Genomic DNA, 57,276 nt, shown 5'->3' on the forward strand with positions numbered 1-57,276 from the left:
TGGCCGCGCTGGGGGAACCTTGCCGGGCTCATGTTCGAGGAATTCAGTAAGGCATCATGACCCAGCAGCCGCCCAAGAGCACTTTTTCCGCCTGTCCGCACGATTGTCCGTCGACCTGCGCGCTGGAGGTGCATTTTTATCCGCATGGCGACGTACGCCGGCTGAATGGTGCCAAGGACAATGCCTATACCGCAGGCGTTATCTGCGCCAAGGTCGCGCGCTATCCCGAACGGCTTTACCACCCGGACCGGCTGTTGAAGCCGCTGCGGCGCACCGGCAAGAAAGGTGAAGGCCGTTTTGAGGAAATCTCCTGGGATGCGGCGCTGGATCTGATCGCTGAAAAGTTCCTGGCTGCGGAAGCCGAATTCGGAGCCGAAAGCGTCTGGCCCTATCACTATGCCGGTACGATGGGGATGGTGCAGCGGGACAGTATCCACCGGCTGCGTCATACCAAGGGCTACTCGCGTCAGTTCGACAGTTTCTGCACCAACATGGCCTGGACAGGCTATGTTGCCGGCACCGGCAAGTTGGCCGGACCCGATCCGCGTGAAATGGCGGTTTCCGACCAGATCGTCATCTGGGGCACAAATCCGGTCGCGACCCAGGTCAACGTGATGACCCATGCCATTGCCGCCCGCAAGAAACGCGGCGCACGCATCATTGTTGTTGACGTCTATGAGACCGAAACGATGAAGCAGGCGGACATCGGCATCATCCTGAAACCCGGCACGGATGCCGCGCTTGCCTGCGCTGTCATGCATGTGCTCTTCCGCGACGGCCATGCCGACCGGGATTACCTGGAAACCTACACGGATTGTCCAGCCGAGCTGGAAGCGCATCTGAAAACGAAGACACCGGAGTGGGCTGCCTCGATCACGGGGCTGGACGTCTCAAGGATCGAGGAGCTGGCGCAGCTGATCGGTTCCGTCAAGAAGACCTATTTCCGGCTCGGCTACGGCTTCACCCGGTCGCGCAATGGTGCAGTCGGCATGCATGCTGCCAGTTCCATTGCCGCTGTCACCGGCTGCTGGAAGGAAGAGGGCGGCGGCGCCTTCCACAACAACGGCGCGATCTATCAACTCAACAAGGAAATGATCGAAGCCGGCTCGCTGAAGGACCCGGCTGTGCGCGCCCTCGACCAGAGCCTTGTCGGCCGTATTCTCACGGGCGACGAAGCGGCGTTGCTTGGTGGTCCGCCGGTGAAGGCGATGCTGATTCAGAATACCAACCCGGTTTCCGTGGCACCGGAGCAGGACCTGATAAAGCAGGGGTTCGCGCGCGAGGACCTCTTCACCGTCGTCCATGAGCATTTCCTGACAGAGACAGCGCAGATGGCAGACATCGTGCTGCCGGCAACCCAGTTTCTGGAACATGACGACCTTTATAAAGGCGGCGGACACCAGTATCTGATGCTGGGTCCCAAAGCTGTTGAGTCGCCGGAAGGTCCTAGGGAAAATATATTTGTTATCAACGAGATCGCCAGGCGCGTTGACTCAAAACCTCACCCCGGATTCGATATGAGCGCGCGCGACCATATCGACTGGCTGTTGCGCAATTCCAACTATGGAACGCTCGCAGACCTGGAAGCTGGAAAGTGGATTGATCTGCAGCCTGATTTCGAAACGGCGCATTATCTCAACGGTTTCGGTCACGCAGACGGCAAGTTCCACTTCAAGGCTGACTGGGGGCGTTCCTCTGCTCCCAACAAGCCGGAAGACGGCACAATTTTCGGCCCCTGGCAGACGATGCCGGAGTTGCCGGATCAATGGGACAGCATCGAACTTGCAGACGAGCAGCATCCGTTCCGCTTGGTGACATCGCCAGCTCGCTCTTTCCTGAATTCCACGTTCAACGAGACCGACAGTTCGAAGAAGAAGGAAGGCCGACCGGAGGTCTGGATGCGTCCGGAAGAGGCAGAGCGTTTCGGCATCGAAGACGGTGCCAAGGTGAAGATGGGCAACCGGCGCGGTGTCGTGACTTTGCATGCGCGATATGTTGCGACCGTCGCGCCCGGAACCGTGATCTCGGAAGGGATCTGGCCGAACGATGCATTCGAGGATGGCCGCGGCATCAACACGCTTACCGGTGCTGACCCGGTGGCGCCGTATGGTGGCGCGGCGTTTCACGACACGGCCGTGTGGGTGAGGGCCGTCTGACGCTGACTGCCGGTTTGTTAGGTAATTGCGGCCCATCCTTCGAGATGCGAGCGAACTCGCTCGTCAGGATGAGGTGGACGTGCATTCAGACGCAAGCAGAGCAACACACTCATCCTCATTCTGAGGAGGTGCGAAGCACCGTCTCGAAGGATGGGCCACTTGCTCCATAGCCTCTCAATTTAAGAAAAGAAAAGGCGGTGCATCGCCCGTCCGATGTCACCGCCTGCCTCGGGAAAGTCTGGTCGTTGGTCCGGCTTGGGGCTTCCGAACGTCAGACCTGGCTTTCCGAGGATTGGGAAACCGGTGTGGCCAGCTTGCCTTCTTCCGCCTTGTAGAAATACTGGCTTGAGACCAGCCAGCCCTTGAGCGGTCGAAGCATAGGAATGCAGGTCACCAGGATCAGCGGCAGGGTCGTCACCAAATGCACCCAGTAAGGGGCTGTAAACGCGATTTCGAGCCAGATCGCAAAGGCGACTGCGGGAATGCAGCCGAAGCAGATCACGAAAAACGCGGGCCCGTCCGCAGGGTCGGCAAAGCTGTAATCAAGTCCGCAGTGGTCGCATTTCGGCTTCAGTTTCAGGAAGCCGTCGAAGATGGAACCTTCGCCGCAACGCGGGCAGCGGCCCTTGATGCCGGTACGGATCGGCGGAATTTGCGGCCAGCTTTGTGGAGTGGTCATGGAACACCTTTTCCTGCGAGAGGTCTTCCGGTTCGAGCCGGAGACGTTAATCCAGTCAATATTTGAATGAATGGATATGTTTGCAGTCAAAGATAAAGCAAATTGCTTGCATGGCAAGCCAATCGCCTGCGGCAGATTGGCAGAGGGTTGTGTGCAGTCTTTGCCTTTTCGTTCAGAAGTAGGTGGAGGTCTTGTCCGGCGTTGACGCCAATGCCTCGGAAATGACCCTGAACGCGCTATCGATCTGAGCGCGATCATGTGGTCCACCCAGACAGAGCCGTACGGATTCATCCGCCTTTCCGGCAATTGTGAAGGCGTCGCTTTCCACAACGCCGACAGCCTGGTTCCTCATCTGGCTGACAAAGGCCGGACGAGACCAGCCTTCCGGCAAGGCAAGCCAGATATGAAATCCGTCAGGGTCGGCGTCAAACTTCTGGCTTTTCAGATAGCGGGCGGCCAGCTCCTGCCGGGCCGCGCTTTCGCTTCGGATGTGCCGAAGCAGGGCTCTGGCAGTGCCATCTTCGATCCAGCGCGTGGCGAGGGCTGTCGTGAGCGGGGAAATCATGACGCTGGACGTGCGCTGTGAACGAGCGAACTGCCATGCAGCGCTCCGGTCCGGGGCAAGGACGTGGGCGAGCCGGAGACCGGCTCCAACGCTTTTCGAAAGAGAACCGATGTACCAGGTGATATTCGGAGCAAGAGCGGCTATCGACGGGACCTGCTTGCGGCTGAGCTGGCCGTAGGGATCATCCTCCAGGATCGGCACGCCGTGGCGCTGCGCGGTGGCGGCAAGGTCGCGGCGCCGCTGCTCGGAGAGGGTGCGAGTGGTTGGGTTGTGCAGAGTGGGATTGAGATAGAGTGCCTTCAGGCGACCGTCGAGACACGCTTTGCGAAAGGCCTCCGGATCAATGCCTTCTTCGTCGCTCGGCAAGCCACAAAGCTCCAGTCTGAGTTGTCCGCAGATGGAGCGGATCCCGGGATAGGTGACGGCTTCGCATGCGATCCGGTCACCCGGCTCGCAAAGCGTTGCAAGAATGCCGGCAAGGGCTGCCTGAGCACCGGGAGCAAACAGAATATCTTCCGGGTCGGGTTTGAGGCCAACCCCGGCAAGCCAGCGTGCTGCAGCCTGGCGGTCCGGGTCTTTTTCAGAAATTGTCTGGTATCGAAGCAGCGGAATGAGGTCGGCCGAAAGCGCCGTGAGCCCCTCTTTCATTCGGGCAATCAGGCCGGGGTCACTGACTTCCGGCGGCAGGTTCATGGAAAAGTCCGGAGGTGACAGCCGCTTGGCATCACGCGTTGCAACGCCGCCGCCCAGCACGCTGTCGGGGCCGGTGACGAATGTGCCGCTGCCAACCATGGAGGAGATAGCGCCACGCCTGCGGGCTTCGGTGTAACCGCGTGCAACGGTGGTGAAGTCAAGCCCGAGCCGGGCTGCCAACTGGCGCTGCGCAGGAAGCCGGTCTCCAGGCGAAAGGCGTCCGGTTCGGATATCTTCTTCAATGGCGTCCGCGATCGCGGCATAGCGCGGAGCACTGCTGGCGGAAAGGTCCGGACACCATTCGGTCATGAAGAATTGCTTTCAAATTGACTGGATATTGACTGTATACAGAGGTCGTGCCGGGATGTCACCAATCATTCGCTTCAGTGTGAGGCACCCAGTGGAGCTTGCGAACAATGGGCGGCTGGCGAACAGCGCGCGTGCTGAACGGTCTTTGTGTCCAGGAAGATGTGGTCGTGACGAACGTGTGGCAGCGAGCTGGCAGCAGGGCCTTCCCGATATCAGCTGGTTTTATGCTCGGTCCAAAACCTCGACGGCCAGCACAGTCGGCAAATGGCGGGCAATTTCCTGCCAGGTCTCACCTTCATCCAGGCTGGCGAAAACCGAGCCTGAGTTTGTGCCGAAGTAGAGCCCGGCGGGGTCTCGTGTGTCGCCGCCCATCGCCTGACGCAGAACCGTGAAGAAGCAGGCTTCCTGCGGAAGGCCCTCGCGCTTGTCCCGCCAGGTTCGGCCACCGTCATCGGACTTCCAGACGGCTGCCGCCGCACCGGGGGGAAACCGGCCTTCGGTGTCTCCGTTAAGCGGGAGCGTCCAGATGGTGTCAGGATCTCGCGGATGAACGCGGATCGGGAAGCCGAAGGTGGAGGGAAGGCCGTCGGTGATGTTGTCCCAGTTGAGCCCGCCGTCTGCGGATCGCCAGACGCCGTGGTGGTTCTGCTGATAAAGCAGGTCATTGTCGCCAGGTGCACGCATCATGTTGTGAACGCAATGGCCGGTCTCGCCGTCGCGCGGGGAGGCAGGGTGATCATGTCCCTCACAGGCGGCCGCGTTGGACAGCCGGTTGCGTCGCTCCCACGTCATGCCGCCATCTTCGCTGGCGAAAACGCCTGCCGCAGAAATGCCAATCCAGAGCTTTTTCGGATTGTCCGGGTCGGAAACGATCGTGTGCAGCACAAGGCCGGCCGCACCCGGGTTCCAGCTGTCTGCGGACGGATGATTGGCAAGCCCCTCCAGATGCGCGAAGCTCTTGCCGCCATCCCGGCTGGCGAGAAATCTTGCGGGCTTGGTGCCGGCGTAGAGCGTGCCGTGGGCGTACCCGAGCGACCAGATTTGCGAGAAGTCGTCCGCAAAAGGCAGATCCTGAGGTGTCCAATTCAGAAACTTGGCCGTCTCGGGATCATTGGCTGCCCAGTCGTCGAGCGTCCCTTTGGTCAGTCGTGTAACTTCCCAAGTCTCGCCGCCGTCGACAGAACGCCAGACGCCCGCGCCGGACCATTCGCCGCCGCCGCCGGCCCAGATCGTGCCGCTTTCCGGATCGCCGATCACGTGATTGATCGGCCAGCCATCGCAGAAAGGTCCCTTTACCTTCCAGCCTCCACGGTCGCTTCCACCGTTCAGCAGGAACGCTCCCTTGGTGGTTCCAACAAGCACCGTTACACCCGAAGTCATGGTTTGCCTCCTCCAGAAACCGGCCGAGCTTAACACGAGTTTTGTTGGTTGCAGATGGGCTTCGTTGCTCCTTTACGGCGTGGTGCGGCCTAAAGGAAAAGAGCCTTCTAACTGGTTCTGTTGGTCTCGAGAAACTGGATCTTCTCGCGGTACCAGTGAAACGGTAGACAGTGGGCGCCTGCCGGTAGCAAACTGCCGGCACATGCAAGCCATGCCCTTTCCGGAGATGATCATGCCTGAAGACCTTAGCCATTGGACCGCGCGTCCCCGGCCGGAGCACAAGCCGATTGAGGGCCGTTACGTTGTTCTGGAGCCGCTTGACCCGGTGCATCATACGTCCGGGCTATTCGAAGCTTCCGATGTGCCGGACGGCGATCAGAAATTCCGCTGGCTGCCTGAGTATCCACCGGAGTCGGAAGACGCTTTCCGCGGGTGGGTGGAAAAGGCTGCAGCCAGCAAGGATCCGCTCTTTTTTGCAATCGTGGACAAGGAAACCGGTAAAGTTGCCGGGCGGCAGACACTTATGCGGATCGACGAGGCCAACGGCGTCATCGAAATTGGAAATATCTATTGGGGACCGCTGATCTCGCGCAAACGCGGGGCGACCGAAGCCCTCTATCTGTTCATGAAATATGTGTTCGATGAACTCGGCTATCGGCGTTTTGAATGGAAATGCAACAACGACAACATTCCGTCCAGACAGGCCGCCTTGCGTTTCGGTTTCAGCGAGGAAGGCGTCTTCCGGCAGCATCTTGTCGTCAAGGGTCTCAATCGCGATACAGCGTGGTTCTCCATGATCGACAAGGAATGGCCGGCGCTGAAAAAGGGCTACGAAGCCTGGTTGGCCGCGGAGAATTTCGAGTCATCCGGAGAGCAGAAGCGCAAACTTGGCGCGTGTCTTGCGGATGCTGCAAAGAGCGGTCAATCATGAGCGATCGGCGCCAGCCGGATCCGCCAGACGAGACCTATCGATGAACTCCAGACATATCGGCATCTTGCAGCCCGGGCATGCCCCCGACGAACTGGCACAGGAATTGGGCGACTACGATGCATGCTTCCGGCAGTTGCTGGCCGGTCGCGGGTTTTCCTTCACGACCTATGATGTTGAGGCGGGCCAGTTCCCCGATGGGCCGGAAGCAGCGGATTCCTGGTTGATAACCGGGTCCCGCCACGGAGCTTACGAAGACCACGACTGGATTCCGCAGCTTGAGGATCTTATCCGCGCTATCCACCAGAGCGAGCGCCCTCTGATCGGTGTTTGCTTCGGTCACCAGATCATTGCTCAGGCCCTTGGTGGTAAGGTGGAGAGGTCGCCCAGGGGATTTACCGCAGGCCCGGAAACCTATCGCGGTTTCGGTCACGAAAAACTGGTGCTCAATGCCTGGCATCAGGACCAGGTCACAATGGCGCCCAAGGGGCTTGAAGTTGTTGCAAGCAGTTCAGGTTGCCCGATTGCCGGGCTTCATCTGCCTGGCCGGATCCTGACATGCCAGCCGCATCCGGAAATAGATCCGGACTATCTTGCGGGCATTGTGAAGCTGCGCGGATATGTTTTGAACGACACGCAGCGCGCTGATCTGCCGAAACGGATCGAGACCATGCCTCTTGATGCGAACAAGGCGGCAGATCTCTTTGCAATGTTCCTGTCGGGCGAAGAACTCGGGATGCTGTTGCCCGGTAACGCCGAAGCCTGATCTGCAGAGCCAACCATGCCCGTTCAATCGCAATGCTCGAATTTGCGAAGGTAGAATTTTATTTGGATCTAAACGCTAATTTGGACTTCTCGCGCTTGCAGGTGTTTAAGGGCGTGGCGGATCTGCGATCTGCACATCATTTCAATCAAAGGCGTTCCTGGAAGAGCACCAGGCATCCGTCGCCTGGCGGATCGTTGACTGCGACAAGGACCTGTCGGTGCCCTATGACCGCACTTTCATGGCCTATGCCTATGTCATCATGAAGTCTGGCTTCGTCGGTACGGCACTCACTGTTGCGCCTGACATCACGTTTGCTCAACCAGAAGGTCCGGCTTCCGGCTTCAATACGTTTTAGGAACTGACATTGAGCGACTGGGAGCAGGCTGTCGGGCTGACATGTCCCGGTCTCTTCGGCATATAGGAAATCCTACGCTTTGCTCACTCAAGAAAAAGGCAATCGACTGTCTCCTGTCGATTGCCTTTGTTTTTGCCGTGCCGACCGCTGGAACGTCAGTGGCTCTTCGCGGCTGACTTGCCTCTGACGAGCCGCCAGACCGGCAGGATCACCTTGCTGGTGACCGGGATCAGCAGCATGCCGAGTGCAAGGCCGAACAGACCGTCCAGGCTTGCCGTTACCACCCATGTGAGGAAGCCTTGAGCGACCTGTACCGAATGAGCCACGTTGTGGGCAATGTCGTGGATGATGCCGTAGATCTGCCCGAAGCCCAGAACGTCCATACCATGCAGCACGATGGAGCCACCGACCCAAAGCATGGCGGCGGTACCAACCGTCATCAGCAGTTTCATGAAGCCGGGCATGGCTTTCACAATGCCGTGGCCGATGGCGCGGGTCAGCGACAGGCGGCCTCTGCGCGTCAGCATCAGGCCAAAGTCGTCCGCCTTTACCAGCAAGGCAACGGAGCCATAAACGAGAACGGTGATTCCGATTGCGACCACTGCAAGCGTGGCGGCTTCCATCCAGATGGTGCTTTCAGGAATCTCGGCGAGGGCGATCGTCATGATTTCCGCCGACAGGATGAAGTCGGTCTTGATGGCGCCGGAAACCTTCTGTTCTTCCAGATGCAACGGGTCGGCAACGAAGCCTTCCGGCTCGTCGGCGTCATGATGATGGGGCTTGAAGATGTGATAGATCTTTTCCGCCCCCTCAAAACACAGGTAGGCGCCACCCAGCATCAGCAACGGTGTGATGATACCTGGTAGAAACTCATTGAGTAGGAGGCCGGCAGGGAGCAGGAAGATCAGCTTGTTCTTGATTGATCCCTTCGCGATCCGCCAGACGATCGGAATTTCGCGTGCAGGGGAAAATCCGGCGACATATTTCGGAGTGACGGCTGCGTCGTCGATCACGGCTCCGGCCGCCTTCGCACCCGCCTTGGCCGCCTGGCCGATCACGTCATCCGCGGAGGCCGCGGCAATCTTGGCGATTGCGGCAACGTCATCGAGTAGGGCAAGCAATCCGCTCATGGCAGCTCCAGGTCTGTGTCCGTCCGGGGCAAGGATATAGCGTGTTGCCGGGTGAGGGGCCAGTAAAGAGCCGCATATTCCTGAAACAGATAGCACCGGAACGAATTGGCCTGATGTTGGTTAGGCCAGGGCCGCCAGTGTGGTGCTTTCCTGCGGAAATGCCGTGAAGGCCTCCGCAGACTTGCGGCGTTGCTTCGGCATCGGGTTTGGAACTGCAGACAACAGGCGGCGTGTGTACGGGTGCTGCGGGTTTTTCAGAATCTGTTCGGTTGGACCGGTTTCGACAATCTCGCCCTTGTACATCACCGCAATGCGGTGACTGACCCGCTCCACCACGCCGATGTCGTGTGAGATGAACAGGAACGACAGACCTTCCGTGCGTTGCAGTTCCAGCATCAGATCAGTGATCTGCCGGGCAATGGAAACATCCAGCGCGGAAACCGCTTCGTCCGCAATGATGAGTTTCGGTTCCACCGACAAGGCACGCGCAATGCACAGACGCTGACGTTGTCCGCCGGAGAATTGGTGCACGAAGCGATTGATGGCATCGCGCTCCAGTCCAACCCTTTCAACCAGATCCGCTGCGAGTTCCTTCTGGTCCTTGCGCGAGACAAGGCCGTGGATCCGTGCCGGCTCCGTAATCAGCTCATGTACCGGAAGCCGCGGATTGAGGCTCGCATAAGGGTCCTGAAACACCATCTGCATGTCCTTCCGCGTTTCGCGGAGCGCCTGCCGGGAGGAGCTGTTCAGAACATGACCGTCAAGCCGGACAGATCCGCTTTCAGGTTCGATCAGGTGCAGAATGGACCGCGCCAGGGTCGACTTGCCGCAACCGGATTCGCCAACCAGACCAAGCGTCTCGCCACGCGCAACCTTCAGCGAAACGCGGTTCACGGCCAGAACGCCGCCGGATTTCCTGGAAAACAGGCCGGATTTGCCGGGAAATCTTGTCGACAGTTGCTCAACATCCAGCACTGTCTCGGTCCCGGCCTCCTGCGTGCTGGTTCCAGAACCCGGTTTCGGCGTTGCCGCCATCAGCGCCTTTGTGTAGGCAGCCTTCGGCCTTTCGAAAAGATCGTGTACGCTGGCTTCTTCCATCTTTTCGCCGTTGCGAAGCACGACGACCCGGTCGGCAATCTCGGCAACGACGCCCATGTCGTGTGTGATGAACAGAACGCCCATGCCGATCTCTGCCTGAAGGTTCCGGATCAGTGTCAGGATCTCCGCCTGGGTGGTGACGTCCAGAGCCGTTGTCGGTTCATCGCAGATCAGCAGTTTGGGCCTGCAGGCGAGCGCCATAGCAATCATCACCCGCTGACGCAGGCCGCCGGAAAGTTCGTGCGGATATTGCTGCAGCCGCCGCGCCGGATCCGGAATGCGCACCTGATCGAGGGCTTCTTCCGCGGCTTGCATGGCCTTGCGCCTGTCGAACTTCCGGTGGCGAATGAAGACCTCGCCAACCTGGTCGCCGATTTTCAGAACCGGGTTGAGTGAGGTCATCGGCTCCTGAAAAACCATGGAAATGGCATTGCCGCGCAGAGCTGTCAGCTGTGCATCCGACAGGCTTCGCAAGTCATGGGAGCGATCACCATCGTTCAGGCGGATGCTGCCCCCGCCAATCGTTCCACCTTCTCGTTCGATCAGCCGCAGGATGGAAAGTGCCGTGGCCGATTTGCCGGAACCGGACTCTCCGACCAGCGCAAGTGTCTCGCGCGCATGAATTGCAAAGGAAATTCCTTTCACGGCTTCATGAGCACCGAAAGAAATCCTGAGGTCCTGAACGTCCAGTACCGGCTGGGTCATTTGAGGTCTCCGCGGCGTCTTGCGGCAAATTCCGGATGCTGGTTGAAGTCCGGTAGCGGCGGTGTCCAGCGGTCGGCATGAGGCTTGAACGAATGGGCAATCGGGTCGAGGCCCTGCACCTGCCAGGAGACGGTTTCGTCAAGCTCAAGCAAACCGAAGGCACAGGCAGGTTGGCCCCTGGTGGTGAAGCTTTCGGTGAGCGACTGCTGTGTCAGATGGGTAATGCCGTCCACCGTGGTGATTGTGTTCCAGTGAACGTGGCCGGACAGACAGACCACCGGCTGCCGGGACTGCGCCAGTGCCGCGCGGGCACGTTCTGCCATCGGGTAGGTCGAAGCTGACGGATTGCGTTCGAAGTAGTAGTTACCGATCTGGCCATGACCGGAAACGGGAACGTGGCTGAGCACCAGAAGAGGCTTGTCCGTGTTCTGTGCAACGCGTGACAGCCACAAGAGATCGGCCTCATGCAGAATGAACCCGGAATGCTCCGGCGTCCGATGGATCTTGCTGTCTGCGCGCCACAGAGCAATTCTCCAGTCACCTGCATCGAAGGTCACGTTGGCGAGGGACTGACCGAGGATTTCCTCGTTGTCCGAAACATCCAGGTGATCGCGGTCGTGATTGCCATTGATGTGGTGGACCGGAGCATCGACGGCCTTGAAGGCGTCGGCGACTTCGCGTTCCAGCTGAAGGTCTGTGTCGCGGTCCATATCGGAAATCCGATCGCCCAGATCGACGACGAAATCGGGGGCAGCATCGTTGGCGAAACGGGCAAACTCGGCCATCAGGTCGAGGGCAGTGTCACCGCGCTTGGTCGCGGAAGGTTTGCCGTGGTGGATGTCGGCGACAACAGCAATGCGTACGGACACGTTGAATTTCCTGAATTTAACAAAGGGTAGGGAGAGCGCCGCCGGTGTACCGGCGGCGCTTTTTTGCTTAGTTGAACGAAATGGAGCCGGCGCGGAAGTCGAGCACGTAGGGAATGTGACCCGGCTTGGGAGCCCAGTTGACGTTGGTCTTCATCGCCCAGCTTTCATAGGGGCGATACAGCGGCAGCACCGGCGGATCCTGCTTGATGCGCTCCATCAGCTCCGCATAGGCCGCGCGACGCAACTCGACATCACCGTTAAAGCGGAACTGCTCCCAGCTCTTGGCGTAGTCTTCGTCCGTGTTGAAACGGCCTTCGGATTCAGACGGACCATTCGGAGCCCACATGACGCCGAAGCTGCCGAACGGGTCGGCGAAATACATCGGGTTGGACCAGTTGCGGGTCATCATGTCAGGGGAGTTGCCGCTCCATTTGTCCTGGACGTTGACCTTGCCTTTGATACCGACTTCCGCCCACATCTCCATGATGGCCTGGGCCGCCAGAAGGCCGTTGGTGTAGTAGCCCGGCGCGGTGTCGTAGGTGATTTCGAAGCCGTCGTAACCTGCTTCCTTGAGCAGTTCCCTGGCTTTCTCCGGATTGTATTCGAAGGTGGTTAGCTCCGGCTGGTACAATTCGCCGAATTCCGCAAGCGTGTGCGTGGACGGAACCACGGCCTTGCCACCCCACAGGGCTTCGTTCAGCGTGTCACGGTCGATGGCGAGCGACAGGGCCTGACGGATGCGGGCATCCTTCAGTTTCGGATGGTTCACATTCATGATCATGACGTGGAAGAGGGCAGTGGCGCTGCCGGCGGCCTTCATGTCCGGATCGTTCTCGATCAGCTGAAGCTGGTCAGGTGCGATGTTGGTGACGATGTCGGCTTCACCTGTTTTCAGGGCCGTGATGCGTGAAGCAGTCTCCGGCATATGCCGGACAGTGACCTTGTCGAGCGGTGCCTTTTCGCCCCAGAAGTCGTCAAAACGTTCCCAGACCACTGTTTCGCCCGGCACGAATTCGGCAACCTTGTATGGGCCTGTGCCGACCGGCTTCAGGGAAAAGGCTTCAAAGTCGTCATGCTCAAGCTTGTCCGGGTCGCCTGCAAGGCTCTTGGTGTAAGCTTCCGGAATGATCATGACCTGCTGCAGGTTCAGCAGTGTTTCCCAAAGAGGCTCCGGGCGCTTTGCATGGATGCGCACGGTGAGATCGTCGACCTTCTCGGCCTTCTCGAAGTTTTCAAGACGGTCCCGGGCACGCACCTGATAGGGTGGGAAGTCGGCCTGATACATCCGGTTCAGCGAGAACACGACATCGTCGGCAGTCATGTCGGCACCATTGTGGAACTTCACGCCTTCACGCAGTTTCAGTTCCATGATCGTCGGTTCGACAAGTTTCCACTCTGTCGCAAGGCCAGGCTGCCATTCAGTGTCGGTGGTGTCGTGGTTCTTTGCGATCAGCGTATCGAACGCGTTGTAGTAGAACTGTGAGCCGACATTAGAGTGATCGCGACCCGGATCGAGGTAGCTGGACACGTTGGCTGCACCAACGGTGAGTTCTGTTGCGAAGGCACTTGTCGCCATGAGCGAAGCAAGAGCGGTGGTTGCCAGTAGTTTGGTCATATCGAGCCTCCAAGGCTGCTAGGGTGGAGCGTTGGCCGTTCCGGCTTCTGTGGTTGGGTTCGGTCAGCGGGACCTGAGACGGACATCCGCCTTGTCGCGCAGCCAGTCGCCAAGGATCTGGACTGCGAATGTGAGGAGCAGGATCACCATCGCGGGGGCGAGAACGATCCAGGGGGCCGTCGGCAGATAGTCGCGGCCGATGCCGACCATCGATCCGAGCGTTGCGGTTGGCGGTTGAACGCCGAGACCGAGGAAAGACAGGGTCGATTCCAGGATGACGATGTTGGAAAAGTTCAGTGTGAACTGGACGACGATCGGCGAGACGACATTGGGCAGGATGTGCCTCACCGCAATCCGGAGCGGCGTAGCACCTGCTGCACGTGCCGCTTCGACAAAGGGCATCTGGATCAGCTTCTTCACTTCACCACGCACGATCCGCGTGTATTGCTCCCACCCGTAGACACCGAGCACGAGGATCATCACGTCCAGGGATGAGCCCATGACTGCCAGAATGAGAAGGGCAATCAGGGTGAAGGGAATGGCGATCTGCGCGTCGACCAGGCCCATGATGACCTCTTCGAAAACACCGCCGATGATGCCGGCCATCAGACCCAATGTACCGCCGATCAGTAGACCGATAACGGCTCCCGCAAGGGCGAGTGCGAAGGTCAGCCGCAGACCGTAGATGCAGCGGGAGAAGATATCCCGGCCGAGTTCGTCGGTGCCGAAATAGAAGCCGTCCTTGTAGCGTTCGAACCCGATTGGCGGACGCAGCCGGGAAATGAGACTTTGGGCATTCGGGTCGAAGGGGGCAACCCAGGGGGCGGCAAGTGCCGTCACGACCAGGATCAGGCCGATGAGAAGCGCAATCCGGACAATCCAGTTCGCATCCGACCAGATCGGCAGACGGTATGTTCTTGTGCCGGTATTACGCGGCGAAGACAGGTTGTGCGTTGCTTCGGTCATGCGCTTATCCCTTGGCAAGGCGGATGCGCGGATCCGCGAAGGCGTAGGCGATGTCGACCACTGCGTTGATCACGATGACCGCGACAGCGACGGACAGGACACCGAACTGGAGGACGGGGTAGTCACGCAGGATGGCGGACCGGACGAGGAGATCGCCGATACCGGGCCATGCGAAGATCGATTCCACGACAACGCTACCCGCCGCCGCGAGGCTGGCGATCTGTAGTCCGACCACGGAAAGCAGCGTGATCGACGCGTTGCGCAGTCCGTGCTTCAGGATGACGATCCACTCCGGCAGGCCCTTGGCACGGGCTGTGCGCATGTAGTCCTGGCTGAGCACGTCCAGCATGGCGTTGCGGGTGAAGCGGGTGATCGCCGCAACCAGCGTGCCGGAAATGGCAAGCGTCGGCATGATGAAATGCAGCGCCGTCCCATCACCGATGACGGGAAGCCAGTTGAGCGTGTAGGCAAAGATCAGCACCAGCAGGATGCCGATGATGAAGGACGGCACGGCATATCCGAGAAAGGCGATCACCATCACCACGCTGCCGATGATGCTGGTGCGGTAGATGGCGGCCAGAATGCCAAGCGGTATGGACACTATCAGCGTGAAGCAGACGGCGCTCAGCAGCAGTTTCAAGGATGGCCAGGCACGTTCGAGAACGATTTCCGAAACCGGCCGCCTTTCCAGGAAGGACAGTCCGAACTCGCCCGAAAACACCGAGCTGAGATAGCGCCAGTACTGAGTGCCGATGGATGAATCCAGACCGTAGTAAGCGATCAGGAGGGCCCGGTCTTCCTTGGTGATGCCTTCGCCGAGAACGAAGTCGACCGGATTTCCGGAAAGCCTGGTGGCGAAGAAGACGAGCGTCACGATGAGGAACAGGGTGATCGCCATCCGCAAGAGGGTTCGCAGAACGTAGGTCAGCATGCGCTCGCCTCCACTGACGACGGGTGAGCGAGCGGTAACTTGTCTTCCACCGGAGCGCCGTTCGCGAGCGGCGAGGGCGTTGCGACGAGGTGAATGAAATCGAGACCGGCAAGGGTTGCCGCCGCACCGTCGGTCGCGGCGTTGTCGCCCACAAAGACAGCCTCGCTCGCCGGAACGCCCGCAGCTTCGAGTGCCGCGCCGATGAGGAACGGCTGAGGTTTGCCGATAACCCTTGGCGCGATCTCCGGACAGCACGCCTTGAAGGCTGCAAGCAGGGAGCCGGTTTCCGGCACCGGGCGACCGTCCGCATTCGGGTGGGAAAGATCCGGATTGGTCACGACCAGCTCTGCGCCTTGCTCCAGCAGTCGCAAGGCCTTTTCCAGTCCGGTCAGGGTGAACTTTGTATCCCGGGCAAGCAGGACGACGTCTGTCCGATCGTTTGCGCGCTCAAGGCCGAGCTCTGTTGCAAGAGCGTGAAGCGGCTGTTCGGCAATTACATGGATGCGCGCGCCCGGACGTTCCGCTGCGATCGTGCGCACAGCCAGCTCACCTGCAAGAAAGATGCTTTCCTGCGGCAAAGGCAGGCCGATTGCGTTCAGTTTTGCCGATAGCGTGACGCATGTGTCGGCCGAGTTGTTCGAAACGATCGATACCCTTTTGCCGGCAGCCCGGACAAAATCTTCTGCGCCCGGCAATGCTCGTCCGGCGGCTATCAGGCAACCGTCCATATCGCACAGGATTGCGGCATAACCGTCAACCTCCGCGGCGCCAAGCCATTGAATTGTTGTTGTTTTGCGAGCCCGCATTGCGAAGTCCATATCTGTCCGGTTGCCTTTCGGTACCACCGATTGGCATTTAGGATCCGCCGGTACGGCAGGCGGATTGTTCTGGTCAGGAAGGGCCGTGCTCCGTTGGCGTGGCCCGCTGAAATCGCAATCAAATTGTCGTCACTCTGTGACGCTGCCGTAACAGAGCGAACCTATGGTTTGAGGTGATCAAACCTTTGGCTTTGCTAATCGGAGAAAACCTGGAATGACACTTTCCCTGTCGCGCATTCGGGCCGTGAACGCGGTCGCGTCCGGAGGCTCATATGCTGCAGCGGCACGGGCGCTGAAGATTTCGCAGCCGGCCGTCGCGCGTCATGTGAAAGACCTTGAAGCGGAATTCGGCGTACGCCTGTTCGACCGGAAAAACGGTGTCTTGTCGCCAACCCCCCTGTGCAACGAGCTATGCGACGTCGCCGAACGAATGGCAGAAGCCGAACGCGCAGCAACACGGCTTTTGACCCGCCACAACACCTTGCTGAATGGTCGTTTGAAAATCGGATTGGGAAATTCGATGCCGGGCATGGCGTTGATCGCGCAGTTTCTCAAGCGGCATCCGGGCATCGAAATCGCGGTGGAAACAGGTTCGCATGAGCGGATCACGCGGGCAGTGCTGACCCGCGAAGTCGACATCGGTGTGCTGCCGGATGTGCCTGCGGATGGCCGTTTCCGGCGTGCCTTGCTTGCAAGGCAAAATGTCGTTGCCATCGTCCATCCCGACAGTCCGCTTTCCCGGGAGGCGGCCGTGACCTGCGAACGGCTGATGGCCGAACCCCTGATTTTCCGGACAAGGGGATCCTCCACCCAACGGGTGGTCGACAGGGCCTTTCGTTCTGCCGGGTTCGAGCCTTCGCCTCTTTTGACACTGGACACCCGTGACGCGGTTTATGAAGCCGTGGTCAATGGCCTCGGGGTCGGTTTCATGTGGCGATTCGGAACCGGGCGAACCGATGTCGTTCACCGGGTTCCGGTCTCGGACATGCAACGCCAATACGAGGAAGTGGTTTTCTCGCTCGGCGACGAGCGCAGCATGCTGTTCGACGTTTTCTTTTCCGCCGTGGAAAGCTTCCGCACGGAGGCGGACGTCATTCTGGACCACTAGCAGGCGCGGAGACGCCTAGGCGGTGATCGCCTCTGCAAGACGCACAGCGGACGCCACACCATCAATGATGGGTACCTTGAATTGCGCCGTCAGGTCGGCGGCCAGATCCGCCATGCCGGCGCAACCGAGTGCGATTGCGCCGATGCCGTCCAGTCTCAGAGCGGCCTGGATTTCCGCCTCGATCTTGTGCCGGGCATCGCTCTCGGGGTTTTCCAGTTCGAGAACCGGTACGTCCGATGCACGCACCCTGACACATCGGGCGGCAAGGCCGGTGCGCTGCAGGTTCTCTTCCAGCACCGGTACGGAGACGGACAAGGTGGTAACCACCGAGAACCGTTCGGCCGCCACGGAGGCAACATGGTAGGCCGCCTCGCCGATGCCAACCACCGGGACGCGGGATTTCGCCTTCAGTTCCCACAGGCCGGTATCGTCGAAACATGCGATGATGACCGCGCTTATGCTTGGGTCGGTCTTCAGCGAGCGCTCGAAGAGATCGAACAGGCCGGGCAGGGCAGCCTCGCCATCCGCTGGCCCCTGAATGGCTGCCGGTCCCTCCAGTGGATTGATGGCCGTAATCCGGCTGAAGGGACCAGCTGCGGCGCGAGCAGCCGCCGCGATCTTCTGCGTCATTGAAGCCGTGGAATTCGGATTGATGACGAGGATGTGTATGTCGCGCATGTAAGGCCCTAGACCATGCCCTTTCCGGCATCCGAGCCGTGCCGTGACCTGCGTTTGTTCAGGATGACGACAATGGCCAGGAACAGGCCGATGATGCCGAAGGAGAAGGCGGTTGTCAGAGTGCCGAGAGCAAAGATCACCGGCGTCGTGACGTTTGTTGTCATGCCGTAGATTTCCAGCGGCAGCGTGTTGTAGCTGCCGGCCGTCAGAAGCGTGCGGGCAAACTCGTCATAGGACAGGGTGAAACCGAACAGGGCGACCCCGATCAGCATCGGCGCGATTATCGGCAGCACGACATGACGGACAGTCTGCCAGGCGCTTGCGCCCTGGTCGCGTGCGGCCTCCTCGTAGGATTTGTCGAAACGGTTGAAAACCGCGAACATGATCAATAGGCCGAAGGGCAAGGTCCACGTCAGCTGCGCGCCGAAGCCCGAGGTCGACCAATGCACGGCAAGGCCGGACTGGGAGAAGATCAGGCCGACGCCAAGCGAAACCAGGATCGACGGGATCACCAGCGAGGTGATGATCAGATAGAAGATCGCACCGGACCCGGGAAACCGCTTGCGGAAGGCAAGGCCGCCCATGACGGAGACAACGACCGTTGTCACCATGACCATGAGGCCAAGCACGAGCGAGCGCGAGAAACTGCCCCAGATATCACCTACCGCCTGTTGTTCGAACAGGTCGTGGAACCAGTGTAGCGAGACGCCGCGCATCGGGAAGGTCAGCCCGCCCTGCGGTCCCTGAAAACTCAGGATCGCGATGGTGACTGTCGGGCCATAGAGGAAAACCAGGAAAAGGCCAAAGAACGCGGCAAGCGCATAAAAGGAGCGGGAACGTTTTTCCATGATCAGAGCTCCTTCCGGATGTCGACGAAGCGCAGCAGGATCGAGATCACCAGAAGCACCGTGATCAGCAGGATGACCGCTGTTGCCGCGGCAGAGGGATATTGCAAAAGCGCGATGTCGTTGGAGATCAACCTGCCGACATTGGCCTTCTGGCTGCCGGACATGAAGCGCACGGTAATGAAGTCGCCCATCACCAGCGTGACGACAAAAATGGAACCGATCATGATGCCGGGTTTGGTCAGCGGAATGATGACGTTGGTGAGTGTCTGCAGACCGGTGGCACCATTGTCATAGGCTGCCTCGATCAGCGAGCGGTCGATACGCATCATGGTGTTGAAGATCGGGACCACCATGAACAGCGTGTAGAGGTGGACAAAGGCCAGGATCACCGAAAAATCGGAAAAGAGCAGCCAATCCAGCGGCTCGTCAATGACGCCCATCGAGATCAACGTGGAATTGGCGATGCCGTTGCGGCCCAGGAACGGGATCCAGGAAATCATGCGGATGATGTTGGATGTCCAGAACGGGATCGTGCACAACAGAAACAGAACGATCTGCCAGGTCAGTGTGCGCACGTGAAAGGCGAGGAAATAGGCAACGGTAAATCCGATCACCAGTGTGATCGCCCAGGTGATCAGCGCGTATTTCACCGTGTTGAAGAACACCTGGTAGGTCACTGGAGACGTCAGCAGGAATTCGTAGTTGTCGAACTGGAAGGCCGGGTAGATCGAGAATTCCGTCGCTCCCCAGAAACTCACCACGACGATCATGGCAATCGGCAGAACCAGGAAGAAGAACAGCACCAGCGCCAGAGGCAGCGACAGTAGCCAGCCGGTCATGGCATCGGGCAGGCGACTGAGGCTGAAGGGAGCCTTTGCACGAGCTTTCGCAGCCGGGGCCACGCTGGAAATGGACTGTGTCTGATCCGTCATGAAGGTCGGGTCCGGTAAGTAGAGAAGGCGGGTGTCATGCTCGCCCCGGGTGTCTTGAAGTGCCCGGGAAAAGTTTCCCGGGCACCAGTGTGTCGGCTCAGCCTCAGGCGGCGATGAACTCGTTCCACTTGCGAACCATGTACTGGTTCTCGTCCATGACAGCGTTCCAGCAGGCAACGGCACCCATGCGCTCGTAGAACGAGCCGCCGTCGCGGGTTTCGCCGGCTTTCGCCAGAACGTCACCGAACGGGTTGGTGATGTCGCCGGTGGCTTCCTTGCCTTCGAACCAGTAACCCCACTCGTTCTCGTCCATGTGGTTCTTGGAGGTTTCCGGCACGGCCGAGTAGTAGCCCTGGCGCATCAGGAAGCCGCCGACCCAGCCGTCGAGATACCAGTTGATGTATTCGTAGGCTGCTTCCAGTTCGAGGCCGGTCAGGCTCTTGGAAAGACCGATGCCACCACCCCACGACCGGTAGCCTTCCTTGAGCGGCTGATAGACGCAATCGATGCCGCGGGACTTCACGGCGGTGATCGCCGGAGACCACATGGACTGGATCACGACTTCGCCGGACGCCATCAGGTTGACGCTTTCGTCAAAGGTCTTCCAGAAGGCGCGGAACTGGCCGTTTTTCTTGGCTTCGGTGAAGATCGCCATGGTCTTGTCGATCTCTTCGCGGGTCATGTTGCCCTTGTCGCCATACTGGATTTCGCCCATGGCTTCGCAAACCATGGCCGCATCCATGATGCCGATGGAAGAGATGTCGAGGATCGATGCCTTGCCCTTGAATTCCGGGTTCAGCAGTTCGGTCCAGCTTTCGATCGGGCGGCCGATCAGGTCCGGACGGATGCCGAGTGTGTCGGCGTTGTAGATGGTCGGGATGAGTGTCATCCAGCCGGTTTCTTCGGTGGCGAACGCCTTGCCGTCCGGACCGTCGACAAAGCCGACCGTATGCGGCGCGGTGCCCTGTGCGATCACGGATTCCGGCGTCAGCTTGCCGCTTTTGAAGATGCCGACGATCTTGTCGTAGTTCTTGATCTTGGAGGTGTCCATTGCCTGCAGGTTGCCGGTCGGCCAGACCTTCTTGCAGATCCAGTATTCGATGTCCGCAATGTCGAAGCTGTCCGGCTGGGTCGCCGCACGCTGGGTGACGGCGTCACTGTCCAGAGCGGTCATTTCCAGGGTGAAGCCGAGATCTTCCTTCACCTTCTGCGCCACTTCGTTGAGGTTGGAAACGCCGGTGCCGAACTGGCGCAGGGTCACGTCCTTGATGTTCTGTGCCCAGATGGTCGGGAAGCCGGTAATGGCTCCCGAACCCAGGGCCGCACCGGCAGCTGCAGCGCCGCCTTTCAGGATGCTGCGGCGGCTGACGCCTTTCTTGGTCATCTGTTCAGTTTTTCCCACTGTATCTGTCATGTTCTTACTCCTGTTCCCCTCTGGAGTTTGTTCGGCCTCGGGAGAAGGCCTTCGATCGGCTGCCTTCAGGCAGCCAGTTGGTGTGCGTCTTCCGGCTTCCATGTCAGGAAGACGGTTGCGCCGATTTCGATCGGGTCCTGGAAAAAGGCTTCGTCGGTGAGTGCGGCCGTCAGATCGCCGGCGCCCCCCGCATCAAGCGCGAGATTGACGGTGGAGCCGAGGTATTCGACGTCCTTGACGAAGGCCGTCAGAACGGCGCCGTCCTCTCCGGCCGCCTTTTTCACCCTCAACCTGTCTGCCCGCAGCGCGACCGAAGCGCCTTTCTGCTGCAGCACGTTGTGGCCGCCGATGAAGCGGGCGACGAACTCGGTTGTTGGCGTGTTGAACACGTCGCGCGGGCTGCCTGCCTGCTCGATCTTGCCGCCGTTCATGACGATGATGTCGTCCGCCAGCGCGAGGGCTTCGTCCTGGCTGTGCGTGACGTGGATGAAGGAAATGCCGAGCTCGCGCTGCAGCTTCTTCAACTCGAGCCGCATCTTGATACGCAGGAACGGATCGAGTGCCGACAGCGGTTCGTCAAGCAGAAGCACGGAAGGTTCGGTAATCAGGGCACGGGCCAGGGCAACACGTTGCTGCTGACCGCCGGAGAGCTGCGAAGGCAACCGTTCCGCATACGCTGCCATATCCACCAGTTCCAGCAACTGACGGGCCTTCTTGAGCCTGACCGGTTTTTCGACACCTTTCATCTTCTGGGAAAAGGCGACGTTATCGACCACGGACAGATGCGGAAACAGCGCATAGTTCTGGAACATCATCGCCGTGCCGCGCCGGGCAGGTGGAAGATCGGTGATGTTGGTGCCGCCCAGAACGATGTCGCCGGTCGAGACGCTTTCATGGCCGGCAATCATTCGCAGGGTTGAAGACTTGCCGCAGCCCGATGGCCCGAGCAGGCAAGAATAGGTGCCGGCGGCGAATTTGTGATTGATCGCGTCGACCGCAATGGTCTCGCCATAGATCTTGGTGGTGGCTGCCAGTTCAAGGTCCAGGGACTTCGCCATGGCCGGACGTCTCCTTCAGAAAACCGTTTTCGGCTCCTGAGACAGCAAGTGCCGTGCCAACGCGAAAAACTGGCGGAATTCCGGAGATCCTGATGAGAAGTCGGAGCAATGAGCAAATTCTCACCGGTAAAAGTGCACAATATTTTGGCAAATTAAATACGATATGAACAAAAATTGTATACGATCCTAGATTGCCGCTTCGGGTGGCGGGGAGTAGGATCAAGGCACCGCTCAACCCCCATTGGGCACTTCAAGAAAAATGACCAAACCTGTGACCACAGCCGATCTTGATCAACGCAGCAAGCTGCATGAAGTCTTTGCCCTACCTCAGGGACGGGCCCTTGAAATCTGCCTGAAGCTTCAGACTGCCATTCTGGAACACAAACTGACACCGGGGCTGAAACTGTCTGAGGATGAGGTGGGTGAAATTTATGGCGTCAGCCGTACCGTCGTGCGCGCTGCGTTGCAGGCACTCGCCCATTCCGGGCTGGTCGCCATGGAAAAGAACCGTGGTGCCTTCGTTGCAAAGCCATCGATCCGCGAGGCCCACGAGGTGTTTCAGGCCCGTGCGCTGATTGAGCCTGCCGTGGCCAGGCTGGCAGCCGATGTCATCACCGACAGGCAGCTCGCGCAGTTGCACGCACATCTGGATGCGGAACATGCAGCTCTTCATGCCGGTGACATGGGCAAGGCGCTGTTCCTGTCCGGAAGCTTTCATACGGAGATTGCGGATATCGCCGACCATCGGGTGTTCGCCGGCATGATCCGATCGCTGATCTCGCGCTCTTCGCTGATCATCGCTCTTTACTGGAAGCGCTCAGACACTGCCTGTGAAAGCCACTCTCATCATGCCCTGATGAATGCCTTTGAAAAGCGCGACGGCGCAGCAGCCGAGAAGATCCAGAAGAGCCACATCGTCGATCTGCATTCCGGTCTGGATTTGCGAGAGAAGTCAGCCCTCGGCCGCTCTCTGGGAGAAGCGCTCGGCAACGGCTGAAGAGCGGAACTCGGAAAGAGCGAGAGAAGGTTAGCGTCCGGCAGAAGCTCCGGCGCCACCGGCATTTGCGTTTGCGCCACCGTTTCCGGTGGATGCGCCCGCGCTGGCCCCGCCAGCTGACGCGCCGGCGCTTGCCCCGCCGCTGTTTGATGCGCCTGCGGAACCGGCGTTACCAGAACCGGAACCGGCGTTACCGCCAGAGCTTCCGCTGGAATTTGCACCAGAGTTTCCGCCAGAATTTGCGCCTGAGTTTCCGCCAGAGTTTCCGCTTGAGTTCCCATTGGCGTTACCACTTGGCCCGCGATCACCCGAGTTGCCGGAGGAGGCATTTGCGTTGCCGTTACCGCTGGCGGCATTGTCACGCCCGCCAGTGGTGGTGTTCTGAGCTTTTGAGCCCGCAGGTGAAAGGCTTGCCGGGGTATCGCCGAAGCTGGGCTTGCCAGGTGTACCTTGCTGGATGGCGGCGCGGCTCTTGCCGACGGATTTGAGACCGTTGAACTTCCCCGGTGCGCTTTGGACGCTTTGGCCTGCACGCAGGTCGCTTTGCTGACCGGATGCGAGATCCTGAACACCAACGACGCCGCGCTGAACCGAAACCTGACTTTCGTTGCCGGTTACGGTTACCGAAAAGCGGGTTCCCTTGACGACGGCTGCAAGATAAGGCGTTTCAACCCTGAAAAACGGTCTGCCGCGGGTCTCGACATCGACATCGATCGTTCCCTTGCGTTGAAGCAGCGTGGTCTGGCTGTCGTTGCTGCGATATTGCGACAGCGCAAATTCGGTATTCGGGCCGACCGTGATGCTGTCGTTGCCTCGCTGAAGTACGGCGCGTGCGCCCTTTCGCGTCGCAATGGTATGGCCCTTGTGAAGTGCCATCCCCTTGCGGGCCCGGTGCGCCTGAATGCCTGGTGCAACGAGATAAACCGTTCCGGAAATCCGTGTGATCACCCATTCGGCTGCAAAAGCTTTTGTCAGTCCTGCAGACAGGGGAATAAGCAGCAGAGCCAGCAGAACAGCTGCGGCACGAGTTTTCAGCGTCCTGCGCAAAGCCGGAAGGCTGTTAAAAGGAAGGCAGTAAACAGCGTGGCCGGCGTGCATCGGCAATACTCGATAGTTGTGTTGTCATGCACTCTTGTCGATACCGGCTTAACGTAGGGTAAAGAATAAAGGTTCAATTTATTCTTGCAATTGTAAGTTTAAATAGTTTGGTCTAGGTATTTTGAGTTGCCTTTATTTCTTCTGTTGTACTGAGGGTAATAACTCTTTCACCATGTCAAGAATAGTTGATTTGGTATTCAAATCGGCAACCCAGGTCGGGTGGTTCATTTCCTGGCACAGATTGCGTAGCGGTGCTGCGTTGCCCTTTCCAGACCCTTGAAGAAAGGCAGGTGACGCCGTTGTGCCCGGTGAACGGCTTTCAGGTCCGTATCGACAACGATTTGAGTGAAGCCGGCCTGTCGCAATAGCTCCACGACTGCTTCTGCCCTTGCTCCCCTCGAGAAATGAACGCGGGACAGGATGCTGCGATGTGTTTCCATCATGTCTGCCGGCTTTGCTTCCGGTTGCGCGAGCAAGCCAAAGCGAGCACGAGTTTTTGAAAACGTTGCGAGCAACTTTGCGAACCAGCCAGGATTGACAAAGTCTCCGTCGACGACGAGCAACTGTCCTCCCGGTTTCAGCACCCGGTGCCATTCCGCGAAGGCGGCCGCAGGATCGACCAGGGTCCAGACAAGGTGCCGGCACGTTATGGCATCGTAGCTTTCGGACGCTTCCATCGTGCGTTCGGCATCGCCAAGCAGAAAGCGGATCGTGCGCCCGCGTTTCATTGCCTTTTCTCGGGCCTTGGCAAGCATGGGTTCCGCCCAGTCCATGCCGGTCACCTCAAAGCCTAGGTCGTCGAGCAGGTGCGAGATAACGCCGGTTCCAGAAGCAAGGTCAAGAACGCGCCTGGAGCCGCCCGGGCCCAGATGCTTTTCGAACAGCCTTATCCAGGCTGTGTGCTCTTCGTCGGAAAAAATCTCGTGGCCCGGCTGGGTGTCGAAGGTCTCGGCCCGCTTGCCCCAGTATTCCTTGATTTCTTCACGCAGATCGAAATTCGAGAGTGTGTCTGCGTCGCTCATCAGGCGTATTGCTCCGGTTGCTTGGAACCATTCCAAAAGATAATTCTTGACTCATATACTCAGGAAAAATACGAAAAACAAGAATTTAAAACTCAACTTATAACCTCAATAAAAAATCGAGGCGGATGTGAGCAAAATCAAAAGCTTGGCAGCATCTTTGCTGGTAACAGTTACTTTTCTTCCGGCAATGGCACTTGCCGGCGACGTGGTAACGGTCACGGATATTACCGGCCGTGAGGTCGAGGTCGAAGTGCCGGTGGAAAAGGTCATCCTGGGCGAGGGGCGTCAGATCTATTTCACCGCCGCGCTGGATGGTGAAGACCCCTTCAAACGTGTCGTCGGCTGGCGAGACGATTTCGAGAAGGCGGACAACGACGGGTACCATCAGTATCTCGAGAAGTACCCGGAAATGGCCGATCTGCCGACTTTCGGCGGCATGAAGAACGGCACTTTCGATGTCGAGCAGGCCGTTGCACTCCAGCCGGACGTGATCATCCTGAACCTCGACGCCAAGGTTGCGACCGAAGAAGGCGGCTACATCGAGAAACTCGGCAAGGTCGGCATCCCGGTTGTCTATGTCGACTTCCGCGAAAAGCCGATGGAAAACACCGAGCCGTCCATGCGCCTGATCGGCAAGCTCTACGGCAAGGAAGACAAGGCCCAGGAATTCATCGAATTCCGGGCAGCCGAGATCGCCAAGGTGACCGACAAGTTGGCGGCACAGTCAGATCTCGCGAAACCCGTTGTGTTCGTGGAGCGTGCAGGCGGCTATTCCGATGATTGCTGCATGTCGTTCGGAAACGAGAATTTCGGCAAGATGGTTGAAATGGCCGGTGGCATCAACATGGCTGCCGAGATCATTCCCGGCACCTTCGGCACCGTCAACCCGGAGCAGATCATCGCGTCCGATCCGGACCAGATCATTGTGACCGGTGCAAACTGGGAGCTGTATGTTCCCGGCGGGAATTGGGTTGGTGTCGGCGCCGGCGCGGATCCGGAAGTATCGGCAGACAAGCTGGCGGGCCTGATGGAACGTCCGGGCTTTACTGGCGTAAAGGCTGTCCGGGACAACAATGTCCATGCCATCTGGCACCAGTTCTACAACAGCCCTTACCAGTTCGTCGCTGTTCAGCAGATCGCCAAATGGCTGCATCCGGAGCTCTTTGCTGACCTTGACCCGGAAGCGACTTTCCAGGAATTGCACGACCGCTTCCTGCCGATCGACTACCGGCCAGGCTACTTCGTTTCGCTGAACTCGAGTAAATAAGATGGCGGTTTCGGAAATCATTCCGGCTGAGGAGGGGCGCGGTCTTTACCGCGCCCTTGCGTTCAGGCGCATTCTGGTTATTTGCGGGCTGATCGTCGCTCTGGCGTTCAGCTTTTCTTTGGATCTGGCCCTCGGACCGGCTCGCTATCCGCTGTCGGAAGTGCTTTCCGCCCTGGTTAATCCGTCCGGCGCCGATCTGCAGACACGCGTCGTCCTATGGGACATTCGCATGCCGATCGCGCTGATGGCGATCACCGTTGGGGCCTGCCTGTCCCTTGCGGGTGCGCAGATGCAGACGATCCTTGCCAATCCGCTGGCCAGCCCCTTCACGCTAGGCATCTCCGCTGCTGCCAGCTTTGGCGCGGCCCTGGGGCTTGTCGCCGGCGTCGCGATCTTTCCGGCCGCAGTGCAATACATGGTCCCGATCAATGCTTTCCTGATGGCCATGGCGGCTTCGCTGTTCATCTATCTGCTGTCCACTGTACGGGGCGTGACTGTTCAGACCATCGTTCTTCTGGGGATCGCATTGGTGTTCACGTTCAACGCTCTGTTGTCGCTGCTGGAATATCTTGCTTCCGAACAGGCGCTGGCTGCGGTCGTCTTCTGGACCATGGGGTCGCTGACCAAGGCGACATGGGGCAAGGTTCTGGCGACCTTCATCATTCTTGTTGTCTGCGTGCCGTTCTTCGCGAGGCATTCCTGGGCTCTGACAGCCCTTCGGCTCGGCGACGTCAAGGCGGCGAGTTTCGGCGTCAACATCAGGTCGCTTCGGCTGAAAACGCTGCTCGGCGTCAGTCTGCTGGCGGCGATCCCCGTGTCCTTTGTCGGGACGATCGGTTTTGTCGGGCTTGTCGGACCGCACATTGCCCGGATGCTGGTCGGAGAAGACCAGCGTTTCTTCCTGCCTGCGGCCATCTTGTGCGGTTCCTTGATGCTGTCGGCAACATCGGTCGTTTCCAAGATCATTCTTCCGGGGGCGATCCTGCCCATCGGCGTCATCACCGCGCTTGTCGGGGTTCCATTCTTCTTCGCGCTCATTTTCGCCGACCGGAGGCAGTCATGGTAACGTTGCAGCTGAAAGGGGTTGGCGCACGTTATGGCTCCACTCTCGCGGTCGAAGGGGTCACGACGCCGGTCTTCTCCGGCGGTGAGCTGACGGCGGTGATCGGTCCCAACGCGGCCGGCAAATCGACCTTGTTCAAGCGCATCTCCGGTCTATTGAAAGGCCCCGGCGATGTCGTGCTGGCCGGCAACCGGGCAGCGCCCCGGGATGCCATCCGCTACATGCCCCAGGATACCCACGCCAATGCCGTCCTGACGGTTTATGAATCCGTTCTGCTGGCTGCCAAACAGGGTGAGGGCTGGCGTGTAAAGGACTCTGAACTCGTCGAAATCGACCAGATCCTGAAGGCGCTTCAGATCGATAGCCTGGCGTTCCGGAACCTTGGCGAACTCTCCGGCGGTCAGCGTCAGCTGGTTTCGATTGCGCAGGCACTGGTACGCCGTCCGGAAGTTTTGATGATGGACGAACCGACCTCCGCGCTGGATCTCTACCGGCAGGTCGAGGTTCTGAACTTCATGCGCGATCTGGCACGCCGCCAGGGCACACTGGTTCTGATTGCCTTGCACGACCTCAATCATGCCCTGCGGTTCTGCCGGAACACCATGGTGATTGCCGAAGGGCGTCTCGTCGCAGCCGGCCCGTCCGAAGATGTCATCACGTCAGCGATGCTGCGTGACATCTACCGTGTGGAGGCGCGCGTGGAGGCCTGTTCGCGCGGCGAAAATCACGTCATCATCGATCGGTCCGCTGCCTGACGGTGTGTGGATCGGCCGATGGCCAACGCCGATTAATCCTGGTCGACGTCTATGCGGGCTTCTTCGACAGTCGAGGCCAGATCCCGGTTCGCATCCAGAAGCACATTCTGGTGCAACCGGATCCGCCACAGGTGATAGGAAACCCTGTGCAGCCAGCGCAAGGCATCCAGTTTCAGCCAGACTGTTTCCGCCGGGACTGCATCGGCGGCGGCCATTGCAATCAGCCGGTCACGATTGAGGCGGCGTTGTCGGCGCATCAGCAGCCGCAACCGGTCCAGCGTCTTCTCCTGTGTCTTGGCGTCCTTCTGCCTGGTGGAAATGTCCGTGACGCCGAGAAGCAGGCCCGCCAGGCGCTTGAGCCGGTGATCCAAAGACAGCTCGTCGATCCTCTGCCGCTGGTCGCAACGGTAGAGAAGGCGGCTCAAATGGTCGAGAATGTGAAACAGGCCTTTCAGTTCCTCCTGAAAGGCCATGTCGTTCGGCGGAACGATGATCTTGTCCAGATATGTCCGTGCTTCTGCGATGGCCTTGGCCAGGTCCTCCCGATCCAGTTCTTCATAAGCAGATGACTTTGCGCCCAACCGATTGCGCAGGCGTTCGATGATCAAGGTTTCCAGATGTGCGACGGTCTGCCCTGCCAGGGACGCGGCTGCGTGCGGGTCCCGCAATACGAGCGGATCCAGACGGCTGGTCAGATCGGAGCCTTTTTCGGGAACGAGATGTTCGATCAGCCGGGCGAATGGCCGCGCAAGTGGAAGCACCAAGACGACGCCGAGCGCATTGAAGAAACTGTGAAATGCGACAAGCGCAATCTGGCTGTCGCCGTTTCCGGTCAACGCCCCGGCCACAAGCTGAAACGGCCCTAGAAGGAAAAACGCCATGACACCGGTCATGACGTTGTAGATCACATGCGCATAGCCCGTACGTCGGGCCATGGTGCCACCGCCGATGGTCGCCAAAGCTGCCGTAAATGTGGTTCCGACGTCCATGCCGATTACCAGCGCCGCTGCTTGCGGAAAGTTGATCGCACCGGCGCCAAGCGCAGCCAGCGCCGTTGCAACGCCTGCGCTGGAGGACTGTGTCACGACGGTGATCAGCATGCCGATCAACACCAGCTGCAACCGGCCGAAGAGTGTGTCCGGCGGAAAGTCGGTCGGGGTTACCACGCCGCTGAAGGCGTCCAGACCGTCTTTCATGTGTTCGATGCCGATAAAGATCAGGCAAAAGCCCGCGAGCGCCTGGCCTGCGAGTGCGATCCGGCCACGGAATGCCAGCCGCGCAATCGCGCCAAAAAACACGAAGGGCAGGGCGATCTGGCCAAGATCCAGCTTGAAGCCGAGAACCGCAACCAGCCACCCTGTCAGGGTCGTGCCGACGTTGGCACCGAAGATGACGCCGAGCGCCTGGGGAAAGGTGAGGAGGCCGGAAGCGACAAAGCCGACAGCGGCAACTGTGGTTGCACTGGATGACTGGATGACTGCGGTGGTGAGAGCACCCGTCACGGCGCCCGACAAGGGCGTTGAGGTAAACCTGGACAACACGTCGCGCATGCGCTGTGCCGCCAGGGCTTTCAGCCCGTCGGTCAGTAGCAGCATACCGATCAGAAACAACCCGACGCCACCAAGCGCGGACATGAAACTCAAAAACATGCAGGCACGTTATCCGACAGGTTAAGCGCCCACAATCAGTCAAGATACTATCGGCTTCGCATTTGCGATCCTTGAGCGTCAGATTGAGGCGAAGGGTGCTTCATGGAGCATCTGCAACTTGAGGCAGAAAGTCCTTTGCTCGCCTGCACGACTGTGGGAGCTTGAACCTGTCAGGCTTATCAAGCTCCTGCCGGATGACGCGCTACGAGGAAGAGAGCAATGAAGAAGTATGAGGCCCCGGGTGTTTATGTCACCGAGCTGAACTCCTTCCCAAACACGGTCGTGCAGGTCCCGACGAGCGTTGCGGTCTTTGTCGGCTACACGGAAACAGCAATTGTGGATGGCAAGGATGTGACCGGCATTCCGGTGCGGATCTCCTCGATGTCGGAATTCGAGGCCCGTTTCGGCGTTGGGCCCATGTTTCGTTTCGACTTCAGCCTGCAGGATGGCAAGCCGGCTCTGGACCTGGAGGAAGCAAGCCGCTTCAATTTGCATGCGGCCATGGGACTTTTCTTCGAAAATGGAGGACATGGTTGCTGGATCTTGTCGGTTGGATGTTACGGCGCGGGAGAGCCCGTTCTCACCAAGTCCGTGGAGGATTTCGGTGAACCTGTCTGGCGAGAGCTCGCCAAGCTGCAGGAACCGTCGGTCATCGTGATACCCGACGCGGTGTTGTTGTCGTCAGAAGATTACAAGACCGTCAGCAATAGATGCCTTGCCCATTGTACAGACTTGCAAAACCGTTTCGCCATTGTCGACGTGTTCGATGGGGAAAGGGCGCGAACTTTGGACGAGAATGACGTGATCTCGGGAAAAAGCGGCCTGCGAACCTTGCTCGCAGCGGAAGATATGAGCTTTGCTGCCGCCTATTATCCCTGGTTGAATACGTCTCACTTTGGTGCGGGGTCGATGACCTTTGAAAATGTTTCGGCTGGTACGCGCAAGGCCTTCTTCGAACATGTTGGCCAGGAGACTGCCATTCAGGCCAATGAGGCCCGGAAAGCCGCTTTCGATAAGGCGGTGAAATCACTTGAGGGCGACGACATCTCCGAAGAGGGGAAATGCACTACTCACAAGATCATGCGGGGTCTTTCAAAGCGCTACAACGAGCTTCTCTCGCAAGCTGTAAAAGCAGTAAGTGTCATGCCTCCGTCAGGCGCGTTGGCAGGTGCATATGCAGCGACAGACGCTCAGGATGGTGTCTGGAAAGCGCCGGCAAATCTCAGCCTCAATTCAGTCGTGTCGCCTTGCGTATCCATTTCCGATGCGGAGCAGGAAGACCTGAACACTCCGTTGGACGGAAAAGCCGTGAACGCAATCCGGTCGTTTCCCGAGCGAGGTAATGTGGTTTGGGGAGCACGCACGCTGGACGGTAACAGCTCGGAATGGCGCTATGTGAATATCCGCCGAACCGCGATCATGCTGGAACAATCGATCAAGGCGGCGCTGGATCCTTTTGTCTTTGCGCCAAACGCCGCTCCGACCTGGCTTATGGTGAAATCGGTGATCGAAAATTTCCTGAACGGGCTATGGAAACAAGGGGCTCTCGCGGGCGCTTCGTCAGAAGATGCCTACGGTGTCGAAGTCGGCCTTGGGACGACGATGACGGGCGCCGATGTTCAGGCCGGTTGCATGAACGTCGTGGTGAAGGTTTCGCTCTTGCAGCCGGCGGAATTCATTGTCCTGTCGTTCCAGCAGAAGGTGCGAAAAGGCTAGCCAGAGAAAACCGATCCATTTGGCGCGTCAGGATCGGTCTGAAAAATCTGCGATCGTTTTGCTGCAAGCGGGGAAAGCCGTCCGGCCTACGGCCAGATGAGCGTTTCCGTCTCGTTGCTGTTGCCGCTGCCGGTTACCCGTGCTCCCGACACCTTGGCCTTGCCGCTGGCAACCATGGAAAGTGCCTTGGGGTAGATCTGGTGTTCAACGTCCAGCACACGGGCAGCCAACGTGTCAGGGGTGTCATTGTCCAGAACCGGGACGGCTCCCTGCATGATGATCGGACCATCGTCCATTTCAGCAGACACATAATGCACGGTGGCACCATGCAACTTGACACCTTCCTGCAAGGCCCGCTCATGTGTGGCAAGGCCTTTGAAAGAGGGCAGGAGAGCCGGATGGATGTTGATCATCCTGCCCGCCCAGGCATTGACCAGGTAGGGGGTCAGGATACGCATGAAACCGGCAAGGGCGACCAGGTCGATCTTGTGGTCCTTCAAAACGGCATCTACCGATTTTTCGAACGCTTCCCGATCACCTGCATGGTCCTTGTGGTCGACAACTGTCGTTGCAATGCCCAGCTCAGCGGCCCGTTCCAGTCCCTTGGCGTCAGGCCGGTTGGACAGGACAAGCGTGATTTCGGCGGGATAGTCGGGAGACATTGCCGCGGAAATCAGCGCGCCCATGTTGGAGCCGCGTCCTGAGATCAGGATGGCAGTCTTCTTGCGGCTCATGCGCCAAGGTCCAGGCTACCGTCAAACAGCACCGGTGCAGCGCCTTCAGCTTCGATGACGCCGATCTTGCTGACCGTTTCACCGGCATTGCGCAGGACGTCGGCAACCGCATCGGCCTGGTCCGCAGCCACGACAATCACCATCCCGGTGCCGCAGTTGAACGTGCGCAGCATTTCCTTCTCGGCAACGCCGCCCGATTTCGCGAGCCAGCCGAACACCGGCGGGACGCTGATCTGGCCAAGATCGATGCGAGCGGAGCAATTCTTCGGCAGAACGCGCGGCAGGTTTTCCGGCAGGCCGCCACCGGTGATGTGGGCAAGGGCCTTGATGCCGGAGGTTTCCTTCAGTGCGGCCAGCAGCGGTTTGACGTAAATCCTGGTCGGTTCCATCAGGGCTTCGCCCAGTGTCTTGCCGGCTGCAAACGGTGCCGCGTCCGACCAGTTCATGCCGGACAGTTCGATGATCTTGCGCACCATGGAATAGCCGTTGGAATGAACGCCGGAGGAGGCCAGAGCAAGCAGTACGTCGCCAGCGGCAACGTCCGGGCGCGGCAGGATCCCGCCACGTTCCACGGCGCCGACGGAGAAGCCTGCCAGATCGTAGTCGCCTTCCACATACATGCCCGGCATTTCAGCTGTCTCGCCGCCGATCAGCGCGGCGCCTGCCATCTTGCAGCCGTCTGCAATGCCGGCAACCACATCCGTTGCAGTGGTCACATCCAGCGCGCCGGTCGCGAAATAGTCGAGGAAGAACAGCGGTTCAGCGCCCTGGACCACCAGATCGTTGACACACATCGCAACAAGGTCGATGCCCACAGTGCGGTGCTGGCCGGTTTCAATCGCAATCTTCAACTTGGTACCGACGCCGTCATTGGCGGCAACAAGGATCGGATCCTGAAACCCTGCGCCCTTCAGGTCAAAAAGACCACCGAAACCGCCGATATCGCTGTCGGCCCCGGGGCGGGAAGTTGCCTTGACCAGCGGCTTGATGCGGTTCACCAGTTCGTTTCCGGCGTCGATATCGACACCAGCATCGGCATAGGTCAGGCCGTTGGGACCAGAGGATTCGCTCATGGGGCACTCCGAGACTGCGTGCGGTTGGCTGTGCCAGTGCGGATTACAGTCTGCCGCCAAGGAACACAAGAGGCGAGCGGTTCTGCGCAGGGCTTAAGAACAGATGGCAGGCCAACTTCCGCATTTTTCTTCAAAACCAGGCCAATTTGAATGGCTCAAAGTGTATTGCCGGCGAAAAAAGAGGTCATGGAGCATCTGGATCAACCTTCAGCGCAAGAGTGCTGCAGACAGCCTGTTGCCGGAAATCGGTCTTGCTGGCCTGTTTGAAAACGTGGTCATAGGCTTTGCCTCATGAGGCAGAAGTGGCTCCTTGATGGACCAATGCCGCGAAAAGCCGACTTCTTCTGGACTTGACCGGAGGCGGGGTTTAATTCCATGTCCGGAAGAAAGCCATTCCTACGCACCGGCACAACCGAGGAGCGCCATACATGACCCTTCGCCGTCAGGTCCAGTTCTGGCTGATTTCCCTCGTTGTTCTTTGCCTGTTTCTGTATGTCTTCTCCAGCGTGCTTCTCCCTTTCGTTGCCGGCATGGCGGTGGCCTATCTGCTGGATCCGGTTTGCGACCGGCTGGAAAAGCTGGGCATGGGGCGGATGTGGGCGACGCTGACAATCCTGTTCGCCTTCGTCCTCATCCTCGTGATGTTCTTCATCCTGCTTCTGCCACTGTTGGGCAATCAGCTTGCCCTTTTCCTGGAAAAGTTCCCGGAGCTGATCCGCAAGCTGCAGGCATTGCTGTCGGATAACTTTCCGGCCGATCTGGCGTCCGTTGCGGGCATCAATGCGGAAGACCTCCAGTCCTCCATGTCCAATCTCATCGGGCAAGGGGCTTCCTTCGTCGGCAAGCTGGCACAGTCGCTCTGGAGCGGCGGTCAGGCGTTGCTGTCGATCCTGTCGCTCTTCGTCATTACGCCGGTTGTTGCATTCTATCTTTTGCTCGACTGGGACCGCATGGTCGCGCGTATCGACAGCTGGCTGCCGCGTGATCATCTGGCAGAAATCCGCGGCCTTGCAAAGGAAATGGATCAGGCTGTTGCCGGTTTCGTGCGCGGGCAGGTGTCGGTCTGTCTTATCCTGGGATCGTTTTATGCTGTTTCTCTGGCGCTGATCGGGCTGAACTTCGGTCTCCTGATCGGAATGGTGGCTGGTCTCGTCAGTTTCATTCCCTTCGTCGGGGCCGGGTTGGGGCTTATCCTGTCCATCGGTGTGGCGCTTGTCCAATTCTGGCCGGAATGGCCCTGGATCATCGCTGTTGCCGCGATCTTTGGCGTCGGTCAGTTTCTGGAGGGCAATATCCTGCAGCCCAAACTTGTTGGCGAAAGCACGGGCCTGCATCCTGTTACGCTTATGTTTGCCTTGTTTGCCTTTGGATATCTCTTTGGATTTGTGGGGATGCTGATCGCGGTTCCCGCCGCCGCGATGATCGGCGTGCTTGCACGCTTTGCCCTGAAGCAGTATCTCGCAAGCCCGGTCTATCGGGGAACCGATCATCCCGTATCGGGGCAAGAAGAACAGGTATCAGAGTAGAAAATGGTGGAAACACCGCGCCAGTTGCCTTTGGAATTGCCGCATGAAGCGGCCTTGAGCCGTGACGACTATCTGGTTGGAGGCTCCAACCGGGCTGCGTTCGAATTGCTGGAACGCTGGCCGGATTGGCCTTCCCCGGTCGTTGTGCTTGCAGGTCCCGTCGGCGCGGGAAAAACCCATCTGGTCCAGGCCTTTCAGGATGAGACCGGCGCTGCCGTTCTGGCTGCTTCCAAGCTCGATCCGCAGTCCGTGGAAACACTCGTTGCCGCACCCGCTGCCGTGATCGAGGATGCGCACCTGGGCATCGACAACACGGCCCTGTTCCACCTTCTCAACGCAGCACGTCAGGCGGGCAAGACGGTGCTCATCACCAGCCGCACCTGGCCTGCCAGCTGGAAAATTTCCCTTCCGGATCTGCAGTCCCGCCTGCGCGCGGCCACGCCTGTCGAAATTCTGGAGCCGGACGATGATCTCCTTCGCCGTGTTCTGGTGAAGTTGTTTGCCGACCGGCAGATTGCGGTCGATCAAGGTGTCGTCGACTATCTTGTGGTGCGAATGGAACGTTCGCTCGAGGTCGCCATGCGCGCCGTGGAGGCGATCGATCAGGAGGCTCTTGCCGGGCGGGTCAAGATCACGAAACCACTTGCCGGGCGGGTCTTGGAAAATGTGCATAAAGGCCAATAATCGCCAATGCTGCCACAGGACTGTCATTTGCCCGCTCAGAAGTTCATGTTAGTCACGGCGGCGTTGAGGCAGAATGGGCGTGCCCGGTTTTGCCGGATTGAAGCGGAAGCTGCGCGGAACAAGGGATGATGCCATGAACGAAGCCCCTGATCTTTCGGACATTCTGCCTGCCTCCACCGTTGCTTCCGATGCAAAGGGAACCGTGCCGGAACTGACACCGGAAGGTGAGCTGGCTACATCTCCGGCCAGGTTCATGAACCGGGAGCTGTCCTGGCTCCAGTTCAATCTCCGGGTTCTGGAAGAAGCCATGAACCCGAACCATCCGCTGCTTGAGCGCGTTCGGTTCCTGTCGATCTCCGCCAACAATCTCGACGAATTTTTCATGGTGCGTGTGGCCGGCCTGCGTGGCCAGCAACGGGCCGACGTTACCAATCTGTCCGACGACGGCCTGACGCCGACCGAACAGCTTCAGAAGATCAGCGAAGCAGTGCGTGATCTCCAGGCGTCCCAGCAGAAGATCTGGGTAGAGCTGCGCCGGGAGATTGCCGACAAGGGTATCGAGATCCCGCAGGGCGACACGCTTGACCAGGCGGACAAGGCCTGGCTGCAAGACTATTTCCTTGCTTATGTCTTCCCGGTTCTGACGCCGCTTGCCATCGACCCGGCGCATCCGTTCCCGTTCATTCCGAACCTTGGCTTTTCCATCGTCTTTGAACTGGCGCCAACTTCCGGTGGGCGCGGCATGATTGCTCTGCTCAGAATTCCGAGCCAGGTTGATCGCTTCGTTCAACTGCCAAACGGCGAAGATGGCGCTGCCCGGTTCATCGCAATCGAGAAAGTCGTCAGCCTCTTCATCGGGCGCTTGTTTCCAGGCTACGAGATCCGGGGCAAGGGGGCGTTCCGCGTCATTCGTGACAGCGATCTTGAAATCGAAGAAGAAGCGGAAGACCTCGTTCGTCTGTTCGAAAGCGCCTTGCGCCGCCGCCGCCGGGGCTCGGTGATCCGTCTGGAAATCCAGGAAACCACACCACCGGCGCTGCGTGAGTTCGTGGGGGAGGCGCTGCATGTCGGGCAAAGCGAGATCTTCCTTGCAAACGGCTTGCTTGCGCTCAACAACCTGTCCCAGATTGTTGACCTCGAGCGGCCTGACCTGAAGTTCCAGCCCTATACCGCCCGCTTTCCGGAGCGCATTCGCGAACATGGCGGCGACTGCCTTGCGGCGATCCACCAGAAGGACATCATCGTCCACCACCCGTATGAATCCTTCGACGTGGTGGTTCAGTATCTGCGGCAGGCTGCGCGTGATCCGGATGTGGTGGCGATCAAGCAGACGCTCTATCGTACCTCCAACGACAGCCCCATCGTGAAGGCTTTGGCTGAGGCGGCCGAAGCCGGCAAATCCGTTACCGCACTGGTGGAGCTCAAGGCCAGGTTCGACGAGGAAGCGAATATCAAGTGGGCGCGCGATCTGGAGCGGGCAGGGGTACAGGTTGTCTTCGGCTTCATCGAGCTGAAAACACACTCCAAGCTCTCCATGGTCATCAAGCGCGAGCACGGTCAGCTCAAGACCTATTGCCACATCGGGACAGGAAACTATCACCCGATCACGGCGCGGATTTATGAGGATCTTTCCTTCTTCACTGATGATCCCGGCATTGCCGAGGATGCTGCCCGGGTGTTCAACTTCATCACCGGTTACGCTCAACCGGCGGAACTGAACAACCTCATGGTGTCTCCGGTCAACCTGCGTCAGCGCATGCTGGAAATGACCGAGAACGAGATCGAGCACGCCCGCGCAGGCCGCCCCGCGCAGATCTGGTGGAAGATGAATTCCCTCGTGGATCCGGCGATCATCGATGCCCTTTATCGCGCAAGCCAGGCAGGTGTGCAGATCGATCTGATCATTCGCGGCATTTGCTGCCTGCGTCCGGGCATTCCGGGCCTGTCCGACAACATTCGGGTGAAATCCATTGTCGGACGTTTCCTGGAGCATTCTCGCATCTACTGCTTTGGCAACGGCCAGGGACTGCCGTCTCCCGAGGCACACGTCTATATCGGCTCAGCCGATCTGATGCCGCGTAACATCGACCGGCGGGTCGAGGTCCTGGCACCGCTCAAGACACCGACGGTGCACGAACAGGTTCTGGACCAGATCATGGTGGCCAACCTGAAGGACAACCAGCAAAGCTGGCGCATTCTGTCGGACGGCAGCCATGAGCGCATCGTTCCGAACGCCAATGAGGAACCCTTCAATGCGCATCAGTATTTCATGACGAACCCCTCGCTTTCCGGCAGAGGCAAATCATTGAAGAGCGATCGGCCGAGGCCGTTCCTGGAACGGCAAAAACGAGGTTAGCATGACTGCTGAGTTTCATCCGGCACGTGGCCGGCTCAACGGGTCCGGACCTGTCGCAGTCGTGGACATCGGCTCCAACTCCGTGCGCCTCGTGATTTACGAGCGCAAGGCCCGCACGCCGACCATGCTGTTCAACGAAAAGCTGCTGGCAGGGCTTGGCAAGGGCATTGCCGCGACCGGCCGTCTGGCCGACGATTCCGTCAGTCTGGCGCTCGGTGAACTGACCCGCTTCAAGACCCTGATCAAGCATACCGGATGCCAGGACATCTACATCGTGGCGACGGCTGCGGCGCGCGATGCGGAAAACGGGCCTGATTTCGTGCGCGAGGTCGAACGGTTTCTGGAGGCACCGGTTCGCATCCTCGATGGCAATGAAGAGGCCTATTATTCCGCTCTTGGTGTGATTGCCGGGTTCTGGCAGCCGCGCGGCATTGTCGGCGACATGGGGGGCGGCAGTCTGGAGCTGGTGGAAATTGCCGACAACAAGCCCGGCACGGGAGCGACGTTCCCCCTTGGCGGGCTGCGGCTTTCGGAAGAGGCCGAAGGCAAGATCGCCAAGGCGCAGAAGATCACCGAAGCGGCTCTCAAGGACTTTCAGTGGCCTGACCTGGCTCCCGGTGAACGGACATTCTATGCCGTTGGCGGCACGTGGCGGTCGCTGGGCCGTCTGCATCTGATGCAGAACAATTATCCGCTGCACGTGATGCACAATTATGAAATCAGTGCGGAAGAGGCGATTGCCTTCTGCAGGCGTATCGCCATTCCGAACCTTGAAGGGGTGGAACTGGCGGAGATCGTTTCCAAACAGCGCCGTCCTCTGGTGCCGATCGGTGCAGTCGTGCTGGAACAGGTGCTGACGTCGATGAAGGCGGAGCGCCTGGTCTTTTCCGCAACCGGTGTTCGTGAAGGCCTGCTCCATGAAAAGCTGCCTTCGGAAATGCAGGCTCATGACCCGGTAATTGAAGCTGCGCGCGAGCTGTGCACGCTGCGTGCGCGCTCACCTGCGCACGCGGAAGAGCTGATTGTCTGGACGGACAAGCTGTTCAAGGAACTTGGCATCGAGGAAACCGCCAACGAGACACGGCTTCGCCACGCGGCGTGTCTTCTCTCTGACATCGGCTGGCGCGCCCATCCCGACTATCGCGGCGAGCAGAGCCTCAATATCATTTCGAACGCATCTTTCGTCGGGCTGGATCATGCCAGTCGCGCTTATCTTGCAGCCGCCGTTTTCTATCGCCACCAGGGTCTGCGCGAGGGCGATCTTTCGCCGGTCATCCGGGAGCTGTTTACGGACCGTCTGCGCATCCGCGCCAAGGTTCTTGGCGCTACCATGCGGGTGGCTTCTCTTTTGAGTGCTTCCATTGCCGGCATGTTGCCGAAGGTCGGCATCACCAAATCGGAAACAGGGTTGTCGCTGGATCTCGGCAAGGACCTTGCCGATCTCGACGGTGAACGCCTGCGCAAGCGTGCGAACCAGCTCAGCAAGGTCATCGATGTCGATGTTGCTGTAAACGCCGACTGATTTCTGGGGTGCTTCGAAACTGAGACTGAGAAGGCAGGCGGCAGAGTTTACTCTGCCGCTTCCGATTCAACGTTCGCCTGCCGCGGTTGATCAATTGCGACGATCTGACGATCCTGGAAGGCGAGGGCGACTTCGCCGCGCTTCAGCTTGAGCGCGGTTTCGCCGAAAAGCTCGCGCCGCCAGCCCTTCATGGCTGCCACATCGGCAGCATCATCCGCGGCAATCTTTTCTAGATCATCCACCGTGGCTATGACCTTGGCAGCAACGCCATGGGCCTCGCTGACAAGTTTCAGAAGAACCTTCAAGAGATCGACAGCGGCCGCTGAACCATCCGGTGCCTGTCGACCTTTCGGCAGTTTCGGCATTTCGTTCTTGGGAAGCGAAACGGCCCGTCTGACGGCTTTCAGGATCTCGTCTGCGGACTTTGAACGCTCGAAGCCGCGCGGAATGGTCCTGAGGCGCGCGAGCGATTCTGCGTCCTGGGGCTGCTGAGCTGCGAGCTCGTAGATGGCATCGTCCTTGATGACGCGGCTGCGCGGAACGTCGCGTGATTGCGCTTCCCGTTCGCGCCAGGCTGCAACTTCCATCATCACGGCCAGTTCAACCGGCTTGCGCACTCGAAGCTTCAGCCGTTTCCAGGCCTGTTCGGGATCCGTACGGTAGGTGTTGATGGATGTCAGCACCTGCATTTCGTCTTGAACCCAGTGGCTGCGGTCCTGTTCGGCGAGATTCGCTTTCAGGAACTGATAGGCGTCGCGCAGATGCGTGACGTCCGCCAGCGCATAATCCAGTTGCTTTGCCGTCAGCGGCCTGCGGGCCCAGTCGGTGAAGCGGGACGACTTGTCGATCCGGGCACCGGTCACCTTGTAGACAAGCTGGTCGTAGGAAATGGAATCACCAAAGCCGCAAACCATGGCCGCGACTTGAGTGTCGAACAGCGGGGCCGGGATAAGTTCTCCCAGATGATAGATGATTTCGATGTCCTGGCGGGCAGCGTGAAAAACTTTTGTCACATTGCCGTCGCGCATAAGCTCGAAAAAGGGCTCAAGGTCCAGCCCTTCGGACAGGGCATCGACGATGAAGGCCATGTCAGGCCCTGCCATCTGGATGACGCAGAGCTTGGGCCAAAAGGTTGTCTCACGGAGAAACTCCGTGTCGACAGTCACGTAATCATGAGCGGCAAGACGCTGGCACGCAGCGGCGAGATCTTTTGTTTTTGTAATCACATGCATGGTGACGGACAGCTATACCCGAGTTCTGCCGCTTTGTCGCCACGAAATGGTAATTTTCGCGCTTGAAGCTCTTGAAAAGGCGCATTTTGTGCGCCTATGTTGAAGCTTAAGCGAGCGTCCGCAAAAGAACACACAGGGGAGTGGAAATGCGCAAGATACTGGTGGTGAATTCAAAGGGCGGTTGCGGCAAGACGACCCTCGCCACGAATCTTGCCGTTGCGCTCGCCGCCCGTGGCGAAGATGTTGCACTTGCCGATGCGGACCGGCAGAAGTCGAGCCTTTCCTGGGTCAAGCGCCGCCCAAAGGGCCTGGCGCAGATCGAAGGTCTCAACTGGAGCAAGGAGGAGGCTATCGGTGACAAGGACAAGCATCTGGACGCCATTGTCATCGACGGACCCGGCGGGCTTCGATCGGAGCTGGCCAAGAACCTGATCGCGGAGTCGTCCGATATCATCGTTCCGGTGCTTGCATCAGCCTTCGACTGGGACGCCACCTTGAAGTTTCTCGACGGCATTTCCGATATCAAGCGCGTGCGCAAGGGCAAGGCCGATATTCACGTGGTTGCAAACCGGATCGATCGCCGGTCAAACCAGGTTGCCGATCTGGAGCAGTTGCTCGCCAAAAAGGGCTATCCGCTGCTTGCCCGGATTTCTGATCGGGTGATATATGCCCGCCATGCCGCAGCCGGGTCTGGCGTATTCGACTATTCCGATGCCAGTTCTCACGAGATCCGCGGTCAGTGGCATCCACTGTTGCAAGCAGTCGACGCCTGAGAGAAATTCCCGAACCGTTTCGCGTTCAAAAGGGGAGAGGCAAGCCTACCGCAAGCCTTTCCCTTGACTTTCGTCCCGCAACATGGATTGTGCAGCCGGACTCGGCCTGCCTCCAGCGGGCCGTAACGATTTTCTATGCCAAGAAAAATGTCGAGGAATTAGAATGCACCCCTACCGTAGTCACACATGCGGTGACCTCCGTCTGTCCGACGAAGGCCAGACTATCCGTCTTTCCGGCTGGGTCCACAGGGTCCGCGATCATGGCGGGGTGCTGTTCATCGATCTGCGCGATCATTATGGTGTCACCCAATGCGTGGTCGACCCCGACTCTGCGGCCTTCAAACTGGCCGAAACCGTGCGTTCCGAATGGTGTATCCGCATCGACGGCAACGTGAAGAAGCGTACTGACGAAACCATCAACGCCGAACTTCCGACCGGTGACATTGAAGTCTTCATCCGCGAGATGGAAATCCTGGGGGCGGCGAAGGAACTGCCGCTGCCGGTCTTCGGTGATCTGGACTATCCTGAAGAAGTTCGTCTGAAGTACCGTTTCCTGGATCTGCGCCGCGAGAAGCTGCACCAGAACATGATCCTGCGCTCCAATGTGGTGCGCGATCTGCGTGACCGCATGTGGAACATCGGCTTCAACGAATTCCAGACGCCGATCATCACGGCATCTTCCCCTGAGGGCGCGCGTGACTTCCTGGTTCCGTCTCGTCTGCACCCCGGCAAGTTCTACGCCCTGCCGCAGGCCCCGCAGCAGTTCAAACAGCTGCTGATGGTCTCGGGCTTCGACAAGTACTTCCAGATCGCGCCGTGTTTCCGCGATGAGGACCCGCGTGCCGATCGTTCACCGACCGACTTCTACCAGCTCGACATGGAAATGTCCTTCGTCACCCAGCAGGACGTGTTCGATACCATCGAGCCGGTGATTGCAGGCTGCTTCGAGCGTTTCGGCAACGGCCGTCCGGTCAACCGCGACTGGCCGCAGATTTCCTACAAGGATTCAGCGCTCTGGTACGGAACCGACAAGCCGGACCTCAGAAACCCGATCAAGATGGAAATCGTCTCCGAGCATTTTGCAGGATCCGGTTTTGCAATCTTTGCCAAGCTGCTGGAGCAGCCGGGCACCGAGATCCGCGCTATCCCGGCACCGAAGGGCGGAAGCCGCAAGTTCTGCGACCGCATGAACAAGTTCGCCCAGGAGCAGGGCCTGCCGGGTATGGGCTACATCTTCTGGCGCAAGGCTGAAGACGGTTCCATGGAAGCTGCCGGTCCGCTGGCCAAGAACATTGGTCCGGAGCGCACCGAAGCGATCCGCACCCAGCTGGGTCTCGACGTCGGTGATGCGGCCTTCTTCCTCGGCGGCAAGCCGAAGCAGTTCGAGCCGGTCGCAGGCAAGGCCCGTGTCATCATCGGCGAAGAGCTCGGCCATACCGACAAGGACCGGTTCGAATTTGCCTGGATCGTGGATTTCCCGATCTACGAGCGCGATGAGGAAACCGGCGAGATCGATTTCTCGCACAACCCGTTTTCCATGCCTCAGGGCGGAATGGAGGCGTTGGAAGGCGATCCTCTGGAAGTATTGGGTTACCAATACGATCTGGCCTGCAACGGCCACGAACTGATTTCAGGCGCGATCCGAAACCACAAGCCTGAGGTAATGTACAAGGCTTTCGAGATCGCCGGCTATCCGGCTGAGGAAGTCGACAAGCGCTTCGGCGGCATGGTCAATGCATTCCAGTATGGCGCTCCTCCGCATGGCGGCTGCGCGGCCGGCATCGACCGCATGGTCATGCTGATGGCTGATGAAGCCAACATCCGTGAAGTCATGCTCTTCCCGATGAACCAGAAGGCGGAAGACCTGATGATGGGCGCACCGAGCGAAGCGACATCGGCTCAGCTTCGCGATCTGCATTTGCGTCTGAACTTGCCGGACGCCTAATAACAACCTACTTGCGGGTAACCGTTAAATAGGGATAACCCTCTGCAACAGAGGCTTGAGGCCGGCCTAGCCGGCCTCAGTCATGCTAAGCTTAGCGAGTTTTTGGAAAGGCGGCTTACAGTGCTCAACCCTGCAAAATGGGAGATCTGGAACGATCCGGATGGCACGGTCCAAGTCATCAAGCGCCTGTTGAGCGAAAATCTCCGGGCCTACATACCACGCTACATGGTGGCCTTCGTTTTCATGGGCATGGTCGCGGCGACGACCGCCGCAAGTGCCTGGATCATGAAGGATGTAATCAACGAGGTGTTCATCAACCGCGACAAGGCGATGATCTATGTCATCGCCGGAGCGGTCATCTGCATCTTCACCCTCAAGGGCGCTTCGACCTACGGTCAGATGGTTGTTCTCTCAAGGGTAGGCAACGCGATTGTTGCTGACCTTCAGAACCGCTTGTTCAAGCGGCTGACCATGCAGGACCAGGCCTATTACGACCGGATGTCCCTGCCGGAACTGGGCATTCGCGTGAACACGGGTGCCGGCAGTGCCCGTTCGGTCATCGACATGATCGTGCTCAGTCTTGGCCGGGATATTCTGACCCTGATCGGTCTCGTCGGCGTGATGATTGTCCAGGATCCCCTGATGAGCCTGCTCGCACTGGTGATCATGCCGCCGATCGTCGTCGGTGTCAGTTTTCTGGTCAAGCGGGTGAAGACCTATGCCAAGCGGCAGGTGGTTTCGAACGCCAAGATCGGCTCGACCCTGCAGGAAACCGTGCTGGGTATTCGCATCGTCAAGGCATTCCGAATGGAGCAGACGATGCAGCAGCGGATGGCGACATCCGTCTCTGAAGTCGAGCGCCAGTCCAACAAGATTGCGGCGCTAACGGCGCGGACATCCCCGCTGATGGAATCCCTCGGCGGGTTCGCGATCGCACTGGTTATCTTCTACGGTGGATATTCGGTGGTGGAACTGGGCAAGGATCCCGGCGCGTTCTTTGCATTCATCACCGCCCTGCTGCTTGCGTATGATCCGGCGCGCCGTCTGGCCCGCCTGAATGTCAATCTCAGCAAGGCGCTGGTCGGGGTTCGTCTGATGTACGAATTGATCGACGAGCAGCCGGATCTGGAGCAGGTCGAAAATGCACCGGACCTCAAGGTCGATAGCGGGCAGATCGAACTGAAGGACGTCAAGTTCTCCTATGGCGAAGGTGCTGCCCTGAACGGGCTGACCTTGACGGCTGAGGGCGGCAAGACAACGGCACTGGTTGGTGCATCCGGCGCCGGGAAATCAACGGTCTTTGCCTTGATCGAGCGTTTCTACGATCCGCAGCAAGGTACGATCTGCGTTGACGGCCAGCCGATCAAATCGGTGACGATGGGTTCCCTGCGCCGTAACATTGCCTACGTCAGTCAGGACTCCTACCTCTTCAACATCAGCATCCGCGACAACATCGCAATCGGCAGGCCCGATGCGACGCAGGAAGAGATCGAGGCGGCGGCAAAGGCGGCAAACGCCCATGACTTCATCCTCGAATTGCCTGAAGGCTACAACACGTTGGCAGGCGACGGTGGCGGCCGGTTGTCCGGCGGTCAGCGTCAGCGGGTTGCCATCGCGCGCGCCATGCTGCTTGATGCGCCGATCCTGTTGCTGGACGAGGCGACCTCCGCTCTCGACGCGGAATCCGAGGCCAAGATCCAATCCGCGCTCGAAACACTGATGGAAGGCCGCACGACGCTTGTGATCGCGCACCGGCTCAGCACGGTTCGCCACGCGCACAAGATACTCGTTCTGGACAGGGGCCGCGTCCTTGAAAGCGGCACGCATGACGAATTGTTCGAGCACGACGGCATATATCGGCGCCTGTGCGAACTGCAGTTTCAGAGCCGGAACGAGGCAGCCGAGTAAACCTGCATTTTTGAACGCATAAACAAGAAAAGCCCGGACAAGGTCCGGGCTTTTTGCTGTTTGAAGACAGAGTTACTGGTTGGCGGTAATGCCGACCGAAAGGATCTGCGGGATCATCTGGGGCGCGAACATCGCCGTTCCCATGATCTGGGACAGGGGAACCGGCGCGCCAGGTGCCGCGGTCAGTTCCAGCGAGCCTGGGGTGTTCAGGAACTGGGTCACAGCCTGAGCGACCTTGCCTTCCAATTCCTTGTTCTGCAGCATGCCAAGCATCATCGGCAGCGTGCCGGTGAGGCCAGCTACATAGGTTGGTGTGTCAACACCGGCCTTTTTCGATTCCTGATCCAGAACGCGTCCGGTCAAAGAGGCGTCGTCCAGCCGGATCTTGGCATTTTCGATGGTCACGTTCTGCAGAAGTGCCATCGCTTCTTCCGGCTTCTCCGACTTTTCGTTGAGCTGGGTGACCACTTCCCGGGTAACCCCGCCCATGGAGAAGGAAAGCGACAGGCTGGCGGCTTCCTTGGCATCGATCTTGAGTTCCGGGACCACAAGCGTGGCTGCTTCCGGATCCCATTTGCCTGACCCGGCAACATCAACAGTCAGGGTTTCATAACCGAGATCCGTGAGGGACTTGGTTTCTTTCGATTCCAGTTCCTTCACATCAATCGTGGCGCCGGTCACGGCGAAACTGCCGGCCGTCGGAAGATCGCCGTCCATGGCATCGATCGAAGAGGAGATTTTTACGATGTCGGCAATCTGGTTGTCTTCATCGCGGATCTGGATGCTGTTGGCTTCAAACGTCTTGTAGCCGGGCCCGACCGGCGGCGTATCGGACGCAGCTTCTTCCGGCGTGGGCAAGAGAAGTTCCGTAACCTTGAGGTCTGCCAGCGACATGCCGCCGTCCTCGGCCGTGAGCTGAAGGTTGCTCATGTCGAGACTTGCCAGTTTGAGCCGGCCGTCAGCCTGGATTTCGCCGCCCGTCAGAACGGTGGAAGCGATGGTGACGCTGGCGCCTTCCTCGTCTTCCTTGCTGATGACGATGTCGCTGAGCGTGACGGCGCCACCTGCTTCGTCAACCGAACCATAGCTCTCGACGGTGCCTTTTTCAGCGTCCAGCAGCGACAGGAACGCATCGGCAATCTCGTTCCCGGACGGATCGAAGGCAAGAGCCGGAGAGGCTTGTAGAGCGAGCAGACTGACAGCGGCTGTCAGACCGGCTGCGATCCGGGGCGAACGGGAAAACATCATTGAAAATCTCCACGAAATAGAGGTGATCCCACTCTGGGGTAAGTTCCACAGTGTGGCAAGGCGAAAGCCGGTTGAAGCAATAGCCGGGCTTATTCGAACAAAATATGTCCTGCGTCACACTTTCCCCGGTTGAAACGCGAAGGCGTTGTAGCCAGTGCTTTGCCGGGGCTGATTGTGTCAGGCAGCTGCCTTTTCCAGGAAGGTGCTGTTGGCGCGTTCGATGTCTTCCAGTGTCGGCAGGCTGGCTTCGTTGCCCAGGTGCTGGATCGCATGGGTCGAGGCACCACGTGCAAAGCGGAAGTGCTGATCCCAGCTTCTTTCCGGCCATTGCAGGTAGGACGCAACATAGGCGCCGTGAAAAACATCGCCGGCCCCGTTGGAATCGACCACTTTCGACAAGGGTACATTCAGGGCCGGCATAACCTTGTCCGGACCGCCGGCTTCGTACCAGACCATGCCTTCGTCGCCGAGCGTGACAGCGCCGACAGGACAGTTCTTGGTACGCAAATACGCCAGGGTCTCGCCGGTCGACATGCCAAGCTGTTGGCAGAACCGTTCGGAAACGACCGCAATGTCGATCTGGTTCAAAAGCTCGTCCGTGTTCTCGCGAACCGCGCCTCCGTCGAGAGACGTCAGAATGCCGAGGTTCTTGCATGTGGTCGCATAGTGGAGGGCTGCATCCGGCATGTGGCCATCCAGATGCAATGCCTTCATGCCGGTAAGCGTGAGGGGAGGGAAAGGATGCAGGAATTCGTTGTCGCGGCAGCGCACGATGGCACGCTTGCCTCCCTTCGGCATGATGAAGGAGAGCGAACTCTCGCGCACCTTGCGCCCGTGAATGGAAATGCCGTAGGCCGCGGCCATGTCCAGGAACATCCGCGCCAGCCAGTCGTCCGCCTGCGAACACAACAGTTCCGGCTTGCCACCCAGCTTGGCGCAGCAGAACGCCGCTGTAACGGCATTGCCGCCGAAACTGATCGCGTAATCCCGGGCAATTGTCTTTTCGTCGCCCGTCGGCAGCTGGTCGGTCAAAAACGTAACGTCGATATAGGCTTGTCCAATAAACAATGCCTGCATGTAACCCTCCCGAAGTCCGGCCTTTTCTCGTCTGTCCTGCAGCTAACACGGCAATGAGGCAGGTCGCTTTGATCTGAATGAAACTGCTGAATCTTCAGTCCTTGTTTACCCAGATCAGCCATGGTCAGAAAGAGTTTATTCACGAACAGGCCTGCGACTTGTCTTTCCGCTATGTTGGTTTTGTAAAAACGGTGCTGATCGCCCTTGCGCTGGCGACTGCTCCGCTTTTTGCGATCAACGTCATCCTCAACCAATATGCGGAACGCCGCGCCGTCGTCGAAATGGAAGCCATGGGAAATGTGGCCATCCATCGTGCCGAAGAGGCCATTTCCACGACCGTCTCCCTGCTGCAGCGACTGGATCGTGACGACGTGCAAACCTGTAGCGCCGAAGACCGGGGTATCTACGAAAAACAGATCGTCGAGCACGGCATGATCGACGCCATCGGGCTGGCGGACGCGGCAGGTCAACGCATGTGCATCATTCCGGATCGAGATCTGGCCGGGAAGGTCGTTCTTCCTCCGATGCGCGAAGACGGCCCGCTGGTCGGTATCGGCATGCTGGACCGCAACTACCTTGGGGCTCGCGCGGCGGTGATCAGCTGGGATCTCAAGGACCAGACCCGTCTGTTCGCGGAAGTGACGCCCGCTGTCATTGCCATCGATCCCGGCCCGGAATATCTGCGCTCCTATCGCAGAGCCGAACTGCGCCTCGGCAACAATCTGCTCTGGTACAGTATCGGCGGCTATAACTCCGAGGCGACCGATCCTTCGCAAATCCTGTCTGTCGAGGTCTCCTCGCAGCTTTATCCGCTGGTCGCGACGATCACCGCACCGATTTCGGCCGCCGGCAATGTCGTGCAGGATCTGAAGGTTGTCGCGGCCGCCGCCTGTGCCGGCATTGCGCTTCTGTTTGTTGCCATCGGCGTCTGGTTGTCCTGGCGTCCGGAGCGGGAGGCCGACGACGAATTCATCGCCGCGATCCGCAATGGCGAATTCATTCCCTATTATCAGCCTGTCATGGATATCGAGAGTGGCCGGTTGCGCGGCTGCGAGATCCTGATGCGCTGGCGCCGTCCAAACGGCATGATCGTTTCGCCGGGCCAGTTTATGGCTTATGCCGAAAACAATGGCCATATCTTCGACATGACCCGCCACATGATGCGCGTGTCATCGGAGGAAATCGGCGACCTTTATGGCGACAACCCGGACCTGAAGCTGTCGATCAACCTTTTCGCGGGGCACTTCCTGGATCGCGAAATCATTTCCGACATCCGTTCGATCTTCGAAAAGTCCCGGATTTCCTTCCAGCAGATCGTCGTGGAAGTGACCGAACGCCATCCGCTGGAAGATATGGAACTCGCCCGCAAGATCATCGCGGAACTGCAGGCCCTTGGTGTGCGTGTGGCGCTGGACGACGTTGGCACCGGCCACGGCGGCATGGCTTACCTGCAGAAGCTGGGTGTCGACATCATCAAGATCGACAAGATGTTCATCGATACCATCGGGTCGGACGACAATTCGACGACCATCGTCGATTCCATGGTCGAACTGGCCGACAATCTGGGCATGGGCATCATTGCCGAAGGTGTCGAGATGGAAGAGCAGATCGACCGGTTGCTTGAGCTTGGCGTTACCGCTGCCCAGGGGTACTTCTTCGCAGCCCCCATGCCGGCCGATGAATTCATCGCCTTTGCAGAACGTACCGATGAAGAAGCCAATGAGCGTTCGCGGCTTGCAGCGGAAGCTGCCGCCGCAGAACAGGCGGCAAACGAAGCTGCAATGCGCAAGAACGCTGCGGCCTGATCCGGGCTCCCGGCTGGCTCCTGTTCTTTACCTGGATCGATCTCGAAAAAAATCAGGTTCTGTCGGTTGGCACAGGCTCTTGCCCGTGCCAGTTTTTGGGGTGTCCGGCTGCCTGACACGCTTCGAGTGAGTGCTGGATGAAAAAGCTGACGAATTTATGCCAGCGTGCCCACTTGTCTGTACCGGCTGGACGGTATAAATAGCGCGAAACTGTACTGACTGGACGGTATAGAAATGGCCGCGCGTTCGACACGCAACTCGCATGAATCAAAATCGGAAATACTGAAGGCTGCACTCGAAGTCGTGAGACGCTCGGGAGCGCAAAGCCTCACCATGGATGCCGTGGCCGAGGAAAGCGGCTTTTCGAAAGGTGGGGTGCTCTATAATTTTCCCACCAAGGACGCGCTGATTACAGGCATGGTGGAATTCCTTGCGGGCCAGTTCGAAGCCGAAGTGTCCGCTGCGCGGGAGCGGAACCTTTCTTCCGAATGCCCGACCTTGAGCGCCATGATCGAAGTCACCGAAGGCTGGCTGAGTGAGCAGCGGGATCTTGCGCAGGCCATGCTGGCCACGAAAGCAGACCGTCCCGACCTGAGTGAACCCTTCATGGGCGTGAAATCCCGTATGAAGGCGGCCATCGAAGCCGAACTTTCCGACCGCGGCAAAGCCTGGGCAATCTGGGCGTGCCTGGAAGGTCTGCATTTCTCCGAGGCGCATTGCGTCACGATTTTCACAGATGAGGAACGCGCGCTGGTTTTTCAGGAACTGCGCAAGCGTCTGACCCAACTCCAAGACTAGAACGGAAGACCAAATGCTGGCACTTCACAAAGCCCCAATCCGCCGTTGGGTCGCCCTCCTGTTTGCTGCGGGGATGCTCGCGGCCTGCCAGGAAGACGCAGTTGATCCGGTTTCCGAAGCAGAAGCAAAGCTTCACGCCGCGCCGAGACCTGCGAAGATCTTTACGGTGACAGACCAGATAGGTCTGCTGGAGCGGCGGTTCGCGGGCCGGGTTGCGGCGGTAAAGACCGTCGACCTGTCCTTTCAGGTGCCGGGCAAGCTTGTGGCGCTTCCGGTTCTGGAAAGCCAGCGCGTGAAAGAGGGCGACCTGATCGCCACGCTGGACACGACTGACTACGACCGTGCCGTCCGCGAGGCGACGATCAATGCCGAGCAGGCAAAGAGGGAACTCGACCGGCTGGAAACCCTGCGCGAACGCTCCGTGATCTCACAGTCCGCCTACGACGAGCAGAAGAACAAGCACGACCTTGCGCTTGAGACGTTGAAGGAAGCCAAGCAGAATCTCGAATACACCACGTTGAAAGCACCCTTCGACGGGATCGTCTCTGTACGACTGGTCGACAATTTCACCACGGTCAGTGTCGGCACACCGGTTGTGCGGCTTCACGATGTGTCTGAAGTGCAGGTGGACATAAACGTTGCCGAGGCGTTGTTCGGTCGGGTATCCGAGTCTGAAGTGGCCTCGATCGAGGCAAGGTTCCCGGCCTATGGCGACAAGCTGTTTCCGCTGACCTACCGCGAGCATTCCAGCCAGGTCGACGATGTGGCGCAAACCTATCGTATCACCCTTGCCATGCCTCGCGACGGCGCAGAGCAGCTGTCACCCGGCATGACGGCTTCTGTCACCGTGAAGTTTCTGCCGGAAGGTCTGGAACTGGGAGAACAGTTCCTGGTGCCCTCAAGTGCAATTGCCGTCGACGGTGATGGCAGCGCCTACGTCTGGAAATTCGATGCCGACACGGGCGCCGTGTCCAAGAACCCGGTCGAAATCGGCACGGTCATGGGCGACTTCATTCCGGTCCGCTCCGGCCTGGAAAAAGGCGATGACATCGTTTCCGCCGGCGTCGCTTATCTCAGCGACGGCCAGGTCGTGCGGCGTTTGAACTGATCCGGTTCCGGACAGGCAAGAGGATCAGAAACCTTGGATATTGCACGCTACTCCATTCAAAAGCCGGTCAACACCTGGATGATCGTGATCATGTCGCTTCTGGGCGGGCTCTGGGGCCTGTCCACTGTGGGGCGGCTGGAAGATCCTGCGTTCACCATCAAACAGGCTCAGGTGATCACCAGCTATCCAGGCGCAACTGCGGCTGAAGTCGAAAACGAAATTACCGAAAACCTCGAAACGGCTATCCAGCAGATGCCGCAACTGGATCTGATCACATCCGTGTCGGAGCCCGGCTTGTCGCGCATCAGCGTCGAAATCAAGCCAACCTACGACGGCGAGGAATTGCCTCAGGTCTGGGACGAATTGAGGCGCAAGGTCAATGACGAAGTCCGGAACCTGCCGACAGGGGCGGGAACGCCGCTGGTCTATGACGATTTCGGCGATGTTTATGGCCTTTTCTACGCCTTCACTGCTGACGGTTATACCAACCGGGACATTCGCGACACGGTCAAGCGTATCCGGCGCGAACTCTTGACGGTTCCCGGGGTCGGCAAGGTGGAAGTTGCCGGCGAACCGCAGGATGTCATCTACCTGAATGTCAATCAGGACAAGATGGCCGGGCTCGGCATCACCTTCACCGACGTGATCGGTGTGCTGGATGCGGAAAACCGTATTCAGACCAACGGGTCGGGTGTTTCAGGTGACAAACGCATTCGCCTCATGACGGCTTCCGCCTTTGACGACTTCCGCGGCATTCAGGATCTCGTCATCGGCAGGGCAGGGTCTACGGCAATGATCCGCCTGTCCGACATCGCGACGCTGGAGTTGGGCGAGCCGGAGAAGCCGGACAGGTTGATACGCCATGATGGCCACGCGGCAGTGACGATTGGCGTGTCTCAGGTCGATGGCACCAATATTGTCGAAGTCGGCGAACGGGTGATCGAGAAGCTTGCCGCCGTCGAAGCGCAATTGCCGGTCGGCATGCAGATCCATCCCATCTACGAGCAGAATATCGTGGTCGATGAATCCGTAAACGGCTTCATCATGAACCTTGCGGCCTCCGTCGTGATCGTGATCGGTGTTCTGGCGCTGTTCATGGGGTGGCGCGCGGCAATCGTGGTTGGCACTGTGCTTCTGTTGACCGTGATGGCCACCGTTCTGTTCATGCGCATCTTCGCTATCGAGATGGAGCGCATCTCGCTCGGTGCGCTTATCATTGCCATGGGCATGCTGGTGGACAACGCCATCGTGGTGGCGGAAGGCATGATGATCAACATGCAGCGTGGCCAGAAGGCGATTGAGGCGGCCAGCCGCGTCGTCGCTCAGACCATGTGGCCGTTGCTGGGGGCAACTGTCATCGGCATCATGGCATTTTCCGGCATCGGCCTGTCGCCGGATGCTACCGGTGAGTTTCTGTTCTCGTTGTTTGCCGTGATCGGGATATCGCTGCTGTTGTCGTGGGTCTTCGCGATCACTGTGACCCCGCTGTTCGGCAAGTACTTCTTCAGAACCGCCACCGGCAATCTGGACGATCATGATCCTTACAAGGGCATTCTCTACAAGGCCTATCGCGGGATTCTGATCGGTTCCCTGCATGTCCGGCTGCTGACCGTTGCCGCCCTTGTCGGGATAACGGTTGTCTGTGTCATGGCCTTCGGCAACGTGAAGCAGGCCTTCTTTCCGGACAGCAACACACCGATCTTCTATGTCCATTACTGGTCACCCCAGGGAACCGATATCCGGTCGGCCGAGGCGGACCTGAAGGAGATGGAGAAAATCGTCCTTTCGGATGAGCGGGTCGCAACCGTCACAAGCTTTGCGGGTGGTGGTGCAACGCGTTTCATGCTGACCTACGCACCGGAAGACGCCAACCCGGCCTATGGCCACATGATCATCCGGACGCATGATCGTGAAGAGATCGACATGCTGGCGCTTGAGTTGAGGGAGCAGTTCGCCGAACGTTTCCCGTCTGCTCAGATCATCACCAAGCGCCTGGTGTTCGGTCCCGGTGGCGGTGCCAAGATCGAGGCACGGTTCTCCGGTCCGGATGCGGATCAGCTCAAGCGGCTCGGCAACGAGGCGCAGGCGATCTTCGCGATGCCTGACAACAAGCTTGCAGACGTCAACACGAACTGGCGCCAGCGCGAACTTGTCGTGCGGCCGATCTTCGATGAAGACCGTGCCCGTATTTCCGGTGTGACCCGCGAGGAGCTGTCGGTCGCCCTGCAGTTTTCGACCGAAGGCATTCGTGTCGGCTCCTACCGCGATGTCGACGAGAGCATTCCGATTGTCGCCCGCAAGGCCGAACAGAACGGCATCTCCGTCAACGAGAGCGTGTCGGACTCTTTGGTCCTGAGCAGCAATGAACGCCGCTATGTGCCAATCGAGCAGGTTGTGCGGGAATTCGTGATGGAGCCTCAGGATACGCTCATCCATCGCCGTGATCGCGTGCGCACGCTTACGGTGAAGGCTGAGACGACTGCGGGCGAAACCGCGACTGCTGCTCTTGCAAGGGTCCGTCCGCAAATCGAGGCCATCGAGCTGCCTCCGGCCTATGCGCTGGAGTGGGGCGGTGAATATGAAAGCACCAACGATGCGCAGGAATCTCTGGGTGCGCAGCTGCCGCTCGGTTTCCTGGTCATGCTGATCATCTCGATCCTGCTGTTCGGCTCCGTGCGGCAGCCGCTGATCATCTGGCTGATGGTGCCCATGTCGATCAATGGTGTTGCCATTGCCTTGCTGGCCACGGACACAGCCTTCGGCTTCATGTCACTGCTTGGCTTCCTGTCGCTTTCCGGCATGCTCATCAAGAATGCCATCGTGCTTCTTGAAGAGATCGATCTTCTGATTGGCGAGGGCAGGGACAAATACCAGGCAATCGTCGATGCAAGCGTCTCACGTATGCGGCCGGTGATGCTGGCGGCGATCACCACCATCCTCGGCATGGCACCGCTCCTGTCGGATGCCTTCTTCCGGGGCATGGCAGTGACAATCATGGGCGGTCTGGCGTTTGCCACCGTGCTGACCCTGATTGCCGCACCCGTGCTCTATGCCCTGTTCTTCCGGGTTCGCCCGCCGAAGAAAGACAAGACGAAGGCGGAACCGTCAGTTCCGGCGGATGCCGTTCCGGCCAAGTAACCCCGGACGCGGTCACTCACGAACTTGAAAGGCGGCCTTCGAGCCGCCTTTTGTCTTTCTCTCAAATGACATCCCAACGCCAACCAACACCGGCCCCGATGGCTAGATCAGGGGATCCAACCCGTTGCGCCTAGGAGTGCAGGAAACACGGAAATGCCGTTCCGGTTTTCGCTATGGCCTCCAGATGCATCTAGTCTCGTGATATCAAGATCTTGTCGACGTATCCGGACTCATTTTCTCAGTCTGCCTTTCAGCCGCGACTGAGTTTCATGTGCCGGTTGACATCCTTGTAGAGCAGATAGCGGAACTTGCCTGGCCCGCCGGCATAACAGGCTTGCGGGCAGAAGGCGCGCAGCCACATGTAGTCACCGGCTTCAACCTCGACCCAGTCCTGATTGAGCCTGTAGACGGCTTTGCCCTCCAGCACGTAAAGACCGTGCTCCATCACATGGGTTTCGGCAAACGGGATAACGGCACCCGGTTCGAAGGTGACGATGGTCACATGCATGTCATGACGCAGGTCTTCCGGCGCGACGAAACGGGTGGTTGCCCACTTGCCGTCCGTCCCCGGCATTTCGGTCGGCTTGATCTGTTTTTCGTTCGTTACGAATGCATCCGGGGCAGCCAGTCCCTCGACTGCTTCATAGGCTTTTCGGATCCAGTGAAACCGGACTGGAGCATCGGCCGAATTTTCAACCGTCCAGGCACAACCGGCCGGTAGATATGCGTATCCGCCGTCTTCCAGTACGTACACAGTCCCTTCGATTGTCAGTGTCAGTTTTCCTTGCACCACGAAGAGGACGGCTTCTGCATCGGCGTCCTGCTCCGGATTCTTGCTGCCGCCGCCCGGCTGCACTTCCATGATGTATTGGGAGAAGGTCTCTGCAAATCCGGAGAGAGGGCGTGACAGCACCCAAAGCCGGGTCTTTACCCAGAACGGCAGATAACTGGTGACGATGTCACGCATCGTTCCCTTCGGGATGACGGCATAAGCCTCCGTGAAGATGGCCCGGTCGGTCAGCAGCTGGGTTTGTGGCGGGTGACCGCCGCTTGGAGAGTAGTAGGGCGATGAGGTCATGCGGGTTTCCCTGAACCGTTGCCGAAACAGTGTTTCGAGCTGAATTAGAAAGCGCGGCTTACGGTAAGGCAACGAAAAAGAAAACCCGCCCGCGAGGCCTGCGGGCGGGATGTCCAGCTGGATGGTCAGCGTGGTCCGGATGGCGGAAATCCGGTTGGGGCCGGGAACCCGTCCTCTTTTCGGGACGTGATTCTAACGTGCCGAGACCATCTCGCGCTGGACTGTGCTCCTTGCGGTCTTGACGTTGTCGAGCACCTTGGGGCAGGCGGCGCCCGACGTCTGTTTCTCGCGCAGGAACGAGGCCATGCGAGCATCGATATCCTTCAGGCGGGACTGTCTGGAAGGCGTGCGCTGCAGGGCTGCAAAGGGTGAAAAGAATGGCAGGAACGGATTCATTCAAAACCTCCCGATTGGCGTTGTGTTGCCGGTCAATAGACCAGCTGAGAGGAGCTCAGGTTGGTCTCGATCCGGGTAATCTCATCCCGTAACCGAAGCTTGAATTTCTTCAACGACCGTATGTGCTGCGTATCCGGATAAGGGTGCATTTCCTCTCTGCGGATCAGGGAATCCAGGGTGTTGTGCTGGCTGCGCAGCGACTTCAGTCTGTTGTACATCGCCTGCTCCTCTTTCGTGGGCTGTGTCTGTGACACCCTTGATATGGATACGAGGAGAGAATAGATGAAATACATTGTTTCGATTGAGTTGATAGAAATTATCTATCATTCAGGGAGGCGACATGCGGTTTCGGCCATCTTCACGGCAGCTGGACTATTTCGTTGCACTTGCAGAAACCTTGCACTTCGGCAGGGCTGCCTCTCGCTGCCACGTCTCGCAGCCGACGCTTTCGGCACAATTCAAGCTGCTTGAAGAGCAACTTGGCTGCACCTTGCTGGAGCGCGGCAGTGGGGGGATCAGCCTGACGGCCTCCGGTGAGCGCCTGCTGCCGCTTGCACGGCGTACCCTCGAAAATCTCGACGAAATCGTGACTGTCGCCCAGGCAGGGCAATCCAATCTCGGCGGTCTGATCCGCCTTGGGGTCTCGCCCACATTCGGGCCGTATTTCATGCCCTACCTGTTGCCAATCCTGAAACGTGAATTTCCGCTTCTTGAGCTCTACATCCGCGAAGACAGGCCCAATCTCCTGGAAGAGGGACTGATGTCCGGTGCGCTCGACTGCATTCTGACACCGGATTTTGCGTCATCGGATCAGTGGACGGCACAGGTGCTGTGCCGGGAAAGCGTTTCACTTGCCGTGCCGAAGTCGCACCCCTTGGCTGGTGTCGATGTGATCCCGGTGGATATGTTGCGCGGCGAGAAGCTGCTTGCACTCGGTCAGGGGTTTCGCCTCCACAACGACGTTCAGGCGTTGGCACATGCCGCGGGTGCGGACTTCCGGCAGGACTATGAAGGCACAAGCCTTGATGCCTTGCGCCAGATGGCTTCGATCGGCATGGGACTGGCACTCTTTCCCGCCGCATACATTGCGTCCGAGTTCGGAAAAGAGCCGGATCTTCTGTTGAAGAAGATCGAGGGCTTGCCGATGCGCCGGACGATGCATCTCGTCTGGCGATGCGGGTCTTCCCGAACCACCCATTTCGAAAACCTGCTGTCCCTTGCGCTCCAGGCGGTGAACAGCATGAAAGTTGAGGGTGTCGAGCCGGCCTGAAAGAGGCTCACAAAGGTAATTGGAAGCGTAAAGCCGT

The 57,276-nt window shown here is 58.9% G+C and carries 48 protein-coding genes; 22 read left to right on the forward strand and 26 right to left on the reverse strand.

What is annotated here, in order from left to right; all coding sequences use genetic code 11:
• Positions 1 to 56 precede the first annotated feature (56 nt).
• Positions 57 to 2,156 carry a molybdopterin-containing oxidoreductase family protein gene (locus tag ACVDG9_RS09905; RefSeq protein ID WP_447237868.1) on the forward strand — a complete coding sequence of 700 codons (2,100 nt, stop codon included), beginning with the start codon at positions 57 to 59 and terminating at the stop codon, positions 2,154 to 2,156.
• Positions 2,157 to 2,427: 271 nt separating this feature from the next.
• Here the strand turns inward: ACVDG9_RS09905 and ACVDG9_RS09910 are convergent, their stop codons facing one another.
• The 3 genes from ACVDG9_RS09910 to ACVDG9_RS09920 form a co-directional block, all read right to left on the reverse strand.
• Positions 2,428 to 2,835 (reverse strand): DUF983 domain-containing protein, encoded by a 408-nt coding sequence (locus ACVDG9_RS09910; protein ID WP_023003992.1) that lies wholly within the window; start codon positions 2,833 to 2,835, stop codon positions 2,428 to 2,430.
• Between the two features lie 172 nt (positions 2,836 to 3,007).
• On the reverse strand, positions 3,008 to 4,402 hold the full coding sequence (locus tag ACVDG9_RS09915) for an aminotransferase-like domain-containing protein (RefSeq protein WP_447237869.1): 1,395 nt from the start codon (positions 4,400 to 4,402) through the stop codon (positions 3,008 to 3,010).
• A gap of 222 nt (positions 4,403 to 4,624) precedes the next feature.
• Positions 4,625 to 5,782, reverse strand: coding sequence for a WD40/YVTN/BNR-like repeat-containing protein (locus ACVDG9_RS09920; RefSeq protein ID WP_023003994.1), 1,158 nt, complete (start codon positions 5,780 to 5,782; stop codon positions 4,625 to 4,627).
• A 232-nt stretch (positions 5,783 to 6,014) separates the two neighbouring features.
• Here ACVDG9_RS09920 and ACVDG9_RS09925 point away from each other — a divergent pair, with 232 nt between their 5' ends.
• The 3 genes from ACVDG9_RS09925 (at position 6,015) to ACVDG9_RS09935 (ending at position 7,831) form a co-directional block, all read left to right on the forward strand.
• Entirely contained in the window at positions 6,015 to 6,713 is a 699-nt protein-coding gene (locus ACVDG9_RS09925; protein ID WP_447237870.1) for a GNAT family N-acetyltransferase, read from the forward strand.
• 40 nt (positions 6,714 to 6,753) lie between these two features.
• Entirely contained in the window at positions 6,754 to 7,476 is a 723-nt protein-coding gene (locus ACVDG9_RS09930) for a type 1 glutamine amidotransferase (protein WP_447237871.1), read from the forward strand.
• Between the two features lie 127 nt (positions 7,477 to 7,603).
• Positions 7,604 to 7,831, forward strand: a complete 228-nt coding sequence (locus ACVDG9_RS09935; RefSeq protein ID WP_522731717.1) for a histidine decarboxylase, pyruvoyl type — start codon at positions 7,604 to 7,606, stop codon at positions 7,829 to 7,831.
• Positions 7,832 to 7,986: 155 nt separating this feature from the next.
• Here the strand turns inward: ACVDG9_RS09935 and ACVDG9_RS09940 are convergent, their stop codons facing one another.
• The 7 genes from ACVDG9_RS09940 to ACVDG9_RS09970 all read right to left on the reverse strand — a co-directional run bounded on the left by ACVDG9_RS09940 (position 7,987) and on the right by ACVDG9_RS09970 (position 15,951).
• Positions 7,987 to 8,961, reverse strand: a complete 975-nt coding sequence (locus ACVDG9_RS09940) for a DUF808 domain-containing protein (protein ID WP_075281569.1) — start codon at positions 8,959 to 8,961, stop codon at positions 7,987 to 7,989.
• Between the two features lie 120 nt (positions 8,962 to 9,081).
• Entirely contained in the window at positions 9,082 to 10,764 is a 1,683-nt protein-coding gene (locus ACVDG9_RS09945; protein WP_447237872.1) for an ABC transporter ATP-binding protein, read from the reverse strand.
• Entirely contained in the window at positions 10,761 to 11,633 is an 873-nt protein-coding gene (locus tag ACVDG9_RS09950) for a metallophosphoesterase family protein (RefSeq protein ID WP_447237873.1), read from the reverse strand. Before ACVDG9_RS09950 ends, ACVDG9_RS09945 begins: the two co-directional genes overlap by 4 nt.
• A gap of 67 nt (positions 11,634 to 11,700) precedes the next feature.
• A complete protein-coding gene (locus tag ACVDG9_RS09955; protein ID WP_055653678.1) occupies positions 11,701 to 13,248 on the reverse strand; it encodes an ABC transporter substrate-binding protein in 1,548 nt (515 codons plus the stop codon).
• 63 nt (positions 13,249 to 13,311) lie between these two features.
• On the reverse strand, positions 13,312 to 14,214 hold the full coding sequence (locus ACVDG9_RS09960) for an ABC transporter permease (RefSeq protein ID WP_296604488.1): 903 nt from the start codon (positions 14,212 to 14,214) through the stop codon (positions 13,312 to 13,314).
• A 4-nt stretch (positions 14,215 to 14,218) separates the two neighbouring features.
• Entirely contained in the window at positions 14,219 to 15,145 is a 927-nt protein-coding gene (locus tag ACVDG9_RS09965) for an ABC transporter permease (protein WP_023004002.1), read from the reverse strand.
• A complete protein-coding gene (locus ACVDG9_RS09970; protein ID WP_447237874.1) occupies positions 15,139 to 15,951 on the reverse strand; it encodes an HAD-IIA family hydrolase in 813 nt (270 codons plus the stop codon). The genes ACVDG9_RS09965 and ACVDG9_RS09970 overlap by 7 nt, the downstream gene beginning before the upstream one ends.
• Positions 15,952 to 16,177: 226 nt before the next feature.
• Between ACVDG9_RS09970 and ACVDG9_RS09975 the strand changes: the two genes are divergently transcribed.
• Positions 16,178 to 17,071: a LysR family transcriptional regulator gene (locus tag ACVDG9_RS09975; RefSeq protein WP_055653685.1), complete on the forward strand. Its 894-nt coding sequence runs from the start codon at positions 16,178 to 16,180 to the stop codon at positions 17,069 to 17,071.
• Positions 17,072 to 17,086: 15 nt separating this feature from the next.
• On the opposite strand, the gene ACVDG9_RS09980 is transcribed toward ACVDG9_RS09975, so the two are convergent.
• The 5 genes from ACVDG9_RS09980 to ACVDG9_RS10000 all read right to left on the reverse strand — a co-directional run bounded on the left by ACVDG9_RS09980 (position 17,087) and on the right by ACVDG9_RS10000 (position 22,001).
• Positions 17,087 to 17,749 carry an aspartate/glutamate racemase family protein gene (locus ACVDG9_RS09980; RefSeq protein ID WP_055653686.1) on the reverse strand — a complete coding sequence of 221 codons (663 nt, stop codon included), beginning with the start codon at positions 17,747 to 17,749 and terminating at the stop codon, positions 17,087 to 17,089.
• Between the two features lie 8 nt (positions 17,750 to 17,757).
• Positions 17,758 to 18,597, reverse strand: a complete 840-nt coding sequence (locus ACVDG9_RS09985) for an ABC transporter permease (protein ID WP_055653687.1) — start codon at positions 18,595 to 18,597, stop codon at positions 17,758 to 17,760.
• A gap of 2 nt (positions 18,598 to 18,599) precedes the next feature.
• Positions 18,600 to 19,529, reverse strand: a complete 930-nt coding sequence (locus ACVDG9_RS09990) for an ABC transporter permease (protein WP_023004007.1) — start codon at positions 19,527 to 19,529, stop codon at positions 18,600 to 18,602.
• A gap of 103 nt (positions 19,530 to 19,632) precedes the next feature.
• Positions 19,633 to 20,943 (reverse strand): ABC transporter substrate-binding protein, encoded by a 1,311-nt coding sequence (locus ACVDG9_RS09995; RefSeq protein ID WP_023014488.1) that lies wholly within the window; start codon positions 20,941 to 20,943, stop codon positions 19,633 to 19,635.
• A 65-nt stretch (positions 20,944 to 21,008) separates the two neighbouring features.
• Positions 21,009 to 22,001, reverse strand: a complete 993-nt coding sequence (locus tag ACVDG9_RS10000) for an ABC transporter ATP-binding protein (protein WP_023004009.1) — start codon at positions 21,999 to 22,001, stop codon at positions 21,009 to 21,011.
• A gap of 259 nt (positions 22,002 to 22,260) precedes the next feature.
• On the opposite strand from ACVDG9_RS10000, the gene ACVDG9_RS10005 reads away from it, so the two are divergent.
• On the forward strand, positions 22,261 to 22,998 hold the full coding sequence (locus ACVDG9_RS10005; protein ID WP_152506918.1) for a GntR family transcriptional regulator: 738 nt from the start codon (positions 22,261 to 22,263) through the stop codon (positions 22,996 to 22,998).
• Between the two features lie 30 nt (positions 22,999 to 23,028).
• Here ACVDG9_RS10005 and ACVDG9_RS10010 read toward each other — a convergent pair whose 3' ends face one another.
• Positions 23,029 to 24,096 carry a FecR family protein gene (locus ACVDG9_RS10010; RefSeq protein ID WP_447237875.1) on the reverse strand — a complete coding sequence of 356 codons (1,068 nt, stop codon included), beginning with the start codon at positions 24,094 to 24,096 and terminating at the stop codon, positions 23,029 to 23,031.
• A gap of 224 nt (positions 24,097 to 24,320) precedes the next feature.
• Positions 24,321 to 25,118 carry a class I SAM-dependent methyltransferase gene (locus ACVDG9_RS10015; protein WP_228868632.1) on the reverse strand — a complete coding sequence of 266 codons (798 nt, stop codon included), beginning with the start codon at positions 25,116 to 25,118 and terminating at the stop codon, positions 24,321 to 24,323.
• 187 nt (positions 25,119 to 25,305) lie between these two features.
• Between ACVDG9_RS10015 and ACVDG9_RS10020 the strand changes: the two genes are divergently transcribed.
• The 3 genes from ACVDG9_RS10020 to ACVDG9_RS10030 are packed head-to-tail and all read left to right on the forward strand — an operon-like array spanning position 25,306 to position 28,203.
• Positions 25,306 to 26,385 carry an ABC transporter substrate-binding protein gene (locus tag ACVDG9_RS10020; protein ID WP_447238299.1) on the forward strand — a complete coding sequence of 360 codons (1,080 nt, stop codon included), beginning with the start codon at positions 25,306 to 25,308 and terminating at the stop codon, positions 26,383 to 26,385.
• Position 26,386: 1 nt separating this feature from the next.
• Positions 26,387 to 27,451: a FecCD family ABC transporter permease gene (locus ACVDG9_RS10025; RefSeq protein WP_062489027.1), complete on the forward strand. Its 1,065-nt coding sequence runs from the start codon at positions 26,387 to 26,389 to the stop codon at positions 27,449 to 27,451.
• Positions 27,445 to 28,203, forward strand: coding sequence for an ABC transporter ATP-binding protein (locus ACVDG9_RS10030; RefSeq protein ID WP_055653694.1), 759 nt, complete (start codon positions 27,445 to 27,447; stop codon positions 28,201 to 28,203). Before ACVDG9_RS10025 ends, ACVDG9_RS10030 begins: the two co-directional genes overlap by 7 nt.
• A 32-nt stretch (positions 28,204 to 28,235) precedes the next feature.
• Here the strand turns inward: ACVDG9_RS10030 and ACVDG9_RS10035 are convergent, their stop codons facing one another.
• Entirely contained in the window at positions 28,236 to 29,852 is a 1,617-nt protein-coding gene (locus ACVDG9_RS10035) for a Na/Pi cotransporter family protein (RefSeq protein WP_296601401.1), read from the reverse strand.
• A gap of 219 nt (positions 29,853 to 30,071) precedes the next feature.
• On the opposite strand from ACVDG9_RS10035, the gene ACVDG9_RS10040 reads away from it, so the two are divergent.
• Positions 30,072 to 31,568, forward strand: coding sequence for a contractile injection system sheath protein (locus ACVDG9_RS10040; protein WP_447237877.1), 1,497 nt, complete (start codon positions 30,072 to 30,074; stop codon positions 31,566 to 31,568).
• Positions 31,569 to 31,654: 86 nt separating this feature from the next.
• Here ACVDG9_RS10040 and purN read toward each other — a convergent pair whose 3' ends face one another.
• Together purN and purM are read right to left on the reverse strand one after the other, a co-directional pair.
• Positions 31,655 to 32,302, reverse strand: a complete 648-nt coding sequence (gene purN, locus ACVDG9_RS10045; protein ID WP_447237878.1) for a phosphoribosylglycinamide formyltransferase — start codon at positions 32,300 to 32,302, stop codon at positions 31,655 to 31,657.
• Positions 32,299 to 33,375, reverse strand: coding sequence for a phosphoribosylformylglycinamidine cyclo-ligase (gene purM / locus ACVDG9_RS10050; protein WP_447237879.1), 1,077 nt, complete (start codon positions 33,373 to 33,375; stop codon positions 32,299 to 32,301). Before purM ends, purN begins: the two co-directional genes overlap by 4 nt.
• Positions 33,376 to 33,803: 428 nt before the next feature.
• Here purM and ACVDG9_RS10055 point away from each other — a divergent pair, with 428 nt between their 5' ends.
• The 4 genes from ACVDG9_RS10055 (at position 33,804) to ACVDG9_RS10070 (ending at position 39,463) form a co-directional block, all read left to right on the forward strand.
• Complete coding sequence (locus ACVDG9_RS10055) at positions 33,804 to 34,901, forward strand: AI-2E family transporter (protein ID WP_447237880.1); 1,098 nt, start codon at positions 33,804 to 33,806, stop codon at positions 34,899 to 34,901.
• Between the two features lie 3 nt (positions 34,902 to 34,904).
• A complete protein-coding gene (locus ACVDG9_RS10060; protein WP_055653703.1) occupies positions 34,905 to 35,585 on the forward strand; it encodes a P-loop NTPase family protein in 681 nt (226 codons plus the stop codon).
• A 133-nt stretch (positions 35,586 to 35,718) separates the two neighbouring features.
• The gene (locus ACVDG9_RS10065) at positions 35,719 to 37,941 is read left to right on the forward strand and encodes an RNA degradosome polyphosphate kinase (protein WP_031270745.1); all 2,223 of its coding nucleotides are present in this window, start codon (positions 35,719 to 35,721) and stop codon (positions 37,939 to 37,941) included.
• Position 37,942: 1 nt separating this feature from the next.
• The gene (locus ACVDG9_RS10070; RefSeq protein WP_447237881.1) at positions 37,943 to 39,463 is read left to right on the forward strand and encodes a Ppx/GppA phosphatase family protein; all 1,521 of its coding nucleotides are present in this window, start codon (positions 37,943 to 37,945) and stop codon (positions 39,461 to 39,463) included.
• Positions 39,464 to 39,510: 47 nt separating this feature from the next.
• Here ACVDG9_RS10070 and rnd read toward each other — a convergent pair whose 3' ends face one another.
• Entirely contained in the window at positions 39,511 to 40,695 is a 1,185-nt protein-coding gene (gene rnd, locus ACVDG9_RS10075) for a ribonuclease D (RefSeq protein ID WP_023004024.1), read from the reverse strand.
• 146 nt (positions 40,696 to 40,841) lie between these two features.
• Between rnd and ACVDG9_RS10080 the strand changes: the two genes are divergently transcribed.
• The 3 genes from ACVDG9_RS10080 to ACVDG9_RS10090 all read left to right on the forward strand — a co-directional run bounded on the left by ACVDG9_RS10080 (position 40,842) and on the right by ACVDG9_RS10090 (position 45,321).
• The gene (locus tag ACVDG9_RS10080) at positions 40,842 to 41,468 is read left to right on the forward strand and encodes a nucleotide-binding protein (RefSeq protein ID WP_031270746.1); all 627 of its coding nucleotides are present in this window, start codon (positions 40,842 to 40,844) and stop codon (positions 41,466 to 41,468) included.
• Positions 41,469 to 41,631: 163 nt separating this feature from the next.
• Positions 41,632 to 43,413, forward strand: a complete 1,782-nt coding sequence (aspS, locus tag ACVDG9_RS10085) for an aspartate--tRNA ligase (protein ID WP_152506909.1) — start codon at positions 41,632 to 41,634, stop codon at positions 43,411 to 43,413.
• A 120-nt stretch (positions 43,414 to 43,533) separates the two neighbouring features.
• A complete protein-coding gene (locus ACVDG9_RS10090) occupies positions 43,534 to 45,321 on the forward strand; it encodes an ABC transporter ATP-binding protein (protein WP_055653708.1) in 1,788 nt (595 codons plus the stop codon).
• 72 nt (positions 45,322 to 45,393) lie between these two features.
• Here the strand turns inward: ACVDG9_RS10090 and ACVDG9_RS10095 are convergent, their stop codons facing one another.
• Both ACVDG9_RS10095 and ACVDG9_RS10100 read right to left on the reverse strand, forming a co-directional pair.
• Entirely contained in the window at positions 45,394 to 46,569 is a 1,176-nt protein-coding gene (locus ACVDG9_RS10095) for an aq_1923 C-terminal domain (RefSeq protein ID WP_023004028.1), read from the reverse strand.
• Between the two features lie 177 nt (positions 46,570 to 46,746).
• Entirely contained in the window at positions 46,747 to 47,646 is a 900-nt protein-coding gene (locus ACVDG9_RS10100; RefSeq protein WP_023004029.1) for a sugar kinase, read from the reverse strand.
• 77 nt (positions 47,647 to 47,723) lie between these two features.
• Between ACVDG9_RS10100 and ACVDG9_RS10105 the strand changes: the two genes are divergently transcribed.
• From ACVDG9_RS10105 to ACVDG9_RS10120, 4 genes are all read left to right on the forward strand, one after another.
• Entirely contained in the window at positions 47,724 to 49,451 is a 1,728-nt protein-coding gene (locus tag ACVDG9_RS10105; RefSeq protein WP_023004030.1) for an EAL domain-containing protein, read from the forward strand.
• A gap of 234 nt (positions 49,452 to 49,685) precedes the next feature.
• On the forward strand, positions 49,686 to 50,249 hold the full coding sequence (locus tag ACVDG9_RS10110; RefSeq protein WP_023004031.1) for a TetR/AcrR family transcriptional regulator: 564 nt from the start codon (positions 49,686 to 49,688) through the stop codon (positions 50,247 to 50,249).
• A 13-nt stretch (positions 50,250 to 50,262) separates the two neighbouring features.
• On the forward strand, positions 50,263 to 51,357 hold the full coding sequence (locus ACVDG9_RS10115) for an efflux RND transporter periplasmic adaptor subunit (RefSeq protein ID WP_023004032.1): 1,095 nt from the start codon (positions 50,263 to 50,265) through the stop codon (positions 51,355 to 51,357).
• 33 nt (positions 51,358 to 51,390) lie between these two features.
• Positions 51,391 to 54,495 carry an efflux RND transporter permease subunit gene (locus ACVDG9_RS10120; protein WP_447237882.1) on the forward strand — a complete coding sequence of 1,035 codons (3,105 nt, stop codon included), beginning with the start codon at positions 51,391 to 51,393 and terminating at the stop codon, positions 54,493 to 54,495.
• 250 nt (positions 54,496 to 54,745) lie between these two features.
• On the opposite strand, the gene ACVDG9_RS10125 is transcribed toward ACVDG9_RS10120, so the two are convergent.
• The 3 genes from ACVDG9_RS10125 to ACVDG9_RS10135 all read right to left on the reverse strand — a co-directional run bounded on the left by ACVDG9_RS10125 (position 54,746) and on the right by ACVDG9_RS10135 (position 56,187).
• Positions 54,746 to 55,573, reverse strand: a complete 828-nt coding sequence (locus tag ACVDG9_RS10125; protein ID WP_447237883.1) for a bifunctional allantoicase/(S)-ureidoglycine aminohydrolase — start codon at positions 55,571 to 55,573, stop codon at positions 54,746 to 54,748.
• A 192-nt stretch (positions 55,574 to 55,765) separates the two neighbouring features.
• Entirely contained in the window at positions 55,766 to 55,969 is a 204-nt protein-coding gene (locus ACVDG9_RS10130; protein ID WP_055653717.1) for a hypothetical protein, read from the reverse strand.
• Positions 55,970 to 56,001: 32 nt separating this feature from the next.
• A complete protein-coding gene (locus tag ACVDG9_RS10135) occupies positions 56,002 to 56,187 on the reverse strand; it encodes a YdcH family protein (RefSeq protein WP_031270751.1) in 186 nt (61 codons plus the stop codon).
• Positions 56,188 to 56,309: 122 nt separating this feature from the next.
• Between ACVDG9_RS10135 and ACVDG9_RS10140 the strand changes: the two genes are divergently transcribed.
• Positions 56,310 to 57,239, forward strand: coding sequence for a LysR substrate-binding domain-containing protein (locus ACVDG9_RS10140; RefSeq protein WP_296604152.1), 930 nt, complete (start codon positions 56,310 to 56,312; stop codon positions 57,237 to 57,239).
• Positions 57,240 to 57,276: the final 37 nt, after the last annotated feature.

The sequence above is a fragment of the Roseibium sp. RP-7 genome, from assembly GCF_053005225.1.

Excerpts from the sequence above, each read along its gene's own strand:
- ACVDG9_RS10005 (WP_152506918.1), top strand. The coding sequence starts at position 22,261 with ATGACCAAACCTGTGACCACAGCCGATCTTGATCAACGCAGCAAGCTG.
- ACVDG9_RS09930 (WP_447237871.1), top strand. The coding sequence starts at position 6,754 with ATGAACTCCAGACATATCGGCATCTTGCAGCCCGGGCATGCCCCCGAC.
- ACVDG9_RS09905 (WP_447237868.1), top strand. The coding sequence starts at position 57 with ATGACCCAGCAGCCGCCCAAGAGCACTTTTTCCGCCTGTCCGCACGAT.
- rnd (WP_023004024.1), bottom strand. The coding sequence starts at position 40,695 with ATGCATGTGATTACAAAAACAAAAGATCTCGCCGCTGCGTGCCAGCGT.
- ACVDG9_RS10135 (WP_031270751.1), bottom strand. The coding sequence starts at position 56,187 with ATGTACAACAGACTGAAGTCGCTGCGCAGCCAGCACAACACCCTGGAT.
- ACVDG9_RS10140 (WP_296604152.1), top strand. The coding sequence starts at position 56,310 with ATGCGGTTTCGGCCATCTTCACGGCAGCTGGACTATTTCGTTGCACTT.
- purM (WP_447237879.1), bottom strand. The coding sequence starts at position 33,375 with ATGAGCGAATCCTCTGGTCCCAACGGCCTGACCTATGCCGATGCTGGT.
- ACVDG9_RS10095 (WP_023004028.1), bottom strand. The coding sequence starts at position 46,569 with ATGATGTTTTCCCGTTCGCCCCGGATCGCAGCCGGTCTGACAGCCGCT.
- ACVDG9_RS09925 (WP_447237870.1), top strand. The coding sequence starts at position 6,015 with ATGCCTGAAGACCTTAGCCATTGGACCGCGCGTCCCCGGCCGGAGCAC.
- ACVDG9_RS09920 (WP_023003994.1), bottom strand. The coding sequence starts at position 5,782 with ATGACTTCGGGTGTAACGGTGCTTGTTGGAACCACCAAGGGAGCGTTC.
- ACVDG9_RS09910 (WP_023003992.1), bottom strand. The coding sequence starts at position 2,835 with ATGACCACTCCACAAAGCTGGCCGCAAATTCCGCCGATCCGTACCGGC.
- ACVDG9_RS09970 (WP_447237874.1), bottom strand. The coding sequence starts at position 15,951 with ATGCGGGCTCGCAAAACAACAACAATTCAATGGCTTGGCGCCGCGGAG.
- ACVDG9_RS09960 (WP_296604488.1), bottom strand. The coding sequence starts at position 14,214 with ATGACCGAAGCAACGCACAACCTGTCTTCGCCGCGTAATACCGGCACA.
- aspS (WP_152506909.1), top strand. The coding sequence starts at position 41,632 with ATGCACCCCTACCGTAGTCACACATGCGGTGACCTCCGTCTGTCCGAC.
- ACVDG9_RS09985 (WP_055653687.1), bottom strand. The coding sequence starts at position 18,597 with ATGGAAAAACGTTCCCGCTCCTTTTATGCGCTTGCCGCGTTCTTTGGC.
- ACVDG9_RS10105 (WP_023004030.1), top strand. The coding sequence starts at position 47,724 with ATGAAACTGCTGAATCTTCAGTCCTTGTTTACCCAGATCAGCCATGGT.
- ACVDG9_RS10060 (WP_055653703.1), top strand. The coding sequence starts at position 34,905 with ATGGTGGAAACACCGCGCCAGTTGCCTTTGGAATTGCCGCATGAAGCG.
- ACVDG9_RS10010 (WP_447237875.1), bottom strand. The coding sequence starts at position 24,096 with ATGCACGCCGGCCACGCTGTTTACTGCCTTCCTTTTAACAGCCTTCCG.
- ACVDG9_RS09995 (WP_023014488.1), bottom strand. The coding sequence starts at position 20,943 with ATGACAGATACAGTGGGAAAAACTGAACAGATGACCAAGAAAGGCGTC.
- purN (WP_447237878.1), bottom strand. The coding sequence starts at position 32,302 with ATGAGCCGCAAGAAGACTGCCATCCTGATCTCAGGACGCGGCTCCAAC.
- ACVDG9_RS10100 (WP_023004029.1), bottom strand. The coding sequence starts at position 47,646 with ATGCAGGCATTGTTTATTGGACAAGCCTATATCGACGTTACGTTTTTG.
- ACVDG9_RS09975 (WP_055653685.1), top strand. The coding sequence starts at position 16,178 with ATGACACTTTCCCTGTCGCGCATTCGGGCCGTGAACGCGGTCGCGTCC.
- ACVDG9_RS10020 (WP_447238299.1), top strand. The coding sequence starts at position 25,306 with ATGGCACTTGCCGGCGACGTGGTAACGGTCACGGATATTACCGGCCGT.
- ACVDG9_RS09955 (WP_055653678.1), bottom strand. The coding sequence starts at position 13,248 with ATGACCAAACTACTGGCAACCACCGCTCTTGCTTCGCTCATGGCGACA.
- ACVDG9_RS10055 (WP_447237880.1), top strand. The coding sequence starts at position 33,804 with ATGACCCTTCGCCGTCAGGTCCAGTTCTGGCTGATTTCCCTCGTTGTT.
- ACVDG9_RS09940 (WP_075281569.1), bottom strand. The coding sequence starts at position 8,961 with ATGAGCGGATTGCTTGCCCTACTCGATGACGTTGCCGCAATCGCCAAG.
- ACVDG9_RS09915 (WP_447237869.1), bottom strand. The coding sequence starts at position 4,402 with ATGACCGAATGGTGTCCGGACCTTTCCGCCAGCAGTGCTCCGCGCTAT.
- ACVDG9_RS10025 (WP_062489027.1), top strand. The coding sequence starts at position 26,387 with ATGGCGGTTTCGGAAATCATTCCGGCTGAGGAGGGGCGCGGTCTTTAC.
- ACVDG9_RS10035 (WP_296601401.1), bottom strand. The coding sequence starts at position 29,852 with ATGTTTTTGAGTTTCATGTCCGCGCTTGGTGGCGTCGGGTTGTTTCTG.
- ACVDG9_RS10065 (WP_031270745.1), top strand. The coding sequence starts at position 35,719 with ATGAACGAAGCCCCTGATCTTTCGGACATTCTGCCTGCCTCCACCGTT.
- ACVDG9_RS10040 (WP_447237877.1), top strand. The coding sequence starts at position 30,072 with ATGAAGAAGTATGAGGCCCCGGGTGTTTATGTCACCGAGCTGAACTCC.
- ACVDG9_RS10030 (WP_055653694.1), top strand. The coding sequence starts at position 27,445 with ATGGTAACGTTGCAGCTGAAAGGGGTTGGCGCACGTTATGGCTCCACT.
- ACVDG9_RS09965 (WP_023004002.1), bottom strand. The coding sequence starts at position 15,145 with ATGCTGACCTACGTTCTGCGAACCCTCTTGCGGATGGCGATCACCCTG.
- ACVDG9_RS10130 (WP_055653717.1), bottom strand. The coding sequence starts at position 55,969 with ATGAATCCGTTCCTGCCATTCTTTTCACCCTTTGCAGCCCTGCAGCGC.
- ACVDG9_RS09980 (WP_055653686.1), bottom strand. The coding sequence starts at position 17,749 with ATGCGCGACATACACATCCTCGTCATCAATCCGAATTCCACGGCTTCA.
- ACVDG9_RS10110 (WP_023004031.1), top strand. The coding sequence starts at position 49,686 with ATGGCCGCGCGTTCGACACGCAACTCGCATGAATCAAAATCGGAAATA.
- ACVDG9_RS10070 (WP_447237881.1), top strand. The coding sequence starts at position 37,943 with ATGACTGCTGAGTTTCATCCGGCACGTGGCCGGCTCAACGGGTCCGGA.
- ACVDG9_RS09945 (WP_447237872.1), bottom strand. The coding sequence starts at position 10,764 with ATGACCCAGCCGGTACTGGACGTTCAGGACCTCAGGATTTCTTTCGGT.
- ACVDG9_RS10115 (WP_023004032.1), top strand. The coding sequence starts at position 50,263 with ATGCTGGCACTTCACAAAGCCCCAATCCGCCGTTGGGTCGCCCTCCTG.
- ACVDG9_RS10125 (WP_447237883.1), bottom strand. The coding sequence starts at position 55,573 with ATGACCTCATCGCCCTACTACTCTCCAAGCGGCGGTCACCCGCCACAA.
- ACVDG9_RS09990 (WP_023004007.1), bottom strand. The coding sequence starts at position 19,529 with ATGACGGATCAGACACAGTCCATTTCCAGCGTGGCCCCGGCTGCGAAA.
- ACVDG9_RS10080 (WP_031270746.1), top strand. The coding sequence starts at position 40,842 with ATGCGCAAGATACTGGTGGTGAATTCAAAGGGCGGTTGCGGCAAGACG.
- ACVDG9_RS10015 (WP_228868632.1), bottom strand. The coding sequence starts at position 25,118 with ATGAGCGACGCAGACACACTCTCGAATTTCGATCTGCGTGAAGAAATC.
- ACVDG9_RS10000 (WP_023004009.1), bottom strand. The coding sequence starts at position 22,001 with ATGGCGAAGTCCCTGGACCTTGAACTGGCAGCCACCACCAAGATCTAT.